Here is a 56,378-nt window from a genome sequence, read left to right as displayed (position 1 = left end):
CAACCGGTTCTTGATCTCGACTATCCCGAGGATTCCGAGGCGGGTGTGGACGGCAATTTCATCATGACTGAAAGCGGCAGAATGATCGAAACTCAGATGAGCGCCGAAGGATCGACGTACTCCCGCGCGCAGATGAACGAACTGCTGGATCTTGCGGAGCAAGGCATTTCTGAACTGGCCGCGATCCAACGGGCGGCTTGCGCATGACACGGAAATTCACCAGCGATCGCATTCTGATCGCCACCCACAACGCGGGCAAGCTCGAAGAGATGCGGGAGCTGTTTGCCCCGCGCGGCATTACCGTTGTCGGCGCGAAAGAAATGGAGTTGGCCGAACCGGAGGAGACCGAGGATACGTTTATCGGCAACGCCCGGATCAAGGCGCACGCCGCCACGAAGGCGACCGGCCTGCCGGCGCTCGCCGATGACAGCGGAATCGAGGTTGCGGCGCTTGGCAACGCACCAGGTGTCTATACTGCGGATTGGGCCGAAACCTCCAGCGGGCGCGACTTTGTCATGGCAATGGAAAAGACCCATGCCTTGCTTGAAGAAGCGGACGCACCCCATCCGCGCGCCGCGCGGTTCTGTGCCACATTGGTTCTCGCTTGGCCTGATGGGCATGACGAGGTTGTCGAGGGGTTCGTCGATGGTGTCTTTGTCTGGCCGATGCGCGGAACGATCGGACATGGGTACGATCCGATCTTTCAGCCGCACGGCGAGCAGCGAACCTTTGCCGAGATGTCACATGATGAAAAGAATGCCATAAGCCACCGCGCAGAGGCCTTCAAAAAACTCGTGGCAAAATGCTTTGACTGAAGACTGGCAAAACGGTGGCTTCGGGATCTATATCCATTGGCCCTATTGTGAGGCTAAATGCCCCTATTGTGACTTTAACAGTCACGTCGCGCGACATATTGATCAGTCCGCCTGGAAACACGCCTATCTTGCCGAGCTGGACCGATATGCCGCCGAGACACGCGGCCGGATCGTCACGTCCGTTTTTTTTGGCGGCGGCACGCCAAGCTTGATGGATCCAGATACCGTTGCCGCAGTGATTGAGCACATCAAGAGTCTTTGGCCCGTCGGAAACGATCTTGAAGTTACGCTGGAGGCAAATCCGGGATCCGTTGAGGCCGCCCGGTTCGCCTCATATCGCGATGGGGGCGTTTCGCGCATTTCGATGGGTATTCAGGCCCTCAATGATACCGATCTTCGCAGGCTTGGACGACTGCACACGGTAAACGAGGCGATGACCGCGTTCGATATCGCCCGCAACACGTTTGATCGTGTCAGTTTCGACCTTATCTATGCGCGTCAGAACCAGACCCTGGAAAGCTGGAAGACCGAGCTGAAACAGGCTCTGACCATATCTATAGATCATCTTTCTCTTTACCAGCTCACGATCGAGCAAGGGACCGCATTCGGCGATCGTTACGCCATCGGAAAACTGCGCGGCCTTCCTGATGATGATCTGGGCGCGGACATGTTCGACGCCACGCAAGACATTTGCGCAGAGGCCGGTATGCCAGCCTACGAAGTGTCGAACCATGCACGTGACGGGGCGCAATCCCGGCATAATCTGATCTATTGGCGCTACGGGGATTACCTGGGTATCGGGCCCGGCGCTCACGGACGATTGACGCAAGCGGGAAGACGCACTGCAACCGTTTGCTACAGCAATCCCAAGCGTTGGCTTGACGCTGTCGGGGCGACCGGACCGGAGCAAAGCCGTGAACATCTGACAGTCGAAGACGAAGCGACAGAAATGTTGCTGATGGGCCTAAGGCTTCGAGAAGGCCTGTCACTATCGAGATACGCAAGACTTGCCGGGAAGCCCCTCTCCCCGGAGGCGATTTCACATCTCGCCGACATCGGAATGATAGCCGTTGAAAGTGGCCAGTTATATGTTACAGATCAAGGGTTTAGGGTTCTAAACTCTGTCATCGGCGCACTGATCCCCGACTAGGTACCGCTCAAGAGGCGACAGAGCTCATCAAGCTGATCCAGAGACGTGTATTGCACCGTAATCTGACCGCTTTCCTGCCCCGGTTTATGCGAGAGCGAGACTTTCATCCCGAGGTTTGCGGAAAGATCCCCCTCCAGAGCGACAGTATCCGCGTCCTTCTCGACGCGTGGTTTGGGCGCTTTTGGCACCGTCGGCGCATCGCCAGCAAGCTCCCGCTTTACCAAGGCTTCGGTTGCACGCACGGAAAGACCGTCTTTGATGACCTTCTGCGCCATTTTCAGCGGATCGGCAGAGGGGATAAGTGTTCGTGCGTGCCCTGAGCTCAGATCTCCATTTCGCAACAGTTCAAGAACGGGTTCCGGCAAATTCAAAAGCCGCAGCAGGTTTGCGATGTGGCTCCGGCTTTTTCCAAGAGCTTCCGCAAGCTTTTCCTGGGTATGTCCGAACTTGTCCATCAACTGGCGATACCCGACCGCTTCCTCAGCCGCGTTCAAGTCGGCGCGCTGAATATTCTCGATGATCGCAACTTCGAGTACTTCGATATCGGTGTAGCTGCGAACAATCACGGGCAGTTCATGCAGCTTGGCCATCTGCGCGGCCCGCCAGCGTCGTTCTCCTGCCACGATTTCGAAAGAGCCATCGTCCCGCGCGCGTACGATCAACGGCTGGAGAACGCCTTTTTCCCGGATAGATGCCGCCAGATCCTCAAGATCCGCGGTAGTAAATTGCTTGCGCGGCTGATCCGGATTTGGAGAAATACGCTCAATCGGAACAAGGCTATCAGCGGCGACCGGGCCTTTCGCTGCCATCGTCTCGGTCTCGTTCACATCGGCCATCAAAGCAGACAGCCCGCGTCCAAGACCCCGCCTGCGCTCCTGATTATTCGACATGATGCACCTCTTTTTCAATCTGATTGTTGTTTTTCAAAAGCTCTACTGCAAGCTCACGATAGGCCTCCGCCCCCTTCGATAAGGTATCGTATGCCAGAACGGGCATCGCGAAACTCGGCGCTTCGCTGACACGCACATTGCGCGGCACCATTGTCTTGAACACAAGATCGCCAAGGTTATCCCGCGCATCCTGTTCGACCTGCTGGGACAGGTTATTGCGTCGATCATACATTGTGAGCAATACCCCCTCGATCCGCAAGTCTTTGTTCCCGGATTGCCGTACTTCCCGGATCGTCAGCATAAGCTGGGATAGCCCTTCAAGCGCGAAAAATTCGCTTTGAAGCGGCACAAGAATGGAATGCGCTGCGATCATTGCGTTGACCGTCAACAAGTTCAACGAGGGGGGGCAGTCTATGAGAATATAGTCGAACGCAAAGCTGTCCATCTGCGTCTGCCGCAATGCATCGTGCAAAAGGAAGCTGCGTTTTTCATTTGAAAGTAATTCCAGATCCGCAGAGCTTAGATCAACAGTCGCAGGAATAATGCTGAGATCCTTGGTCTTTGTCGGAAGAATAACGTCATTCAAATCGACATCCTCCAACAAAAGCTCGTATGTTGTGTATTCCCGGTCTTCTAGATCAATGCCAAGCCCCGTCGAAGCGTTGCCTTGCGGATCCAAGTCGACAACAAGCACTCTCTGCCCGTGTTCGGAAAGAGCGGCGGCGAGATTGATCGTCGTCGTCGTCTTCCCGACGCCGCCCTTTTGGTTGGCGATCGCAATTATTTTCGGACCGCTGGGCCGTGATAGGTCAGACACGCTGCAACTCCTTGATTACAAGTATAGTGGCGTCGGGGTTCGTTTCACTTTGAACAGTTCGTAGGGAATAAGACCAGTATTTTTGCGCCTCTTCGTGTTCCCGCTTCCAGCGAGCACCCTTGGGAAAAACTGCCGTTCCATCCGGGTCCATATGGCGCTCGGCGTGTGTCAGTAGCGTATCCAGATTACTTACAGCGCGCGCTGAAAACACCGGAGCGCCGAATGGAGCCATTTCCTCTACCCGGCTTGCAAAGACTTGCGCGTTTAGTGAGAGATTTCGAATGACAGTCCGGAGGAACGCACATTTTCTTTGATCGCTATCCACCAACGCAAACTGGCGACTTGGACGCTGTTCTAAACCAAGTATTGCGGCCACGATACCTGGGAAGCCTCCCCCGCTACCGATATCCATCCAATCCCCTACGGACGGCGCCTCCTGGTATACCTGAACGGAATCGACGATGTGCCGGTCCCATATCACACCTTCATCAGCTGCTGAAACTAGGTTTATCTTTTTTGTCCATTTTTGGACCAAACTTTGATATTCCAGAAGACGTTCCATTGTTTCACGTGAAACATTCAGGTTTTTGTTAGCCATCTCAGGCGGTACGCTTACTGTACTTGCGAAGCATGGCCATCAACAGCGTCAACGCGGCTGGCGTCATTCCATCCACACGACCGGCTTGGGCAATGCTTTCAGGCCTTGCACCTATCAATTTGGCTTTCAGTTCGTTCGAAAGACCGTCGATAGAAGAGTAATCAAAGTTCTCCGGAATCTTCTGACCCTCATCTTTTCGCAACGATTCGACATCGTTGGCCTGACGTTGAATATAGTTTGCGTACAATGCGTCGATTGCAATCTGATTTCCGATTTCGTCCTCTACAGTCTCAAGCTCTGGCTGAAGCATCCGAACTTGTTCAAAAGTAGTGTTCGGAAAAGATAGTAACTGAAAGCCAGTGCGCCTTTGCCCGTCTTGGTTGATACTGATACCAACTTTAGCAACCTCTTTGGGCGTGAATGTGGTCCCCCCGAGAATCTCGGAACATTTAGAAAGCGCTTCCATTTTATGTTCGTAGACCTCTTTCATTCTTTCACCAACGCATCCGTATTCAATAGCGCGTCCGGTAAGACGCTGGTCCGCATTATCAGCTCGCAATGACAGGCGGAATTCTGCCCTAGAGGTAAACATTCGGTATGGCTCGGTTACACCACGGCTTGTCAGATCATCTATCATAACACCAATGTAGCTATCTGTTCTGCTGAATATTGCGGGGTCTTCACTCTTCACCAAACGCGCGGCATTCAGCCCCGCCACAAGACCTTGTGCCGCTGCTTCCTCATAGCCTGTTGTTCCATTGATTTGACCGGCAAGGAACAAGCCTGGAACGGTTTTCAGCTCCAAAGTCTGTTTCAGCGCCCGTGGATCAATGTAGTCATACTCGATTGCGTAACCTGGCTGCAGGATCCGAACGTCTTCCAGTCCTACTATTGACCGAACGTATTCTTCCTGAACGTCGATTGGTAGCGACGTCGAGATCCCGTTAGGATAAACGGTATCATCATCGATACCTTCTGGTTCGAGAAATACCTGGTGAGACGTCTTGTCCGAAAAGCGCACCACCTTATCCTCGATAGATGGACAGTAACGCGGACCGATACCATCGATTTGCCCCCCGTACATGGCGGATCGGTCCAAGTTCTTCCTGATAATTTCATGGGTATTTTCATTTGTATGCGTGATACCGCAGGAAATTTGTTGCGCGGAGGTGCCATTTGAGAGGAATGAGAACAATACAGGGTCCGCGTCCCCCGCCTGCATCTCAAGCCCCTTCCAATTAATGGTTCGCCCATCCAGTCTAGGTGGCGTCCCGGTCTTCAGCCGGCCGAGTTTGAAAGCAAAGTTGTCGAGACGCTCGGCAAGTGCGACCGATGGAGCGTGGCCCATCCGTCCACCGGCCTTTTTCTCAGTTCCAATATGTAAGACGCCGCGCAGAAACGTTCCCGTGGTTAGAATAACCGCCCTGGCACGGATCCTTGTTCCATCCGCCAAAACAACGCCGGTGACACGATGTCCATCCATAATCAAGTCACACACTTCACCCTCGACCACTGTCAGTCTGGGATGTGCTTCGATCTCAGAAAGCATCGTCTTCCGGTAAATCTTGCGATCTGTCTGCGCGCGGGGCCCCTGCACGGCTGGTCCTTTTCGTCGGTTCAACAACCGGAATTGGATACCGGCTGCATCCGCGACCCGGCCCATCAGTCCGTCAAAGGCATCTATTTCGCGTACCAGATGCCCTTTACCTAAGCCTCCGATAGCGGGATTACACGACATCACGCCAATGCTGTCCCGTGACATGGTGACAAGGGCAGTCTCCGCTCCGGTTCGCGCCGAGACATGTGCGGCCTCAGCCCCCGCGTGACCCCCGCCGATAACGATCACTTCAAAATGTTTCACGTGAAACACTCCCTACTTGCCCAAGCAAAAACTCACAAAGATCTCATCTAACAGATTTTCGCTATCAATGCGACCGACCAATACTTCCAACGCGTGTATTCCCATGCGAAGTTCCGCCGATGCCAGATCATAAAAATCCGGGCCGGCTTTGAGGATTGAAAGCGCCGCATTGAGTCCTTCCAAAGCTTTTTCCATCGCAACCGCATGGCGCGCATGGGTGGCCAACCCAACATTTCCCGCGAGCTGTTCAAGTCGGCTCTGCAAGGTTGCCAGTAGTTCATCAATGCCCGAACCACTGAGTCCCGATACAGCGGGGAAGATATCACCGCTAATATCACTTTTTGCTAAAAGTACCATATCAATTTCCCGCGGATCGAGCGGTGGCTCCTCACCGCGCTCGGTCAAAAACACTCGAATGTCGGCGCGAATTGCACGGTCGAGGGCGCGTTGAATACCCAAAACCTCGATTTCATCGTCGCTTTCGCGGATTCCGGCAGTATCCAAAAACGTCACCGCTAGCCCCCCCAAATCCATCCGAACCTCAATGACATCTCGCGTGGTTCCGGCGATGCTTGAAGTTATTGCCGCCTCACGACCCGCAAGCCGATTGAGCAGCGTGGATTTGCCGACGTTTGGCGCACCGACAATGGCGACTTCAAAGCCCGTCCGGATTCGTTCCGCTGTAGCTGTTCCAGCACTCTCACGCTTTAGAGAGATTCCGACTTCTTCAAGTAAAACGCGCACTTCATCACTTACATCGACCGGGACATCCTCGTCCGCGAAGTCAATCGTAGCCTCCAAGAGAGCCGCCGCACGTATCAGTGATTTTCGCCATTCCTCAACGCGATTTCCAAGCTCTCCGGACAAAACCCGAAGGGCCTGCTTACGTTGTGCTTCAGTTTCAGCTTCAATCAAATCGCCAAGACCTTCAACCTGAACCAGATCAAGGCGGTTATTTTCCAGAGCGCGTCGGGTAAATTCGCCGGGGTCCGCCAGCCGGACGCCATCAAACGACCCCAAAATGGCAAGCACGCGTCGTATGATTGCTATGCTACCGTGGAGATGAAGTTCAACAACATCCTCGCCGGTAAAGCTGTTCGGTCTCTCAAAGGAAAGTACGAGCGCCCTGTCGATGGTTTCGCCAGATTGATCCTTGACTGCGCGCAACGCCGAGGACCGGGCAGCGGGCAGCTGTCCCACAAGTTGCGTGCAAATTTCGTGCGCTTTCGGGCCAGAGATCCGCACCACGGATACACCTGCCCGCCCACTCGCCGTTGCTTGGGCAAATATCGTATCCATCGACCTAAGCCTTTGAATTTATGTGAGTATCAGGTGTTCATTGAATCGAAGAAATCCGAGTTCGTCTTGGTCTGTTTCAATTTTGAAATCAGGAACTCAATCGCATCGGTGGTCCCCATTGGATTGAGAATACGACGCAAGACAAAAGTTTTCTGTAGATCGGTTTTGTCGACCAGAAGATCCTCTTTCCGCGTACCCGATTTCAGAATGTCGATTGCCGGGAAGACGCGCTTGTCCGCAATCTTGCGATCCAGAACGATCTCCGAGTTACCGGTTCCCTTGAATTCTTCAAAGATGACCTCATCCATGCGCGACCCCGTGTCGATCAGGGCGGTCGCGATAATCGTCAGGGATCCACCCTCTTCGATGTTACGAGCCGCGCCAAAGAAACGCTTGGGCCGTTGCAGGGCGTTCGCGTCCACACCGCCCGTCAGAACCTTGCCCGACGAAGGAACAACCGTGTTGAAGGCCCGTCCCAGACGGGTGACGGAATCGAGCAGGATCACGACATCGCGTTTATGCTCCACCAGGCGCTTGGCCTTTTCAATCACCATCTCTGATACGGCTACGTGACGGGTCGCGGGTTCATCGAAGGTCGAGGATACAACCTCCCCCTTCACTGACCGCTGCATGTCCGTGACCTCTTCTGGACGTTCGTCGATCAGAAGAACAATGAGATAACATTCCGGATGGTTTTTCTCGATCGAGTTCGCGATGTTCTGCATGAGCACTGTCTTGCCCGTCCGCGGCGGCGCCGTGATCAGACAGCGCTGGCCCTTCCCAATCGGCGTCACCAGATCAATGATACGGGCCGACCGATCCTTGATCGTTGGATCGTCGACTTCCATCGTCAGCCGCTCGTCCGGATAGAGTGGCGTCAGGTTTTCAAACGCAACCTTGTGACGCGCTTTCTCGGGTTCCTCAAAGTTTATCCGGGTCACTTCGGTCAGGGCAAAATACCGCTCGTTATCGTCGGGTGCCTTGATGAGCCCCTCAATGGTATCGCCCGTCCGCAATGACCACTGGCGGATCATGTCGGGCGACACATAAATATCGTCGGGACCGGCGAGATAGTTTGCCTCGGGCGAGCGCAGGAAGCCAAATCCATCCTGCAACACTTCCAGAACGCCATCGCCCGAAATCTCCCAACCCTCATCCGCGCGCTCGCGCAGAATCTGGAACATCATCTCGCCTTTGCGCATCGTCGAAGCGTTCTCGATCTCCAGCTCTTCCGCCATGGCAAGCAGGCTCTTGGGGGATTTCGCTTTGAGATCAGCAAGGTTCAGCGTTTCAATTGTCATGGAAAAATCCTTGGGCTGGCCGTGTGTGCCAGCATCGCGTGTCGGAAAGTGATGGTATGACGCGGTCCCCGGACGGGGTGCTGAACGCTCTTACGACGCCATCCGCCCTCTTGTCAATCGACCGAAAGCATCAGAACTTGACCGTGACTGAAAACACCACGACAATCATCAGGATGGTCGGCACCTCGTTCATCATCCGGTAGCGGCGCCCGCTGAGGTCATTCTTTCCGCGTTGGAAGTCTTTCATCCGCGCCATCAGCCAGATATGAAACCCCGTCATCGCGATCACGCCTGCGCCTTTTGTCCAGGGCCAGATATCGCCCCAATAAACAATGCCGGGCGTTGCGACCAACAGAAGCCCAAAGAGCCAGGTCGCCATCATCGCCGGGCTCATGATTACCTTGGCCAGTTTGTATTCCATCATTGCAAAAAGATCGTGCGTCTCGCCGGTCAGGCCAACCTGCTCCGTATGATGAACCATCAGACGAGGAAGATAAAACAGGGCGGCCATCCACGAAATCACCGAAATAATATGAAATCCTTTGATCCAAGGATACGCTACGCTCAGGATATCGCCCATGTCTTACCGTACTCCGTTAGGTGCCTCTCTTTATATTAATAAAGATAGAAAGAAAGAATGATGATGTAAGTAGGGGCAGGATTATCTGTGGATTACTTTGTTATCCCCATGATCGTATGATTAGGGACAGGTCTGTGCATGGGGTGCGGAAAGTACGGTAGATCTATTTTTTATTATTAGATTACAGTACCATGCATAGTCTTGAAACTGCCTCGTCCTGTGGAAAACTCTGGGGGGAGAAGAGGTAGAAGCGATGTTATCCAACCAACGGTTTATCCTTCTGCACAGGGGTGCAACGCTTGGCAAATCTGACGGGACTCACGCCGCTCCGCCCTCTTGATCCCGATTGTCTAATCCTCGACAACAAGTTCTTAAGTTTTCCTTAACGCAATGCACGGGTTATCCACATGTCTGTCCAGATCATCCTCGCTTCGGGCTCTGCCATCCGCGCCAAGCTTTTGCAGCAGGCCCGCGTTCCGCATGAGGTCGTCGTCGCACGGGTGGATGAGGAAATGATCAAGGTATCATTGGGCGCAGAGGGCGCGCCACCGCGCGATATTGCCGACGCGCTGGCCGAGATCAAGGCGAAGAAGGTGAGCGAAAAACATCCGGGTGCGCTCGTTATCGGCTGTGATCAGGTGCTCGACTTCAAGGGAACGCTGCTCAACAAACCGGTCAGCGCCGAAGACGCTCTGGCGCAGCTCAGATCCCTGCGCGGTCAGATCCACATGCTGTTGTCTGCGGCCGTGATCTGCGAAGATGGTAAACCTGTCTGGCGGCATGTCGGACAAGTGCGCTTGCGGATGCGCGATGCCAGTGATGCCTATCTCGAAGAGTATGTCTTGCGAAACTGGAACAGCATTCAGCATACCGTCGGGAGCTACAAACTTGAGGGAGAAGGCGTCCGGCTGTTCTCGCGTATCGACGGCGATTACTTTAACGTGCTTGGGATGCCCCTTTTGGAAATCCTGAACTATCTGACCCTGCGCGGAGATCTTGACCAATGAGCGACCTGCCCCGTATCCCCCTCGCCGGCGTGATCGGATCGCCGATCGCACATTCCAAATCGCCCCAACTTCACCGGCACTGGCTCAAGACTTACGGCATCGCGGGGCACTATATCCCTATGGATGTCGGATCCGAGGACCTTGAACAGGTACTGCGCACGCTGCCGAAAGCAGGGTTCGTCGGGGTGAACGTCACGATCCCGCACAAGGAAGCAGTGATGGAGATCGCTGATCTCATTACCGACCGTGCGATCCTGATCGGAGCCGCCAACACATTGATTTTCCGAAAGGATGGCCAGATCCACGCGGACAATACGGATGGGTATGGTTTTTTGGAAAACCTGCGCGCAGGGGCGCCGCATTGGAATCCCGCCGCCGGTCCTGCGGCTGTGTTGGGTGCCGGTGGTGCCGCCCGCGCTGTCGTCGCTTCGCTGCTGGACGCGGGCGCGCCGGAGATATATCTTTCAAACCGCACGCGTGTCCGTGCGGACAAGCTCGCGCAGGATTTCGGCAGTCGCGTTCAGGTGTATGATTGGGTCCAGGCGGGAAATATGATTGATGATGCCGCGCTCTTGGTAAATACGACTTCGCTTGGCATGATCGGCAAGGGCGAACTGCGCGTGCCGCTCGACGGGCTGTGCGCCGATACTGTCGTCACCGATCTTGTCTATGCTCCGCTCAAAACAAGACTGCTGGCAACGGCGGAGGACATGGGATGCGTTACGGTCGATGGGCTGGGTATGTTGCTGCATCAAGCGGTGCCGGCGTTCGAGCGATGGTTCGGCAAGCGCCCCGAGGTGGACCGCGCCACACGCGCGGCGGCGTTGCGCTGATGTTCAAGCTTGGTCTGACAGGGTCTATCGGGATGGGCAAATCGACAACTGCCCAGATGTTTGCCGAGGAAGGATGCGCCGTTTGGGACGCGGATGCTGCCGTGCACCGGCTCTACGCCAAAGGCGGTGCCGCTGTCGCTCCCATCTATGCCGCATTCCCCGAAGCGGTAATTGACGGCGAAGTGTCGCGCACGGCCTTGAAGGCGATCATCGGCAAGGATCCGAGCGCGCTGAAAAAGATTGAAGGCATCGTGCATCCACTCGTCGGTCAGGACCGTGTGTCGTTTCTGTCCACCGCCAAAGCCGACATTGTCGTTATGGATATCCCGCTGTTGTTCGAAACCGGCGGCGATGCCCGTGTCGATGCAACCGTCTGTGTCTATATCGACGATGCCACGCAAGAGGCTCGCGTGATTGAGCGCGGCACAATGACGCGTGACCAGTTTCTCACGATCCGCGCCAAACAGCTGCCGGCGCAAGAGAAATGCAGCCGCGCGCAGTATGTGATTCACACCGATACGGTTGAACACGCCCGCGCACAGGTGCAAGACGTCGTGAAACACATCAGGAGCCAGCTTTCACATGCGTGAAATTGTTCTCGACACTGAAACCACCGGCTTTGATCCGCAAACCGGCGACCGCATCGTCGAGATCGGCGCGGTAGAGCTGATGGGTCACGTCGCGACCGGCAAGACCTATCATCAATACATCAATCCCGAACGCGCCATGCCGAACGAGGCCTTCGAGGTGCACGGGCTGGGAGACGATTTCCTGCGCGACAAACCCAAATTTGCGCAAGTCGGGCAGGCGTTCGTGGATTTCATCGGTGATAGCAAGCTGGTCATCCACAATGCCGCGTTCGACATCAAGTTTCTCAATGCCGAGCTCAAATGGATGGGATTGGGCCAGATACCGTGGGAACAAGCGATCGACACGCTTGCCATCGCACGCAAGAAATTCCCTGGATCACCATCGTCGCTCGACGCGCTGTGCCGCCGCTTCGGCATCGACAACTCGTCGCGGACGCTGCACGGCGCGCTGCTTGACAGCGAAATTCTGGCGGAAGTCTATCTGGAGCTGATCGGCGGCAAACAGCCTGATTTCGGGCTGTCCACCCGCGCCGCGCCCAAGGAAGGTGAGCAGATCGCGGAATGGACACCGCACCCGCGCAAGACGCCCCTGCCCCCGCGTATCACCGAGACAGAAATCGCCGCCCATGCCGAATTTGTCGGCAAGCTGGGCGGCGATCCGCTCTGGCTCAAAAGCTGAGGTTTAGGCGTCTGCAGGTGGTGCCTGATCGGCGGTTTCGGCCTGCCGGCGCGCAATTTCGTTGCGGTACAGCGATACGAAATCAATGTTCTCAAGGTTCAGCGGCGGGAAGCCCCCGTCGCGCGTGATGTCGCTGACGATACGGCGCAGGAACGGAAAGATCATCCGCGGGCATTCGATCAAAAGGAACGGATGCATCTGCTCTTCGGGCACATCCTGGATGTCAAAGATGCCGACATAGTCGATTTCAAGCGCGAAAAGAACGGCATCGCCTTCTTTCGCTTTGGAGGTCACGTTCAACTTGATCGCCGTCTCGTACTGGTTCTCGGTCGACCGTTTCTTCGCGTCGAGATTGACCTGAACCTGGACGTCGGGCTGCACGTCCGAAGGCGCACCTTTTTGTGCCATGATATTCTCGAATGACAAGTCGCGAATGAACTGGCCCAGAACGCGCATCTGCGGTGCCTTGGGTTGTTGTGGTGCTTCGGCTTCGGCCATAATGATAGCTCCTCTTTGGAGTTTGAATTGCAATTGCGATGGCTTAACAGGTCAAACGGGACCGCTCAACGCCATTGTGCGCGGGATCAGCGTCGGGTCCAGCCGGATTTACCCTTGGGCGTATCATCGCTGTCTTTGGGGACTTCGCTGTATTCACCGTCGATGATGTCACCGTTGTTCCGTACACGAGGGTCCACGCGTTGCGGGCCACGCGGATCCGGTCCCGGTCCGCCGAACCGCTGCACCTTTACGCGTGCGGCGATCGCCTTGAACACCGCTTTGCGGACCGCGGGAACAAGCAAGGCAAAGCCCACAGCGTCCGTGAAAAACCCCGGCGTCAGCAAGAGCGCACCGGAAAACAGGATCATCGCCCCATGGACCAGCGGTTCGGTCGGGTCGCGCATGTCGGAGAACGATGTTTTCACCTCGCTCAGCGCCAGCTGGCCCTGGCTGCGCACCAGATAAGTCCCGGCAAGTGCTGTCAGAACGACAATCAGAAGCGTCGGCCAGAGGCCGATGAAACCACCAACCTGAATGAACAGCGCGATTTCAATCATCGGCACCGCGATGAATGCGATTAAAAGCCACATGCGTTTGCATCCTTTCATCGGGGCCGGAGTGGACTTGGCCCCCTACAGCCCCTACATAAGGTGCATAATAGATTGTTTCCACGTCTTCACTGCAAGAGGTCCCTATGAATTCGCCGCTGATCCAGCTTCTGGTGCTTGCCGCTATTGCGGTTTTTCTGATTTTGCGGCTGAAGAATGTGCTTGGAACCCGCGAGGGGTTTGAAAAGCCACCTCTGCCTCAGCAGAAGGCCGAACGCAAAGGCCCGGCTTTCGAAGTGATCGAAGGCGGTCCCGATCTGGACATCACCGATCATTTCGATGAGGGCTCGTTGGAAGCCCACGCTCTTGCTGAGATCAAGCGGATCGAGCCGTCGTTCAATGTCACGGATTTTCTCGGTGGTGCGCGTGGGGCCTATGAAATGATTGTCATGGGCTACGAGCGCGGCGATCTCGACGAGATCAAACCGTTTCTTTCCGAGAACATTTACGAAAGCTTTGTGGACGCCGTTGCCGCGCGCGAAGACCAGGGACTTACCGTTGAGGCGCAGTTTATCGGAATCCGCGAAACCACGCTGGAAAACGTCACCCTTGACCCGGATACGAAGGAAGCGGAACTGACGGTCCGCTTCGTCGCGGAATTGACGTCGGCCGTTCGCAACAGCGAAGGCGAAGTGGTCGAAGGAAGCCTTACAGAGGCAAAAAAGCAAAAAGACACATGGGTATTTGCCCGCATTATGGGCTCGGACGATCCAAATTGGTTCTTGGTTTCTACAGACGGATAACGTGCGGACTGCGTATCGTTGCCACAACCGGGGCCTCGCTGCTGGCGGGGCCTTTGGCGTCTGACGTGAAATACGATATCGTATCGTTCGATCAGTTGGACGGCTGGGCGCAGGATGATCACGCTGCCGCCTTTTCGACGTTTCAAAATACCTGCATGGATCTCAAAGAACCGGATTGGAAGGCGATCTGCGCCTATGCGAGGACAAACCCCGATCCGCGCGATTTCTTCGAACTTCTGTTTCGGCCTGTCGTAATGGACGATGGGCAGGATGCGCTGTTCACCGGCTATTTCGAGCCGGAACTCGAAGGCTCTCTTTACCGATCAGAGCGGTATAATTTTCCGGTCTACAAAATGCCGCCCGAGGCAAACGAAACCCGGCCCTGGCTGACCCGCCGCGATTTGCTGCAAAGCGGCGTGATGGACGGGCGCGGCCTGACGATTGCCTATGTCGACGATCCGGTGGAGCTTTTCTTTCTTCAAATTCAGGGATCCGGGCGGATCCGGCTTCCGGACGGACGGTCCATCCGTGTGGGATATCGTGGATCCAACGGACATGATTATCGCTCCATTGGTCAAGAACTCGTGCGACGCGGTGTGTACGAGGCGCATCAGGTCAGCGCGCAGGTCATCAAGAACTGGGTGCGGCGCAATCCTGTCGATGGCGAAGAGCTTCTGTTTCACAACCCGTCCTATGTCTTCTTCCGCGAAGTAAGCCGCGTGCCGGCCGACAAGGGCCCGCTGGGCGCGATGAACCGGTCAATCACTACGATGCGGACGGTCGCGGTGGACCCTGCATTTGTCCCGCTCGGCGCGCCGGTGTGGATCGAAAAGGATGGCAAGACGCCGCTGCGTCGCCTCATGGTGGCGCAGGATACCGGATCGGCGATAAAGGGCGCGCAGCGGGCCGATGTATTCTTCGGGACCGGCGACGGTGCGGGCCGCGCGGCGGGCCGTTTGCGCGATCCCGGCCGGCTTGTCGTGCTGTTGCCGATACAGCGCGCCTATGCGCTGCTGCCCGAAAGCGCGATATGAAACGCCGCAGGCTCAGCGCCGAGGACCGCGAACTGTGGGAAAGGGTCGCTGCCAAAACGGAGCGGCTGGAAGGCTCCGATCTAGTTGCGCGTAAATTTGATCCCGATGCGGGCTTGCCTACATCAGACTCAAAATCGCTGCGCAAGGCCAAGTCGACGATCATCGGCAAACCCGAACGAAAACCCCGCGCGCCCGGCCATGATCTTGTGCCGTCGTTGCCCGATAGGTTGCGCAAGGCGCCGGTGCAAATGGACCATAAATCGTTCGGCAAGCTCAAGCGTGGCAAGCTGAAACCCGAAGGCAGGATCGACTTGCACGGCATGACGCTGGAGCGCGCGCATCCCGCGCTTACCAGCTTTATCATGTCGGCGCACGCGCGCGGCAAACGGCTGGTGCTGGTAATCACTGGCAAGGGCAAGCAGCGGGACGAGGGAGGCCCGATCCCGGTGCGGCACGGCATCCTGCGCCATCAGGTACCACAGTGGCTGTCGATGCAGCCGATGTCCTCTGTCGTCTTGCAGGTTGCGCAGGCCCATATCAGCCATGGCGGCGGCGGTGCCTACTACGTCTATCTCAGGCGGCAACGCTAGGCAGGTCGCGCTGGTAGCGTAAAATACCCACCCCCGCGAGAAGCGCGCCACCGAAATAGAACAGCGCAATCGGGATCATCTGGTCTGGAAAATCAATCCCCCAATCAATCAGAGCGCCGGTAATTCCCGGCCCGATGGCCGACCCGAACACCATCAACGCCGCCGCTGCCGCCTTGATCGCGCCAAGGTGGCGTGTGCCATAGAAAACCGCCCAAAACGCGGTTGTAGCGGTGCCCTGCATCCCCTGCCCGACGCCGAATATGACTAACCCGACCCCCGCCATTGCAATGGTATCGGCCTGGGCCAGCACCAGGAACGAGATGCCGAACGGCACCATCTGGAACGGGACAATCCATTTGACGCCGAACCGGTCAATGGCCCAACCGGTCAAGAACGTGAAGGCGATGGACGACACCGTGAACAACGGCATCAGCGCGACATAGGATGTCAGGCTCCATCCCTTCACCTCGGTCAGATGGACCTGTTGAAAGAACAAGGCAGTCCCCCAAGCTGAGGGGCCAAGCACCAGAGGGACGAGGATGTAGAAAAGCGGGTGCCGCAAAAGCTCGGCACGGGTCCAGTTTTTCCCTTTCATGCCAAGTGCCTGCGGTTCCGCAGCCAACGATTGCGGTGTGCGTTCCTGCCGCAGAAGATATTGCATGACCGGGATGATCAGAACCACGCACAGCGCCGCAACCAGCCACAGTGCGCGCCAATCGGTTGTCGTCAGCAGCGCGACGAAAACCACCGGTAACAGCGCCTGCCCCACGGCAAAGCCCATCGACGCAATTGAAATGGCCCGCCCGCGCGCCGCTATGAACCACCGCGACATGGCCACCGCGCCAAGCTGCGACATCATTCCCTGACCCATCAGACGCAGTGCAAAGATCACGAAGATCAGAAGGAAACCGTTCGGTACCAAAGCCATCGTACCACAGGCGACCGCCAGCAACAGCATCACGCCCAAGGACAGATGCCGCACGCGAAACCGGTCCGTCAGAACGCCAGTCCAAACCATCGTAAGGGCGGACAGTGTCGTTCCGATGGTATAGATGCCACCCCACTGCCCGTCCGTCAGTTCGAACGCGCTCTTGATCTCGCCCGCGAAGAGCGAGATGAAATAGGTCTGCCCGAATGACGAGGTGAACGTGAGCAGGAAACCCGCCAGCAGGAACAGCCGATTGTCGAGAAGAAAGCGCAAATAGCCCATGCGCCTTCGTCGCAGGCGCTGGGCTATTTGGAAAGGGTCAAAGCACGTAGCGGCTTACGTCGGTGGATTTGGTCAGCTCACCGAGGTTTTTGTCGACGAAAGCCTCGTCGACCACGATTTCTTCGCCACCGCGATCCGGCGCGGTAAAGCTGAGTTCCTCGAATACCCGCTCCATCACCGTGTAAAGCCGCCGCGCGCCGATGTTCTCGACCGATTGGTTTACGTCCGCCGCAATTTTCGCAAGCGCCGCAATGCCGTCATCGGTAAAGCTGACGACGACCTGTTCGGTGCCCATAAGCGCGGTGTATTGCAACGTCAGGGCGTTGTCGGTTTCCGTCAGGATGCGGACGAAGTCTTCTTCGGTCAGCGCGCGTAATTCGACGCGGATCGGCAGACGACCTTGGAGTTCCGGCAACAGATCGGACGGTTTGGCGATGTGGAACGCGCCTGAGGCTATGAACAGAACGTGGTCGGTTTTGACCGGACCATGCTTTGTGCTTACGGTCGTGCCTTCGATCAGCGGCAGCAGATCGCGCTGCACCCCTTCGCGCGAAACGTCACCGCCGCGCGCTTCGGAGCGCGTGCAGACCTTGTCGATCTCGTCCAGAAAAACAATGCCGTTCTGCTCGACCGCTTCGATGGCGGTGCGCGTCACGGTTTCGTCATCCAGCAGTTTATCGGCCTCTTCGCCGATCAACACCTCATAGCTGTCGGCCACGCGCAGACGCTTTTTGGTTGTGCGCCCGCCCATGGCCTTGCCGAACAGATCGCCCAGATTCATCATTCCCATTCCGCCACCGGGTTGTCCGGGGATCTCCATCGTGGAAAACGGGTTCGACGTATCGGCGACTTCCAGCTCGATCATCGTCTCGTCAAGCTGTCCATCGCGCAGCTTCTTGCGGAACATCTCGCGGGTGCCTTCGCGTGCGTCCGGCCCTGCAATAGCGTCGATCACGCGGTTCTCGGCGGCTTGCTGGGCATTCGCCTTTACATCCTCGCGCATGTGATCGCGCACCATCGCGATGGCGTTGTCCAGCAGATCACGAATGATCTGTTCCACATCGCGCCCGACATAACCGACTTCGGTGAATTTCGTCGCTTCGACCTTGAGGAACGGCGCGCGCGCCAGTTTGGCCAAACGGCGGCTGATCTCGGTCTTGCCGACGCCGGTAGGCCCGATCATCAGAATATTCTTGGGATACACTTCTTCGCGCAGATCATCGCTCAGTTGCTTGCGGCGCCAGCGGTTGCGCAGGGCCACGGCGACGGCACGCTTGGCGTCCTTCTGGCCGATGATATAACGGTCTAGTTCGGATACGATTTCGCGAGGGGTCAGATCGGTCATTTCTTGATGCTCTCCACGGTCAGGTTGCCGTTGGTATAAACGCAGATATCGGCGGCGATCTTCATCGCGTCGCGCGCCACGGTTTCGGCGTCGCGGTCGCTGTCGATCATGCCGCGCGCGGCGGCGAGGGCAAAGTTGCCGCCCGACCCGATCGCCGCGACGTTGTGTTCCGGCTCCAGCACGTCACCGGCACCGGTGATCACGAACATATCCTCGCCATCTGTCACGATCAGCATCGCTTCGAGTTTTTGCAGATATTTGTCCGTCCGCCAATCCTTGGCCAGCTCCACGCTGGCACGGGCAAGCTGCCCCGGTGTCGCTTCAAGTTTGACCTCGAGCCGTTCGAGCAGGGCAAAGGCATCCGCAGTCGATCCAGCAAAGCCCGCAACGATTTCATGTCCGCCTGGCGACAGCCTGCGCACCTTGCGCGCGGTGCCCTTGATCACGGTCTGGCCAAGACTGACCTGCCCGTCGCCCGCAATCACGACCTCGCCGCCCTTCTTGACACCGATGATGGTTGTACCGTGCCAACCGGGAAATTCTTCACGCGTCATAAGACCTCCGTTTGTTACGGTCTATATGGCGTGGCGTCCGCAAAGGGACAAGGGCAGGCCTTGTTGCGTCCGGCGCTGGGCAGTAGCGTCGGCACGATGGATTACCCCGAAGACGTGACATTCTATATGGAGCCGGACCTGCGCGAGAGTGCCGCCGCGGGTAAGCACAACTTCATCGGCAAGGTCGCGTCTGTCCTGCAAAACGCCGGTATCAGGGTCACATACCGCGATTTCGGCGCACCGCATCGTGGCGGGTATTCGTTAAGCCATATGAAGGAGCCGCCGGATCCGCAGGGACTCGTTTTCCGGCGGGTGTACCACTATCCCTTTTGGCAGATCGAAAGATCCGCCGCGCGCTGGCAGTGGGATGTGGCGTGCGCGAATTTCGATGGCGAAGACATTGACCGCGCCGAGGCCGACCGGTTCTACACCTTCTGGCAAAAGCGGCTTTTCGGTGATCTGCCGCAGCGCACGTCGCGCAACGGTTTCATCTATATTCCGCTACAGGGCCGCATCACGCGCCACCGCAGTTTTCAGCACTGTAGCCCGATCCGGATGGTCGAGGCTTGCCTTGCAGCGGACGAGCGCCCCATTGTCGCGGCGCTTCACCCAAAAGAGCAATACAGCGCCGACGAACACGCGGCGCTGTATGAACTGGAAGCCGCACATCCGCGCTTGACCGTGCGTCAGGGTGGCATGGACGCACTGCTGCGGACCTGCGATTGCGTGGTGACGCAGAATTCGTCGGTCGCGTTCAATGGCTATTTCTTTCGCAAACCGGCTCTCCTGTTTGCCCGCGTGGATTTTCATCATATCGCGGTAAAAGCCGATCTTGCCGATCTCGCACGGAGCTTTGCGCTGCTGGATGCCAAGTGTCCCGACTATGCGGGGTATCTGCACTGGTTCTGGCAAAAAAAATGCATCAACGCGGGCCGACCCGATGCGGAAATGCGCATCGCGGCGCGATTTCGCCGTTTCGGTTGGCTGGAATAGAAAAAGGCGCCCCTCATTCGGGACGCCCTTGGTTCGTTCGCGGGTTCGCAGAACTCAGATCGAATCTTCAATCCAGCTTTGCAGTGCTGCCTTGGGCCGTGCACCCGCCATGTTCGAGACGACTTCACCGTCCTTGAAGATAAAGAGCGCCGGAATGCCGCGCACGCCCATCTGGGCAGGGGAATTCGGGTTCTCGTCGACGTTCACTTTGACGATCTTGACCTTGCCGTCCATCTCGGTGGACAGCTCTTCAAGCGACGGACCGATTTGTTTGCAAGGGCCACACCATTCGGCCCAGAAATCCACCACAACGGGGATGTCGGAATTTTTGACTTCGGCATCGAAGGTGGCGTCGGTGACTGCAACTGTGGCCATGATATTCTCCTGAGGGTGACTGTTGAAAGATACCTATGAACGCCGAGCGGCTGCGTCAAGGTAGCCTGTACGAAGCAAGGCGGAAGACACTGTTTCGTCGGGAAGCGGCATGAGCGATCCGTCGCGGGTCCAGAGGATCGCTGTCTCAATTCGACGGTCCGGATAAATTGCCCTGAGCGCGTGCGCATACGCGCCCATCTGCCGCAAAAGCCCTTCGGGGCAGCTGGCGGCGCTGTCCGGGACGGTGCGGTTGGTCTTGAAGTCGATGGCAAGGATGCGGTCGGGGGTTACGATCAACCGGTCGATCACTCCGTAGAGCGGATCATCGCCCAGTGATGCGGTCAGAGCCACCTCCGCCAACGTATCCGGCGCGAAGATGAACGAGAGGGAAGGGTCGTCCAGTACCGATAGCGTCTCTGCGATGGCCTCCGCAGCATGTGCCGGATCTGCAGTGCGCGACAGCTGCTCTGCAGCGTCGGGACGTTGACCGGGGGGAAGCGCACAAAGATGTTCCAGCAGGAGATGCACAAGGGAGCCGTAGGTTTTGGCTGCATCCTCGTCCAACCCACTCTCGCCGGGCAACGCCTTCGCCCCCTCCATATCGGAAGGTATCACCGTTTCGCGGCGTGGTGGCGGTGGGGGTGCAGGGCGCGTGAAAACAGGCTCCAATTCAGGCAAATCAACCGTCGGACGTGTTGCATCATCTCTTTCGGGTGCATCCCAGTCATGGGTTTGATAGCGCAATCCGCTTGCGGGCCCATCCTCGAACGGAACCGCGTTCAGGTGCTCCATCGCGGTCTCGACCATTTGATACCAATCGGTCTTCTGCGCCGAAAGCTTGCCCGCTGCCGCGACGATCAGCCATTTTTCCGCGCGCGTCATGGCGACATACAAAAGGCGTAACCGTTCCTGCGCCTGCGTTTCTTTCAAGGTGTCAAGACGTGCAGTCACAATCGTGGGGGCCTCGGCGGCCGTCGGCTTCCAGATCGGGACACCGTCCAGCGTGATGATGTCATCGCGCACCGTCTCCGCGCGCAGTCCGGTGTCGGGCAGGATGACGATTGGCGCCTCCAGCCCCTTTGCACCGTGTACCGACATCACCCTGATCTGGTCCGATGCACTGTCGATCTGGCGTTTGATCTCCAGGTCGTCGGCTTGCATCCATTCCAGGAAACCGGTCAGGCTGGGGATCGATGTCTGCTCATAGGCCAGCGCCTGCGTCAGAAGCGCGTCGATCCCGTCCTCCGCCTCTGTGCCCAGACGGGCAAGCAGGTTGCGCCGCCCTTCGTGCCGGGTCAGGATCCGTTCGATCAGGTCATAAGGGCGCAGAAAATCGATCTGCCCGCGCAGATCGCGCAGCATGCTCAGCGTTTCGGGATAGCGGTCGGTCTGGCTGCGCAGTGATTGCCACAGTTGCTTTTCCGTCCGGTGGTGGGCCAGCGTAAACAGTGCCTGCTCATCCCACCCAAACAGCGGAGAGCGCAGCGCAGTCGCCAGCGACAGGCTGTCATCCGGCGTGGCAAGAAACGACAGCAGGGCGCCAATGTCGCGCACGGCAAGCTCCGCACCGACCTTGAGCCGGTCCGCGCCCGCGATGGGCAGTTCTGCAGCCTTGCACGCGCGGATGATCTCGGAGAACAGGGCGGTGCGCCCCTGTACGAGGATCAGGAAATCGCCCGCCCGGATCCGGCGGCGGATCGTCTTCCGGTCCGGCCCTTCATCAGGGATATAATGCGCGCCCTCGATTAAATGCTTGATTTGTGAGGCAATTCGCTCGGCAAGGATGACCGTGTGATGCTGTGCGCTTTTGCGGTCCACGGGATCGGTCCAGTCTGGCTCCTCTTCGCCGCCGCCATTCGGTTCGATCCACGGCCAGAGATCGACGCGACCGGGCAAAAATTCTTTGAATGGCAAGTGGTTGAGGTGCGCGTCCAGGCGCGGCTCTGGTTCCGTATTGAACGTCTGATCGACCGCGCCGAGGATCGCTGCCGATGACCGGAACGAGTAATCGAGGCTTCGGCTCTGGAACTGAAGGTGCGCGCCTTCCAGTTTTTCCCGAAAGCTCTCGCGCTTGAGATCGAATTCGCGCGGGTCCGCGCCCTGAAAGGAATAGATCGACTGTTTCTTGTCACCGACGACAAAAAGCGTCCGGTCCTCGACCTCACGCGCGCCGGTGCCACTTGAAAACTCGTCCGTCAGCTTTTCGATAACGTCCCACTGGCGCGGCGACGTGTCCTGCGCCTCGTCGACGAGAATGTGATCAATGCCGCCGTCGATGCGGTAGAGCACCCAGGCCGCAACCTTCGGATCGTTAAGCAGCGCCCGCGCGCGCAAGATGAGATCGTCGAAATCGAGCCACCCGCGTTTTTGCTTTTCAGCCTCGTAGCGCGCGATAAAGCGGTCGGCAAACCGGTGCAGCGCACCCGTACGCGCCACGTTGATCGCCCGCATTTCCAGATCATGCGCCTGCGCGGTACGCTCCATCAGATCCTGAAACGCGAGCAGTGTCGTGCCCAGCGCATCCTGTGCCTTCTTTGTCGGCACGGATTTCAGCTTTGCTTCGGCTCGGAAAATGCCTTTGGTCTGAAACAGAAACTGTGTCTTGAGAGCAAGTAAATCCGCTTGTGTCGGCTGTATCACGTCGATTGTGGCAAGAGCATCAGCCATTTTCACCATCGTCGGGGATTGATCGCGCAGCACCTCGATCGCCTGCGGCAGCCAGCTTGCCACCGATTTATCGAGCACGAAACCGGGAAGATCCTTTGCATCGAAATCGGGCGGAAGATCGAACAGAGCAGCCAGGTCGGCGTTTTTGGCCGCCTCGGCGAACAATTCCCGTTTACCGGTGATAGATTGCATCAGGGACGTGAAGTCGCCGCCGGTGTAGTGTCTGGCAATATCGCTCACCAGCGCAGCATCCGGCCCGTCCGCCATCGCATCCAGTATCTCGGCCCGCAATAGCTCCGCCGCGCGGTCCTCGATCTCCTTGAACTGGGGGCTGACCCGCGCCTCCAGAGGAAAGCGGCGCAGCAGGGCCGCACAAAACGAGTGGATCGTCTGGATCTTGAGCCCGCCCGGCGTCTCGATGGCCTGCGCGAAAAGGGTGCGCGCCCGCTTCAATTCTGACGCGGCGATCTCATGCAGTACGCCAAGATCGCGCAGACTGGCGCGCAGGGCATCGTCCTCCATCATCGCCCATTCGCCCAGACGCTGGAACAGGCGGTTCTGCATCTCGGACGCAGCGGCCTTGGTGTAGGTCAGGCACAGGATCCGCTGGGGTTCGACCCCGGTCAGCAACAACCGCGCCACCCGATCTGTCAGAACGCGGGTCTTGCCCGATCCGGCATTCGCGCTGAGCCAGGTCGAAAGGTCGGGCCGTGCCGCTGCGATCTGTGCGCGGGTGGCGTCGTTCCAGTGCGGCAGATCGTTCATATCACGTCCTCCGGTGCGGCGGGGTCGGAATCATCCCATTCGCCGTATCGGGCAAGCTGGTCGTAGGTGCCGGCGAACTTGTCCTGCTCCATCATCCGGCGCGCGGTGAACCCCTGCGCGGGATCGAGGTACTGCGTGATAAGCGTGCGCAAATTCTCCAGAACTTCGCCGGGCGGCTCTTCGGTCAACGGCGCGGGCTCTTCCACCGGCGCGCTTCCCAAGCCGATGAAAGCGGCGTGCGAGACAAGCGCAGGCCCGATCGTTCTGAACGCACCCTGCTCGATCATGGCGGCTTCGATGAGCAATTGCTTGTCGAACAGACGCTGTTGTTTGGCGCTGGGCGGCTTGCCGGTCTTGTAATCATAAATCTGGATCGCGCCGTCGCGGTCGCGGTCCACCCTGTCGGCCTTGCACACCAGGGTGAAGTCAGGCGTGCCAAGGTTCAGATTGCCCCGCGCATCGTCCTCAAAGGCAATGGGGGATGCGTTTTGCAACCGTGCCCGTTCGGCGTCGACGAACCAGTCCGCGATCCGGGCAATTCCGGCAAGCCACATCGTCCGCGCCGCTGGCCACGGGGCGATCTCGTCAAGCACACGCTGCGCGGTTTCCATCAGATAAGCGGGGTTCAACCGGTCGCCATCGTCGATCACCGCCTTTACGAAGTCTTCCATGACCTGATGCACGACAATGCCGCGCAGCGGCGCGTCGGGAGACTGGACCAGAGCCGAAAGCGGACGAAGGCGCAGGCTGTGTCGCGCGTAGATCGCGTATGGGTCCCGGATCAGTGTCTTTATCTCAGTCACCGACAGTTTTCGGGGCCGCGCTGACACAGGCGGGCGCGGCGACGGACGCATTGCACCAGGCGTGCGCGCGACGGCTTCAAGCGCGCGCGCCTGCCCCAACCACCGGTCGCCGCGTGCGATCATCGCCGCCCATGCGGCAGTACCCCCTTGCCTCGGCAGCCCATTCATCAGGTTGCCCAACCGGTTGATCCATCGTGACGGCACCGTTTCGGCATCATCTGAGCGGATCGACCGGGTGATCCAGACTTCGCGCGCACAGACCGCCTGTTGATAATCATGGGCCGCCAGACCGACACGCCGCTCGGGCAGCAGAAGGCCCGCGTCGTTCCGCATTTTGCGGTTGAGCCACGGATCGGGTGCGGGCGCCTCAGGCCATGTGCCGTCATTCAGTCCGCCGAGGATCACCAGATCGGCGCCCTGAACGCGCGCCTCCATCGTACCCCAGATCATGATATCGGGGTGCGGTGCGTCCCGGTCGCGGACCTCGCCATTCGCCAACAGGGCACCGACCAGATCGGCATAGTCGGTGGCGGAAAGGGCCGTTCCGAAAGCAGCCTCGTTTTCGAGATCCTGCATTACGGACCTCGCTTTCTGGCCCGCGTTTTGTTGCCACAGTTCGTGGGCGTCGCCACCGTCAGGACCCGCGGCCAATTTTTCTGCAATTTCGAGGTGCAGGTGCACCCAATGGGTCAGCGGGCGCGGCGTATCGTCGTCCCGCGCCATCAGGGCCTGCGCGACCCACGCGGCCCAGCGCCCCATGCCTTCGTCATCGGGTGCCGCCGCTCTGCACAACGCTTCAAAGGCATCCGCCGTTGGATAAGGCATGCCGGCATCGCGAATGGCGGCTTCGGCGCGCTGTGTGTAGAGTTGATGCAGATTTCGGTTTACGCCGCTGTGGGTCAGCGGATGCTTCAGCAGGGTCAAAAGCGCCTCCGCATCCAGACGTCGCGGCAAAAGCGCCGCAACGTGGCGCAGAAAACGCCCCGGTGGTGACAGGTGCAGCGGGGTGCCGGCACTGTCGTCGGGCAGGATGTCCCAACGGCTCAGCGCCGAGGTGACGCGGCGGCTGAGCATCCGATCCGGCGTGATCAAGGCAGCGGTCTGGCCGGTCTCGGCGGCTTTGCGCAGCCGCAATGCGATCGCCAGAGCTTCCGCGCGCGGTGTTTCTGCCAGTACCAGCGTCAGATCTCCGGTGGCTTTCTCAAGGTTCTTAAGGCGCGGACCCTCGACGCGCCAGGCGTCGGTGACGGGGGCGGGGCGCAGCGATAGCGATATCAGCTTGTTGCGCGCGGGCGAGGGGGGGGCGCAGTCGTGCCACGGGATAACGGTGTTGGGAGAACTGCCCAGCGCCTCCATCAGCCGGAAAAACCGGTACTGCGGATGGTCCTCGGAAATCATCGGATCGTCCAGCGCGGCCCAGACATCGCCGGGCAGATCGAAATCGAACCCCGGCAGGACCAGCGCACCCTGAGGCAATCGTGCGACTGCCTCCATCAGAATCATCGTCGTGCCGCGTGAGCCAGTCGATCCAGCAAGGATGACCGGATGGTCGGGCGGATTTTCGGCCCACAATGCCGCGATGGCGCTGACCAACGTACGCTGGCGTGCTTCCTTGTCGGGTTCCGCTTCGGTCTGCTCAAGATAGAGTTGCACGATCTGGAGAAACTGTTTCGCCCGGTCCCAATGACCCGATTGATCCGACACATCGAGCGATGCAATCGCATCGGGGGCGACGCCTTCGCCCTGCATCTCGTCGATCAGCGCGGCAAGACTGTCGGCCAGATCATACAGCGAGGCGCGCGATGCCAGATCCGGCGATCGGTCAAGCAATCCCGCGATCAGTCCGATCAGTTCAAGCCTGCGCCGCAGCGGCGGAGCACCGTCGGGGACGATCACGCCGGGCGCCAGCGTGGCAAGATCCGTGACCAGCCGGATGCGCGGCAAAAGCAGCGCCGGACCCGCCTCGAACATCTTGCGCAGACGGCGGGCCATCCTTTCGGTGTTCACGATCAGATCGACACGCGCAAGTGCTTCGGGCGGCTGCCCCACGGTGCGGTTCATCAACCCGGCAACGAGCGCCTGCGGAAAATCAACGCCCGGAGGCAGGCCGAACACACGGGGGGACGTCTGCGCTTCAAACATCTTGGGCAATCAATTCCTCGGCTGTGGCGATGCCGCCCGGATGGCCGACGTCGCACCATCTTCCCGGGTAGGAAAGACCAAAGAGCGATCCCTTCGCAAGCATCTTGTCCCAGATCAGGTTGAGCGAAAAGGACCGTTCCGCGATTTCGTGCAAGAGTGCGGTCTTGATAATCTGGACACCCCCATAGACAAGGCCCGGCCCACGGCGCAGTCTGCCATCCTGTGCGATGCTGAAATCCCCTTGTCCGTCGTGTTCAAGCGCGCGCGCAACAGGCACGCCCATCAGCAGCGCATCCATGCGGTCGGGCCTCCATGCCGCGTGCAGGAGCGCCAGCGGGTTCGGCCCGCTCCAGATCGCATCGGTGTTCATCGTCATGACCGGATTGGTGCCAAGCAACGACAGCGCGTTGCGCAGGCCGCCCCCGGTGTCGAGGATATTCGGTGTTTCGCGCAACGTTTTGACGCCCCGTGGTTGCAGATATGCTTCCAACTGTTCCGGCAGATAGTGCAGGTTTGCGACGATTATCGGCGGGTCCGTTTCAGCAGCTAGATTGAGCGCGTGGCCGATCAGCGGGCGGCCTGCGACTTCGACCATCGGTTTCGGTCGATCGGCGGTGAGGTGCAGCATCCGTGTACCGAACCCCGCCGCGAACATCAGAACCGGGAAATCTACGTCGGACACTGGGACTTGAGCTTTGCCAGGATATCGGGGGTGGGTGCGGGAAGGGTTGCGCGGATATGGTTTGCGACCGGGGCAAGTGCCGGATGGGCCAGATTGCGTTCGACGAACTCCCAGACGCGGGGGATCAGGTCGATGTATCGCCCCTTGCCGTCTATCAGGCACAGCTTTGCGAACAGACCGACGATGCGCAGATTTCGCTGCACACCCAAAATCGCGTACGCCGCGCGAAAGCTGGCTTCATCCTGTGGGTTCTGTTCCAGATAGCGCGCAATCATGGCCTGCTCGATGTCGGGGTGTACGTCGCGGCGCGCGTCCTGAAGAATCGAGACGAGATCATATGCCGGATGTCCCGACATCGCGTCCTGAAAATCAAGCAGGCCGACCCGTGCGATGCCGGCGCGTTCCGGCAGCCACAACAGGTTCTCCGCGTGGTAATCACGCTGTACCAATACCTGCGGCATCGCCTCCAGCGGAGCAAGCAGGGCCGCCATCGCCAACTCGAACGTTGCTTTTGCGTCCGGGTCCGCCGCGCCGGTGATCCCGCGAAGATACCAATCGAAAGGCAGTGCGGCATAGGTCGTCATTATGGGCGTATCGTAGGGGTAAAGCTCCGGCGGCGGCACCGCGTGCAGTGCAGTCAGGACATCGACCGAGGCCTCGTAAAGCGGAACCTCCAGTGCAGGATCACGCGCAATCACGGTTTTATAAAGATCCTCACCCAGATCTTCGATCAGCAGCAATCCGTGCGCTTCGTCCTGCTCATAGATTTCGGGTGCGCTCAGCCCGACGGACCTGAGATGGTCCGCGATTCGGATGAAGGGCCGTATGCTATCGTTCTTGTCCGGTGCCGCATCCATGAGGATCCGTGTGCTGCCATCGGCGGCGCGCAGACGCTCGTAACGCCGGTTCGACGCATCACCTGCAATTGTCAGGCGCGTGGCATCCTGCCAGCCGGCGCGCGCGATGAAGTCGGTCAGAAGGGTCGCGCGATCGGTCATAAATTCCACTTTGCTAGTTTTGCGTCCCATTTGGGATCGGACCACGTCGCGGTCAGTGTGCGGCAAGCGTCAACATCTGTCGCCTCAAGCATGATGTCCAGCGCGTTGGGGGGGCGTAGATCGCCCAGGCGATCGGGCCATTCGATCAGGCAAATTGCATCTTCAAACGCGTCGATCAACCCCAACTCGTCAACTTCGGACGGATCTCCAACGCGGTAGAGATCGGCGTGCCAGATCTCGCCTTCTGGACTGTCGTACACCTGAACCAGCGTGAACGTCGGAGAGGGAACATCTTCGGGGTGGGCGATCAGCGATTGTATCAGCGCCCGCGCAAAATGCGTCTTGCCCGCGCCGACGTCACCGGACAGCAGCAGCGTATCCCCCGCACCCAGATGCGGGGCCAGCGCGCGCGCAAGGCGGCTGGTCTGGCTATCTGTCGACAGTGAGAAAAGACAGTGTCTTCGGTTCATGGCCGCAAACTATCGCGGGCGCAAAGGCGGCGAAAGGGGCTACTCCTCGCTCAGCCGCATATTTGGACGCGCCAGGGGCAGCGGGCCGCGCAGTTTCGAAAAGCGCACCATGGTCGAGCCCGATACAATCGGCTCGATCCGGCAGGTCATAGGCGACTTTCCCTTCAGGCAGACAGGCATGTCCCAGGCAACGCGCTCTCCCATGCTCAGCGCGCAGTCATGCAAATCGGGCCACATCGGGTTGGGTTCGGATTTTTGTTTCCAGAAGTCGATGGCATCGGAAATCGTCACTTCCACGAAACTGCTGCCCGGCTCATGACCCCACATGCGGTCATATTCCTTGTTTGAAAATGTAAGGATGCCGGCCTGCGAGAATACCGCGATACCATCGGGGAATGTGTCGATCAGGCATTGGCTCAATTCCATCTCCGCGCGGAAACTCCGGGTCATCGCGACTTCGGCACTGATGTCTTCGATCAGAAAAGCAATCGCCCCATCCGGATGCGGGCGGCCCTTTATCCGGTAGGTCTGCCCCCCTTCGAGGGACCAGGTTTCCTCGAAGCTGCCGTGTTCTGCCGCGCTGACAAGTTCGGCGATCCGCTGGCGCCACGAGCGATAATTCTTCGGCTCCGGCATTCTGCGGTTGTCGCGCAGCCGGTCAAAGAACGAGTCGATCGTCGGTTGCGGGCTGAGAAATGCGACCGGCAGTCCGGTCAGATCAATCAGGGCGGGGTTGAACAGTGCAAGCTGCCGGTTGCGGTTGAAAATGGCGAGTCCTATCGACAAATGAGCGAATGTCTTTGCAAGGGTCTGGACGAATGCGCGCTGTGCATCTTCAGCCGCAATCACCGCAGCAAGTGATTGCGCCTGATAGATTGCGCCATCGGGCACGGGATGGCGGGTCAGCCGGTACCATTCCGGAGTGGCGCTGTCGGTGACGTTGATGCTGATACGCTGCCCGTCGCGGGTCTTTTCCGCCTTTGCAAGGTCGAACAGGGGCTCGGTCTGGTTGGCCGAGACGGTGCCCCGGCGGGCACACAAGGTTTGATAGGCGTCGTTCGTCCACACGATGCGGTTTGATGTGTCCGTTTTCCAGACTGCGAGTGGAAGACAGCGGCTTATTTGTCGCAGTGTTTCAAGCTCTTCCGACCCTGTTTGCCGGGTTTCGGTCAGATCGCCAATCTTCCCGGCCGCCGCATCAAAGCTGACGCGCAGTTTGTCCGCGCATTTGCTGATCTGAATTTTCAACGCGCGGTCTCCCGCAACGCCCGCTTCGCGTATGACCGTCACGCCATCGGTGCAAACATCGGAGGAACAGGGAAAATCCGGAAACCGCTGGGACAGAATATCGCGCAGATCGTCCCAGTCATACAATCCGATCGCCACCGGCAAAACATCTAGCGCCGCATTCGAGGCATGATGCAGAATGCCTTTTTCAAACAGCAGTTCCGGTACCGAAGACGGTGCTGGCGGTGTCGGCACCGGAGCGGAGTGTGTCACCCACCATGCGCCCAAGAGTGTGGTCGGCAATACGATTGCCAGTAACATCATTACATCCAACAAAGAATCATCGCTCCGGCAGGTTTCTGGCTGTGCCGATATTTCAATTCCGTCGTTAACAAAGTGTTAATTTTCAACGCTGAGTAGATTAGAAGCGTGCATTGGCACGAATGGGCACCGCATGATCGCCGTCCTTCGCGTCGATCTTTCGGCGCGGCCAACGCACTTCGATGATCGCACCGATCTGACTGCTTGCCTCATCAGCCCCGTTCGCGAATCGCAGTTTGGCACCGGAGCGTTCAAGCAGGGTCTTCGCGATAAAAAGTCCCAACCCCATGCCTTCATACTCGGGCCTGCGCGGGTCGGTGCTTCGCTTTTTGCGCTGGCTCATGAACGGATCTCCGATGCGGCCCAGCAGGTGAGGCGGGAAACCGTTGCCGTCGTCGATGATCCGGACCGTGATCGTCTCTGCGGTCCACCGCGCTTCGATCCAGACCGAGGAATCGGCGAAATCCACCGCGTTCTGCACCAGATTCCGCAGCCCGTGGATGATTTCCGGCATCCGCAGGATCGAGGGTTGGTCCGTGGCGGCGCCATCTGCTGCGTTCAGGCTCACCAGAACGGTTTTGCCACGGTCCATATGCGGCTCGGCCGCGCTTTCGACGACGGTGATCAATGGGGCCTGCCGCATGTGAAGATCGTCCTTTCCTGCGCGGCCCATGTCGCGCAGGATATCGCGGCAGCGGTCGGCCTGGTCCCGGATCAGCTCTGCGTCCTCGCGCAGATCGGAATGATCCTTCAATTCATGCACCAGCTCCGCGCTTGCCAGCTTGATGGTCGCCAGAGGCGTTCCAAGCTCGTGAGCCGCCGCCGCGACCACACCGCCCAGATCGGTCAGTTTTTGTTCACGCGCCAGCGCCATCTGCGTGGCTGACAGCGCATCCGCCATCAGGTGGATTTCGGATGTAACGCGGCGCGAATAAGCGGAGGTAAAGACAACGGCGATGATCAATGCAATCCACTGACCGAAAATGAACAGTTGCGGAATGCGCAGAATATCACCTGTTTGGGTTTTCAGCGGCACGTTTGCGAAGGCCAGTATCGTCACGCTGATGATCGCGGCGCCGCCCAGAGCCAGCGTCGCCCGCAGGCTGAGCGCAGTGGCCGAGATCGTCACCGGCCCCAACAGCAGCAAGACGAACGGATTGTTCAATCCGCCCGTGAGGAACAAGAGAAAGCTGAGCTGCACAAGATCGAACATGACCATCGCCATATTCTGCCGCTCGGACAGACGCTTGTTTTCGGGAAAAATGAACGTCGCCACCAGATTTCCGATAACGGACACGCCGATCGTGAAATAGCACCATCCCATTTCAAGCTGTACGCCGAACAGCAGCGGCGTCACCGTGACTGCAAAGAACTGTCCCGCAATCGCGACCCAGCGCAGCACGATCATGGTCCGCAAGCGGATCCAATTGGCCCGCATCGGGCCGCCGAGGGGTCTGATTGTCTGCTGCGTCATCTGCGCGCCTCACCGGTTTGTGCTATTGCATCCTTTGAGATCTAGCGTAGGTCTGTGGCATATCTTCAACAAGAGCGCGAAATGACGCCGCGCAAGGAGTTCCCATGATCCGTAAAGCTGCAATCGCCGCCGTTGTCATCGCCGGTTCGGGACTGATCGCCATGACATTGCTGACACGCGATACCGGAGAGGACCAGTTCGCCGAATGTCGCGCAAGCCAAGTCGGTGGCGCGGATCTGGGTGGACCGTTCGAACTGGTAAACGGGCAGGGAGAGACGGTGACCAGTGCGGCGCTGATCACCGAGCCGACGCTGATCTATTTCGGCTACACGATGTGCCCCGACGTCTGCCCGCTGGACGTGGACCGCAACGCGGCGGCGGTCGAGATATTGGAAGAGCGGGGCCAGATCGTCACGCCAGTATTCATCTCCATCGACCCTGAACGGGACACGCCCGAAGTCGTGGGTGATTTTGCCGACGTGATGCATCCGCGCATGATCGGGCTGACAGGCACGCCCGAACAGGTTCAGGTCGCAAGCAAGGCCTACCGCACCTATTACAAGGCGCATCCCGAGGTTGACGGCGAATATCTCGTCGATCATTCGACTTTCAGCTATCTGGTCTTGCCCGACGTCGGGTTCGTCGATTTTTTCCGCCGCGAGCTGAGCCCCGAACAGCTGGCCGACAACATCGGCTGCTATGTGGACAAGATTTGACGCCAGTGAAAACAGCGCCATATTCAGCTTTGGATGATTTGAAGAGGCGGATAGGCGATGCCAGACGACAGCATGACAGATATCGGACCAGATAAATCGCTGCTCTTGCTCGATGATGACGAACCTTTTCTGCGCCGTCTGGCAAAAGCCATGGAAAAGCGCGGATTTGATGTCGAGATGGCCGGAAGCGTTGCTGCGGGGAGCGCAATCGCAACCGCGCGGCCCCCGGCCTACGCCGTCGTGGATCTGCGCCTTGAGGATGGCAACGGCCTTGATGTGGTCGAAATCCTTCGCGAAAAGCGGCCCGATGCGCGGGTGGTCGTACTGACCGGTTATGGCGCAATTGCGACGGCTGTGGCCGCAGTCAAGATCGGCGCGACGGATTACCTGTCGAAACCGGCCGACGCGGCCGATATCACCAATGCGCTTCTCGCCACCGGGGACGACCTTCCGCCGCCCCCCGAAAACCCGATGAGCGCGGATCGCGTGCGCTGGGAGCATATCCAGCGGGTATACGAACTGTGCGAGCGCAACGTATCCGAAACCGCGCGGCGGCTGAACATGCACCGGCGCACGTTGCAGCGTATTCTTGCCAAACGCAGCCCGCGCTAGACATCATAGCGTTTGCTGATCTTGTCGACGGTCATTCCGCTGTCGAGCGAAACCCCTTCGTCAATGGTCCATGTGCGAAACCCGCGACTTTGATAATAGGTCAGCCCGCCGTCGTTATCCGCGCGAATGGTTGCGTTGATCCATCTATACCCCAACGCCTTTGCGGCGGCAGAAGTGGCTTCGAATAACGCCGACCCGATGCCGAGGCCGGTATGTCCCACCTGCACGAACGTCGCAATATCACATGCCTCTTCGGGCAGTTTCTCATGCGGCGAGATCCATTGAAACCCGACAACACGCTCGTCTTCGTCGAGCGCCACGTGCCACGCGGCGCGGTCCGGAGTGGCGGACATCCAGTCGGCCAGATCGTCGCCCACGACCGGTCGAACCAATGCGGTGGTGCCGCCGATCTCGATGATTTCGTTCAGCAGTTTGGCCATGGATCGCGCATCAAGGCGGATCGCGGGCCGGACATTTATCATGGCATCGCTTTTATTAAGGTCGCATGGCGTGCGGTAAAATCATCGCGTACCTCGACGGGCGGGCGCAGGGTGATGGACAGACCAGTTTTCAAAGCAGGATCTGGTGTACCAAAAAACTTATCAGCCTCGCTAGTGGAAAAGCCGGCAATCTGTGTGGCCTCCATCCACGCACTGATGCGATCCGCCTTCTTGATCTGCCTTTTGACCGTCGCGGGCACCTTCGCGGGCAGGCCAAAGCGGATATGTATCGCCGCTTCGAGCCGTTCGTCCAAAGCACCGTATCCGGGTCCGACAGCTGCCTTCACGGGCGAAATCATATCGCCGATCACATATTCCGGCGCGTCATGCAGCAAGGCCGCCAGCCGCCATTTCACCGGTGCGGTTGGCGCGATGCGGCCGAAAATCTGCTCGACCAACAGCGAATGCTCTGCCACCGAATAGGCATAATCCCCCTTGGTCTGCCCGTTCCACCGCGCCACAAACGCCAACCCGTGCGCGATATCCTCGATCTCGACGTCTACCGGCGTTGGGTCCAGCAGATCGAGCCGCCGACCCGAAAGCATCCGCTGCCAGGCTCTGGGTGGTTTGGCCATTGATCGCTTCCTGTTTCGCAAGTCCGGATTTGGTTCCCGAAATAAATGCGGGAACATCTTGGTCTATTTGTCGTTTCTGCCCTGAAGGAGATGACGATGAAAACTGTACTGATCACATTTGCCACACTCGCCGCGCTCACGACAAGTGTTGCCGCACAACAAGTCTGTATGAGTGCCGCAGAGATGCAATCGTCGTTAATAGATTGGTACGGAGAACGTCCCGTCACTGGTCCGTCGCAGGACAACACGCGTTTGTGGGTGTCGGACGCAACCGGATCGTGGACGATGGTGAAAACCATGGCCGATGGCAACGCATGTGTCGAAGCACAGGGCGGCAACTGGACCGCCGGAATGGATGCGGAGCAGATGATGGCCACGATCGAGGCTCGAACCGAAGGCTGAGACACTTCACCCGCAGCGTTTGAATTGCGAGAACTGGCGGCGGGTGCTATGCGCGCTTCAGACGATTATTGAAGGAGCGCCAAGAATGGCCAATGACTATATCGTAAAAGACATTAGCCTTGCAGAGTACGGTCGCAAGGAACTTGATATCGCCGAAACCGAGATGCCGGGCCTGATGGCGCTCCGCGACGAGTACGGCGAAACCAAACCGCTGAAGGGCTCTCGGATTGTCGGGTCGCTGCATATGACGATTCAGACGGCCGTTCTGATTGAAACACTTGTGACACTCGGCGCCGACGTGCGCTGGGCATCGTGCAACATTTTTTCGACTCAGGATCACGCCGCAGCCGCGATCGCTGCGGGCGGAACACCTGTTTTTGCGGTCAAGGGTCAGACGCTGGTCGAGCACTGGGACTATCTTGACCGGTCTTTCCAGTTCGAGGATGGTCCGAACCTGATCCTTGATGATGGTGGGGACGCAACGCTTTATGTTCTGCTTGGGGCACGCGTCGAGAATGGCGAAGACGAGTTGATCGCGATCCCGAAATCGGAAGAAGAAGAAGCGGTTTTTGCTCAGATCAAGAAACGCATGAAAGAAACCCCGGGCTGGTTCACGAAGATGCGCGACCAGATCGTCGGCGTCTCCGAAGAAACGACGACCGGTGTGCATCGGCTCTATGATCTGGTAAAACAGGGCCAACTGCCGTTCCCTGCTATCAACGTGAACGACTCCGTTACGAAATCGAAATTCGACAACAAATACGGCTGTAAGGAATCGCTGGTCGACGGAATCCGACGTGCGACCGATACCATGATGGCTGGCAAGGTTGCTGTCGTGATGGGCTATGGCGATGTCGGCAAAGGCTCGGCCGCGTCCCTGCGCGGCGCAGGTGCACGCGTAAAGGTGACAGAGGTCGATCCGATTTGTGCGCTTCAGGCGGCAATGGATGGCTTTGAAGTCGTATTGCTCGAAGATGTGGTTGATACCGCAGACATCTTTATCACGACGACGGGCAACAAGGACGTGATCCGCATCGAGCATATGCGCGAGATGAAGGACATGGCCATTGTTGGCAACATTGGTCACTTCGACAATGAGATCCAGGTCGCGGCCCTGAAAAACCACAAGTGGACCAACATCAAGGAACAGGTGGATATGATCGAGATGCCATCCGGCAGCCGTCTTATCCTGCTGTCCGAAGGTCGTCTGCTCAACCTGGGAAACGCGACGGGGCACCCGTCGTTCGTAATGTCCGCGTCGTTCACCAATCAGGTGCTCGCGCAGATCGAACTTTGGACACGCGGCGACAACTACAAGAACGAGGTCTACATTCTGCCGAAGCACCTCGATGAAAAAGTCGCGCGCCTTCATCTCGACCGGATCGGTGTCAAGCTGTCCAAGCTCGATCCCGAGCAGGCGGCGTACATCGGCGTGTCGCCCGATGGCCCGTTCAAGCCAGAGCACTACCGGTATTAATTTTTCTCTGGGTACAACGATACGAAGTTGCCAAACACCGTCTGGTTCTACGCCGGGCGGTGTTTTTCGTGCTGAACCAAATCGAAAAATTCCTTTTGCGGCGCGTTTTTTGCAACTAGGCTTCCACCGAAGGCTGGCAAAAGGGCCCGCCGCAATCAAAAGGGGAGAAACCTTATGGGTAAACGGGATGAGTGGATCGCGAAATACGCGGAAGATCTGAAAGACAAATGCGGGATGCAGCCCGACATGGACCTTCTGACGAAAGTCACCATCGGGTGCGGACCGTCGATCTACAACGCGGATGCGCAAACCATCGCCGCCAGCCAGAAAGGCGAGCTCGAAACGGTCAAGAACAACTTCCTTGTCAAGAAGCTGGGCCTGTCTGACGGTCCCGAATTGATGGAAGCGATCGACAAGACAATCGAAACCTATGGCAAATCCGAGCGCAACAAGTACCGCGCCGTTGTCTACTACATGCTGACCAAGCATTTCGGCAAAGAGTCCGTGTACGGCTGATCACCACCGCGATAGCCGCAGCAGCGCCCGCTTGGTTAAGCGGGCGTTTCTTTATTGTATACAGTTTAAAGTTCTGAATTCTTGCATATTTTTGCGTGGTCCCGTATTCCTGTCTTCACGGCCAGGACGGCCAGAACAGATTGTCATACGTGTGTGGGTTCATGGGAGCACACGGGGTGAGAAAGGGTTCTGGCGGGGTGCCGGAACCCTTTTTTCGTTGTCCGACCTTTCCGGTTCAGGCGGGGTCGGTTTGCCCCATGCCGCAGACGATCTGCCATTCGTTCTTCGTCACGGGTTGCACGGACAGGCGCGGGTTCTTTACCAGCATCATGTCGCCCAGCCGCGGATCGGCTTTGATGTCGTCCAGCGTTACATGTTCCTTGAAAGGCCGTACCGCCTTGATGTCCACACACTCCCACCGCTCGTCGTCAGTGCTGCTGTCGGGATGCGCTTCGGCGCAGACTTCCACGATGCCGACGATCGCGCGCTCTTTCTGAGAGTGATAGAAGAAACCCAGATCGCCAATTGCCATATCGCGCATGAAATTGCGGGCCTGATAGTTGCGCACACCGTCCCATTCCTCGCCCATGTCGCCCTTGGCTGCCTGATCCTGCCACCCCCAGACCGACGGTTCGGATTTGAAAAGCCAATAGGCCATCAGCCGATCACCTTTTTCCATTCGGTGAGGGTGACAGTTTCGAACAGGCCCGCCTTCGCATATGGATCGTTCGCGGCCCATGTCTCTGCCGCCGCCATATCGGGCACGTCCAGAACGATCATCGAGCCGACCATGTCACCGTCCGTATTCAACAAAGGCCCCGCCAGATGCACATGATCGGTGCTTTTCAGGTACTCGACATGCGCCGGGCGGTTTTCCATCCGGATGCCGAGCGCATCCGCCTTGTCGTGGGCCATAAGGCAAACAAACATTTCATTCCTCCTTCAGGGGTCTTGTCAAAAGGCTGCGCATGGCGCTGGGCACATCCAAGCGGTTGTCGAGTACGGCTGCAACGGCGGCGGTAATCGGCATTTCGATCCCGGCATCCTCGGCCACTTGCGCCATCGCGCGCGCTGTGGACGCGCCTTCGACGGTTGTGCTGCTATCGAATGGCTCTCCCGCGCCAAGGCTAAGCCCCAAGCGGTAATTTCGAGAGCCTTCGGAGGTACAGGTAAGGGCGAGATCGCCAAATCCGGACAGACCCGAAAGCGTCTCCGGATCCGCGCCACGGTAAGCTGCCATGCGCTGCATCTCGGCAAAGCCGCGTGTCATCAACGCCGCCCGCGCGCTTTCTCCAAGGCCCGCACCCATCGCCGCACCGCAAGCGATTGCGACCACATTCTTGAGCGCGCCGCCAAGTTCGGCGCCGATGGTGTCGGTCGTCCGGTAAAGCCGCAGCGCAGGGGTGGTCAGTTGTTCCTGCAGACGTTGCGCGCTGCTTTCATCGGCTGCGGCAAGGGTCAGAGCCGTCGGAAGGCCACGCGCGATATCCGCGGCAAAACTCGGTCCCGTCAGTATCGCTGCGCGCGCTTTTGGCGCCTCCTCTTCGATGATCTGGACGGGGCCGGCGCCAGTGCTCAGCTCAATCCCCTTGCAGCAGGCCACCAGTGTTTTGCCAGCCAGATTGCGCGCATTATCATGCACAAATCCGCGCAATTTCTGCATCGGCACCGCGATTAGAAGCGTATCGGTCTGTAAAGCTGACGACAGATCGTCGATGACCTGCATCTGCGCGGGGAAGGGACAACCGGGCAGGCGGCGCGTGTTTTCACGCTGCTGCGCCATATCGTGAATATCTCGCCCCCAAAGCGTGACGGGACGCACCGACCCGATGGCGATGGCAAGGGCAGTTCCGAATGCGCCCGCGCCCAGAACAGAAACAATCATGCCTTCGCTCCCTTCTTGCCACTGCCCAGCATAGTGGGCGAAGAGCGGTCCAATGGCCAGCGCGGCCGTGCGGACAGGTCCATTCCATCGGCATCTCGATGGTTCATCTGCTCGAAGGCGGCATAGGCGATCATCGCAGCGTTATCTGTGCACAGGCGCAGCGGCGGTGCGATGAAATCGGCACCCACGTCCTCGGCGGCTTTTTCCAGGCTCGCGCGGATCGCCATATTTGCGGCGACACCACCGGCGACGCACAGTGTTGGCTGTGCAGGCGAAAGCGCCAGATACTCGGCCAATGCGCGGCGGGTCTTTTCTGTGAGCACATTGACAACGGCGGCCTGAAACCCCGCCGCCAGATCCGCCTGATCGCGCGCTGTCAGCGCGCCGTCTTGCAGCACCTTGTCCCGCTGGCGCAGCACGGCGGTTTTTAGTCCAGAGAACGACATATCGCACCCCGCGCGGTCCAGCAGGGGACGGGGCAGGCGGAACCGGTCGGGATCGCCCGCTGATGCGCGCGCCTCGATTGCCGGGCCACCGGGCTGGGACAGAGAAATCAGACGCGCGACCTTGTCGAACGCTTCGCCCGGCGCGTCATCTATGGTGCCGCCGAGACGGCGAAACTCATCTGGCCCTGCAACGACGAGGAACTGGCAGTGTCCGCCCGAAACCAGCAACATCAGATAGGGAAAAGCGACACCGTCCGTCAGTCGTGGTGTCAGCGCATGGCCAGCCAGATGATTGATCCCGTAAAGCGGGATGCCACGCGCCATCGCGATCCCCTTTGCGCACATCACACCTGATACCACGCCGCCGATCAGACCCGGCCCCGACGTGACGGCCACCGCGTCGATCTCTGCCAGTGTGGTACCGGCGTCGACCAGCGCCTGCTCAATGCAGTGATCAAGCTTTTCGGCATGGGCGCGGGCGGCAATTTCGGGCACCACGCCGCCGAAATCCGCGTGCAAGGCAGTCTGTCCCATAACCACCGACGAAAGAATCTCCGCCCGTCCGGCATTGCCGCGCAGGATCGCGGCGGCGGTGTCGTCGCAGCTGCTTTCTATTCCGAGGATCGTGTGGATGGGCATGGGCGGGGCGGTTTCCGTTGCAAGCATCTTTGTGCGCAGGTAACACTCCGACGCCCGGCAAACAATCCTGAGAGCGTCGTTGCCCATGCCCAAGCCGACCCTTTTGCTGACCCGTCCGCGCGCGCAGTCCGAACAGTTTCTGGCTGATCTTGCGCGGACGGTCATGGTGAAAGTGAACGTCGATATCGCGCCACTGATGGAGATCGAGAGCACGCAAACCCGCCCACGGCTCGATCCGAGCGACACTGCGGTTTTTACCTCGTTGAACGGTGTACGGCATGCCCCCGACGGTCTGGGGCGGCGGGCCTATTGCGTTGGCGCAGGCACGACCGCTGCCGCAACCGGGCGGGGCTGGGATGCGGTTCAGAGCGGTCAGACCGCAGATGCGTTGGTTTCGGATCTGCTGACGCGGCGTCCGGATGGTACGTTCGTGCACCTGGCCGGAGCACATACACGCGGCAGCATTGTCGAGCGATTGATCGAAGGTGGCCTTTCCGCGCGCCGTCTTACGATCTATCGGCAGATTATGCTGCCTCTTGCCGACACCGCGCGCGCGGCGCTGCGCACGACCTGCATCGTCCCGTTGTTTTCACCGCGCAGTGCCAGGCATTTTGCAGGAGAAGCTGGAAATCACATTCCCGCGGTCCATGTGATAGCATTGAGCGAGGCGGTCGCCGCGCCTTTGAAGCTGATGACAGTTGCCAGTCTGACGGTTCTGGATGCGCCTGAAATTGGCCTGATGCGTAAAGCGGTTGAAAACCAGTGCTTAATACGCGCCTTGTCTTGAGAGGCCTGTACTTGCGGGCTAAGGTCGCTCAACGAATGCCTGTGAAAGGCAAGAATCGAAAAGGTGTATGTGGTGGCTTCAGCAAAGAAAACGAGCTCCTCGAAGGGCAAACCCTCTGCCGCTAAAGCGGATGATGCGAATATCGAAAATGCAGTAAGCAACGAGAACGAAGCCTCTGATGCGGGATCAGCAGCTCCGGACGACACCAAAAAGGCGGAAGAAATCCAGCCAGAGCCGGAGAAGGCGGAGCCGGAAAAGACCGAGGGTGGCGAAATGGCATCGGGGCCCGACGACGGGGCCGTTCGGGACAAACCGGAGACAGGCACAGTATCCGCTGATGCGGTGGACACACCGGAGACCGAGCCGGAGGATGCGTCCGACAATGCGCATGTTATGGCGGACGACACGCCCGTCGACCCGTTTGCGCAGGTTGACGCGCCAGGCGCGGATGCGCCCGAAGCCGAGGCCATCGGGACGCAGACCAAAGCCGACGCCTCCGAGGCATCCACGGCCGAAGCCGTCCACCCGGTACCTGTGCCCGCCCAGGTCACGCCGCGCAACAACACGTTTTTGCCACTGGTGCTTGGCGGCATCATCGCCGGCATACTTGGGTTCATGGCAGCAGAGCTTGATGTCTTTTCGCGCGACGATACAGCGGCGAATGCTGTGTTGAGCGAAGCACTCGACAGCCAGCAGGAACGGATCGCCGCGTTGGAAAACGCCCCGGCACCGGAGCCTGCTCCTGCGCCTGCCGCCGAACCTTCCGAACCGGTCGATCTGGCGCCGATCGAAGAGCGTCTGGATACGTTGGAGAGCCGCATTGCGACCCTTGAAGATCGTCCCGCGCCGACGACCGAGGGTGGGCCCGACAGTGATGCGGCTGCTCAATATGCAGAGGAGCTTTCTGCGCTGCAATCCTCTGTCGAAACACAACGCAATGAAATCCAGACCCTGCTGGAAGATGCCAGAAATGCAGAGGCGGCCAGCGCCGAGGCTGCGCGTATCGCGAATGCGCAGGCCGCGATCACCAAGATCGTTTCGGCGATTGATGCGGGGCAACCGTTCGCCGCACCGGTCGAGACGCTGCAATCTCTCGACGTCGGCGATGTCCCATCGGCATTGACCGAGAACGCCGCCGACGGGGTCGTCACACTCAACATGCTTCAGGCGCAGTTCCCCGATGCTGCACGCAGTGCGCTTTCTGCGGCGCGTGCCGCCGGTGCGGCAGATGGTGAGCAGGGTTTTTCAAGCTTCCTCAAGCGGCAGCTTGGCGCACGGTCGGTCGCGCCGCGTGAGGGGAGCGACCCTGATGCAATCCTGTCGCGTGCGGAGGCTGCCTTGTTAAACGGCAATCTTGACGACACCTTGACTGAACTCGATGCCCTGCCCGAACAGGCCGGGTCCGCGCTTGCGGACTGGCGCGAAGCCGCGCGATCCCGCGTCGCCGCGCGCACAGCGGCTGACGAATTGGCACAACGCCTGACGGCAGACTAAGGAATACCGATATGATCTGGTCACTGGTAAAAATTATCTTCTTTGTTGGCATCATCGGTGCGTTGGCATGGGGCGCAAGCTTTCTGCTCGAGGCGCAGGGCGGCATGCAGATCCGAGCCTTGGGATTCGAGCTGAACTTCGGACCGTTACAGGCGATCTTGCTGATCATTGCCATGGTGGTCGCGGTCTGGATTCTGCTCAAGCTGTTGTCGCTCCTTATAGCGGTGCTGAAATTCCTCAATGGCGATGAAACCGCGCTGTCGCGTCATTTCGACCGCAACCGCGAGCGCAAGGGATTTGAGGCACTGTCCGAAGGATTGATGGCGCTGGCCAGTGGCGAGGGTCGACTGGCGATGGCCAAGGCGGCGAGAGCCGACAAATACCTGAATAAGCCAGAGCTGACCAACCTGCTCACCGCGCAGGCCGCTGAACTTGCCGGCGATCGGCGCAAGGCGGAAGAGACCTATCGCAAACTGGTGGAGAACGAACAGACCCGGTTTGTCGGGGTGCGCGGCATCATGATGCAAAAGCTCGCCGACGGCGATACCGAAACCGCCCTCCAGCTTGCCAAGAAAGCCTTTGCTCTGAAACCGAAGCATGAAGAAACCGGCGATGTTCTGCTTCGGCTTCAGGCCGAAACACATGACTGGAGCGGGGCGCGCAAGACCTTGGACGCAAAACTGCGCAATGGTCAGTTGCCGCGCGATGTCCACAAGCGCCGCGATGCGGTGTTGGCGCTGTCCGAAGCACGCGATGTAATTTCAGACGACAGCAGTATCGAAGCACGCGAGACGGCTATCGAGGCGAACCGGCTCTCGCCCGATCTAATCCCAGCCGCAGTCATGGCCGCGCGCGGCTACATTGCCAAGGACAAGCCGCGCTATGCCGCGCGTGTGTTGAAGAAGGCATGGGAGGTGCGGCCACATCCCGATCTGGCAGCGGCGTTTGCCGAGATCGCTCCCGACGAAAGCCCCTCCGCTCGGATCAAGAGATTTACCACCCTTACCCGGATCAAGACGGAGCATCCCGAGACCAGAATGCTGCTCGCAGAGCTGAACATAGCGAACGAGGATTTCCCCGCCGCGCGCCGCGCGTTGGGCGATCTGGTTGAAACGGATCCGGATGCACGGTCGGTCACGTTGATGGCGGCGATCGAGCGGGGCGAGGGTGCGTCCGATACTATCGTCAAAGGCTGGCTTGCTCGCGCTCTGGCCGTACCGCGTGGACCGCAATGGATCTGCGAAAATTGCCAGCACATCCATACGGACTGGAAGCCGATCTGCGAGAATTGTTCCAGCTTCGACACGCTGGAGTGGAAGCGCCCACCGCAATCCGATGTGGCGATGCCTGCAGGCGCACAGATGTTACCGTTGATCGTCGGGGCACCGACCGCGGATAATACGGGCGCAAATTCCGTTGTGCCAGTGGATCAGGACGTGACGATCGAGGACGCGGAGATTATCGACGATGATCACACAACCTTAGCACCTGGAAATACGGCACCGACGCCGGAGAAGAACGCCGGCTGACGGCACCGTTGTAAAAACCGGGCAACCGAATCGCCATGCACCCGTAACGGTGCGTGGCGTTTTTCTTTCATGACCTCTCAAAATCGGCATTGCAGAGCATGTGCTCAAATTGCGGTTCGCGGCACAGGATCGGTCAGAAAAATCTGGACAGATGCATCTTTTGTCGACACTCTGTCGACAGGAATCTCAGCAGCTTTGAGAGGCAACGGCCTTTGACGCAGGACAAACCGCCCAAGACTTTTCAACGAGGCGCAGCTTCGAGCGAGATCTACCGCGTCCTTCGGGACGAGATCATCACGCATCGACTTGCACCCGGCTATCCGCTTGACGAAACCGGGCTGTCAAAACGGTTTGCAGTGTCGCGTTCCCCAATCCGCGAGGCGCTTAACCGGTTGCTGGCGGAACGTCTGGTAGAGACGCTGCCAAACCGCACGACGATCGTTGCACAGGTCGACTTGCGTGATTTCGCCCCATTCATTCTGGCGTTGGACGTGCAGCAGCGGCTCGCAACGCGGCTCGCGGCGCAGAACCGTCAGGATGCGGACGTTAAAAGAATGCGGCATCTCGCGGAGGCCTTCAACGAGAGCGTGGATGAGGCGACGGCGCTCGATATCCTTCAGGCCAATTTCGCCTTTCACGTCGCCGTGGGGGACGCCGGCCGCAACCCTTATGTGGCCCGCCAGTACCGCGAGCTCTTGTCCGAAGCGCGACGGTTGCTTCATATTCACGTCCAGTCGCTGGATACTGTCAACCGCCGCGGCGTGATGCGCGACCAGCACCATGATTTTGTCGACGCGATTGAGGCGCGTGATGTCGCACAGGCCGATGCGATCGCGCATGCGCACACCATGCAATTCCACGACCGTTTCCTAACCGCGATGCAGTATTCACCCGACGCCGGTTTCGACATCGCACAGCCATCCCGCGTGAAACAGGACGCCGACCCATGATGGCGCGCATCACCCGCATCTCGGTTCACACGCACTGCAACGATCTGGGCGGCAAGGTCTGGAACCCTGCAATCCGCTGGACGCTGAAATACGCTGTGTTCGTTGTGTTGTACGATGCCGAAGGCCGTAGCGGAACCGGCGAATGCTGGTGTTTTGACAGCGCCCCCGACGCGCTTGTCGCGTTCTTGCACAGCGAAGTGGCACCGCATTTTATCGGGGAATCGGCGGAGGACGTGCCGCAAATCGCCGAGAGGCTGATCGCGCGCGCGACATTGACGGCGCGGCACGGAATCCTCATGTCCGCGCTGTCCGGCGTCGATATCGCCGCATGGGATCTGCGCGGGCAAACGGCGGGCAAACCACTGTGGCAGTTGCTGTCTGCGCACGGCACCGGCGATGCGGCGCTTTACGCAAGCGGCGGCCTGTACGGTGAGGGAAAGACGCAGCCCATGCTGAACACCGAAATGGCGGGTATGGCGGCGCAGGGGTTCGAGCTGATCAAGCTGAAGATCGGCGCGCTGGACGAGGAGGCCGACATCGGGCGGATAAACGCCGTGCTTGACGCCGTGCCGCCTGCGACCAGGCTGATCATCGACGGCGTGTACAGCTACACCGCCGACACCGCGCTGCGGATCTTCGACGCGGTGCCGCACGAGCGGATCGAAGCGTTCCAATCCCCGACAAAAGCGTGGGATTACGCCGGAATGACCGCCCTGTCGCGCGCGGGCGTCCCGGTAATGGCAACCGAGGCAGAGTATCGTACCGAACTTCATGAAATGCTGGTGCAGGACGTGCAGGTCCGTTTCCTGCAAACCGCTCCGGTGGCGTGCGGCGGAATCACGCGCGTTATGGCACTGCAGGACCTTGCAGCAGACAGCGACACACACCTCTCGCTCGAAGTGTCTTCGACCGCTGTGGCTCTTGTGGCCGCGTGCCAGCTTGCCGCAGCCGCGCCGACCATCGCGCATGTGGAATACCATACCGTCCACAAAGCCCTGTTCAATCTGCTGGACCCGGCCCCCGACTTCACGAAACGATATCCGCCGCCATCCCGCGCCGGTCTGGGCATCGCATTGCCTATCGCAGGCGTGCCCGAAGCGTTCGCGCTCTGTGCGCAAGAGGCGCCGTTTACCGACAAGGCAGACGTCTAGATCTGCCGCTTCCAACGCAAAACCCAACGAAGGAGAGACTGATGAAACGGCAAATAACCAACCTTATCGCGGCAGGAACGCTCGCGCTCAGCGGTGCCGTGGCGGCACAGGCCCAGGATCAGGGCGTCCTCGATACCATTATCGAACGCGACAGCCTGCTGTGCACCGGCCACAATGGATCGTACCTTGGCTTTGCCGAAGTGGATGCACAGGGCGCATGGCAGGGCTTTGACATCGAATTCTGCAAGGCGCTAGCCACAGCGATCCTGGGCAGCCCCGATAAGGTCCAGATCATTCCCGTTAGCTGGGCGCAGAGGTTTCCGGCGATTCAGTCCGGCGATATTGACGTGATCATCAAGGTCACCGGCTGGACCATGACGCGAGATACCGAGCTGGGACTGCAATATTCGAGGCCGTATTTCATCGGGCCGTTCTATGTGATGTCAAAGACAGAGCTTGGCGCGACCGGCATTGCCGATCTGGAAGGCGGGGTTTTCTGTGTGAACGCCGGAACCACGATCGAGCGGGTTCTGACCGATTACATGGAGACGAAAGGCATTGCCTACGAACCTCTGGCGTTCGAGAAGGGCGAAGAGTTGCGCGCGGCGTTCTATGCAGGGCGCTGCGACGCAATCGCGGGGTTCGGGCCCTTCCTGTCCGCCACGCGGATCAACGCCGAAAACCCGGATGACTATGAAATCCTTGGTGACGTTCTGGCGCTTGAGCCCGAAGGCATCGTTGTGCGCCAGGGCGAGGATGATTTCCTCGATGTGATCAATTGGATGGTGAGCGCGCTGCTGATGGCCGAAGAAGCCGGCGTTACACAAGCCAACGTGGACGAGATGAAGGCGAACCCGCCCAGTGCGTCTGTCGAGCGGCTGCTTGGTGTGACGCCCGGTGTCGGTGAGCGTTTGGGCCTCAGTGATGATTGGGCGTACAACGTGATCAAGACCGTGGGCAACTACGGCGAGATCTACGACCGGACCGTCGGGGATGGCTCGCGCTATAAGCTGCCGCGCGGACTCAACAATTTGTGGAACAACGGCGGTCTGCTCTATCCGCTCGTGATGGATTGAAAGGTCTGTCCGGGCGGCGCGTTTGTGCCGCCCGACGTTTGAACCGGAGGTTTCATGCAGCAGCTTTTCGCATCGCATAAATTCCGACGCTTCGCCATTCAGGCGGGGTTTGTCATCGTGGCGATACTGATCCTTGTATCGCTGGTGTTGACTGGTCAGCGCAACATCGCGGATCAGGGCATTGCCACAGGCTTTGGCTTTCTTGAGAGGACAACCGGCTGGCCAATGAATTTTTCGGTGATCGAAGTGACCGGCAGATCGACCTACGCGCGCGTGCTCTGGGCCGGTCTGCTCAACACGATGCTCGTTGGGTTCATGACCCTGATCTTTGCGACTGTATTGGGCCTTTTGTTAGCGTTGATGCGGGTTTCGACAAACACGGTGATGAAGCTGGTCGGCGCCACCTACGTCGAGATTTTCCGTAATGTGCCGGTGATCCTGCAAGTGTTTTTCTGGTACGCCATCCTCACCCATCTGCCGTCCCCACGCGCGGCCTATGCAATGAATGACGTGATCTTTCTTTCGAACAGGGGGCTGATGCTGCCTGCACCGATGCTATCAGCGTCCGACCTGTGGTTGCTTGCCGCAGCCCTTGCGGCGGGGACGTTCAATCTGTGGCGCGCCCGCGCGAAACCCGGCACCGGCCGCAGATGGGCTTTGGTGCTCGTGTCTTACGCTGTCCTTTTTGCGCTGCTTCTCGTTACCGGTCGCGCGCCGGACGCGCCGCTTGTGTCTGTCCCCGAGCTTAAAGGTCTGCGGTACGTCGGGGGTATAACACTCAAACCGGAATTCACGGCCTTGCTGGTCGGTCTTGTCCTGTTCGGCGCGTCCTACATCGGCGAGATCATGCGCGGCGGACTGCTGTCAGTGGATCGTGGAAAGCTGGAGGCAGGTCGCGCGTTGGGTCTGTCCACCTTTCAGATCAACAGGTTCATCCGCGTACCGCTCGCTTTCCGCGCGATGCTGCCTGCGCTGTCGAACCAATACATCTGGCTGATGAAGGCGACGACCGTCGGTATCGCCATCGGCTATCCTGATTATTTCGCCGTCGTGTCCACGTCGATCAACCAAAGCGGTCAGACCATGGAACTGTTGGCGCTGCTGATGGGCGGGTTCATCGTGATCAATTACTCCATCGGATTCGTGCTGAATACCGTCAATGAACGGATTAAACTGAAGGGGAGAAGCTGACCGATGGCGCACGCATTGCCTCCTCCGGCGCGCCAGACCGGTCCGCTCGTCTGGCTGCGCCGCCATTTCTTTGCGACGTGGTACGATGCGGTCTTTACGCTGGTGTTTGCGGTGCTCATCTTCTGGGTGCTCGATAATGTTATCGGCTGGGCCTTCGTCGATGCGATCTGGCGGGTAGAAAACCGGGAAATGTGCACGCATGACGCGGGCGCTTGCTGGGCGGTGATCGAAAGCCGCGGGCGGCTCATACTGTTCGGCCTTTATCCCTACGAGGAACAATGGCGCTCGACCATCGCCTGTCTCGTCGTCATTGTGACGATAATCCTTTCCTGTTTGCCGGTGTTCTGGTCCTTGCGTCGCCTGCCGGTGCTCTGGATCGGTGGCTTCGCCGCGTTCGTCCTGCTAATGCGGGGCGGTTTCGCCGGGTTGGAGGTCGTGACATCCGAGCAATGGGGCGGTCTGTCGCTGACCATCTTCATCTTTGCGGCAGTATTCGTGATCGGTATGCCACTGGCGGTCTTGTTCGCACTGGCGCGCCGTTCATCCATGCCGGTCATCGCGAAGTCCTTTGGACTCATCATCGACATCGTGCGCTCACTGCCCTTGCTCACGTTGTTGTTCGCCGCTGCCGTGGTCGTGCCGCTGCTGGTGCCGGAGGCGATACAGGGCAATAAACTAATGCGCGTCGTGGTGGCCTTTGCGATCTTTTTTGCCGCCTATCAGGCCGAGATCCTGCGCGCCGGGCTGCAATCGACGCCGCAAGGCCAGGAGGAAGCCGCGATTGCGCTAGGCATGCCCTATTGGTCCGTTGTGGCGGACGTTCTGCTGCCGCAGGCGTTCCGCAATACGCTGCCCTCGACGATCAATCAGGCAGTGATCACGTTCAAGGAAACCTCCATCGTCACGATCATCGGCTTTTTCGAGGTGATGGCGTCCGGCAATGCCGCGATCGGCAACGGCGAGTGGGGCAACCAGTATATCGAGGTCTACGTTTTTCTCGCGCTGATCTATTTCGTGTTCGTTTTTGGCCTGTCCCGCTATGGTGCTTGGCTGGAAACACGGATGAGGCTTGGCCATGGGTGAACCTGCAATAGCGATCCGCGCACTCGATAAGTACTTCGGCGATTTTCATGCGCTCAAGGGTGTCTCGATGGAGGTTGCCATCGGCGAGACGCTGGTGATTTGCGGGCCGTCCGGGTCCGGAAAATCGACGCTGGTGCGCTGCATCAATGGGTTGGAAAGCTATACCTCCGGTGATCTGCGGGTGCTTGGCATGGAAGTTGGCGACGACACCCGCGTGCTGGACAGGGTGCGCAAGAAGGTGGGGATGGTCTTCCAGAACTTCAATCTTTTCCCGCATCTGACGGTTCTTGAAAACTGCGTCCTGCCGCAAAAGCGTGCCTTGGGACGTGACCGTTCGTCCGCGCGCGATGAGGCGTTGAACCAGCTTGCGAAGATGCGGGTGGAGATGCATGCGGACAAGTACCCCGATCAGATTTCGGGTGGCCAGCAACAGCGCGTGGCGCTGGCACGCGCGCTCTGCCTCAAGCCCGAGATCATGCTGTTCGACGAGCCGACCTCGGCGCTGGATCCGGAGATGATCGCCGAAGTGCTGGACGTGATGAAAGACCTTGCGCGCGCGGACATGACCATCGTTTGCGTCACACACGAGATGGGTTTTGCGCGGGCGGTGGCGGACCGTGTGATCCTGATGGCCGACGGCAAGATCGTCGAGACCGGCACGCCCGAGCAGATGTTCTCCGCACCGCGAAACGAGATAACCCGCGCCTTCATGCAGGCTGTGCAGTCCTGAAAAGCGCCAAACAACGGAACATCCTATGACCAAAGACGCCCACACCACACACGACGCCGCCGAAGATGTGCGCAACCGCGACATCAAGATCTACGTCAACGGAGAGATCGTGCACCGCGATGCGGCGAAAGTTTCAGTCTATGACAGCGGTTTCATGCTGGGCGATGGCATGTGGGAGGGGATGCGCCTTTATAACGGGAAGTGGGCCTTCTTCGACGAACACATGGACCGGTTTTTCGACTCTTGCAAAGCGGTGTCGCTGGATGTGGGTATGGACCGCGCGGGGATCATGGACGCGCTGACCCGTACGGCTGAAGCGAACGGGATGACAACGGATGTGCATTGCCGCCTGATGCTGACGCGCGGTGTGAAGGTCAAGCCGTTCCAGCATCCCTCGCTCAGCCGGACTGGTCCGACGATGGTGATTATCATGGAACATTCCAAGCCCGCGACCGAGCTTCAGACCCGCGGCATCCGGCTGGCCACGGTGCCGCAGGTGCGCGGCTTGCCGATGAGCCAGGATGCGAAATACAATAGCCATTCCAAACTGAACTGCGTGATCGCCTGCTTGCAGGCCGAGCAAGCAGGCGCCGACGAGGCGCTGATGCTGGACCCGCATGGGTTCGTTAATACGACCAATGCCTGCAACTTCTTCATCGTGCGCAAGGGCGAGGTTTGGACCTCGACCGGGGATTACTGCATGAACGGCGTCACACGGCAAAAGGTGATCGATCTGTGCCGGACCAACGGGATTCCCGTGCATGAACGCAACTTTTCCCTCTACGAGGCATATGGTGCCGACGAGGCGTTCCTTACGGGGACGTTCGGGGCGCAAACACCGGTCGCCGAAATCGACGGCAAGCTGATCGGAGAGGGCGCGCATACGATAACGAAACGCATACGCGCGCTTTACAAGGAAATGATCGACGCGAATACGGCAGCGGGTTAACCGACCGCCGCATTGATCAGGAAGAAGATGACGGCAGACAGGATCGCTGCGGCCGGAACGGTGATGATCCATGCCGCGATGATCGTCATGAAATGCGACCGGCGCACGAGTTTGCGCCGCTTGCGCTCTTCGGGCGAAAATTTTCGTTTGTCCGGCATCGCGAGGCGCGAATTGCGAATCCGCCGCTCCGCGTCCCATTCGCGGAAAAACCCGACACCGAACACCCCGCCCACGGCGATATGGGTGGAGCTGACGGGCAGGCCAAGCCAGCTTGCCACGATCACGGTGATGGCCGCCGACAGCGCCACGCAATAGGCGCGCATCGGGTTCAGCTTGGTGATTTGGCCGCCGACCATGCGGATCAGTTTCGGACCGAACAGAAACAGACCGAAGGAGATCCCGAACGCGCCGATCACCATCACCCAGAACGGGATGCTGACGGCATCGGTAAAGTTGCTCGATTGCGACGCTTGAACGATCGCGGCCAGCGGTGCAACGGCGTTCGCGACATCATTCGCACCATGCGCAAAGCTGAGAAGTGCCGCCGAGACGACCAATGGAATGCCGAACAGCACCTTGAGCGACTTGTTGCGGTTCTCCAGCCCTTCGGATTGTTTGCGGATCGCGGGGATCATCACGACCCAGACAAGGACACCGACCGCCGCACCAATCAGCAGAGCGGTGCCCATGTCGATCTTTATCAGTTGCTTGAGACCTTTCAGCGACAGGTAGGATGCGAACGCACCCGCCATGATTCCGACGAGAACGGGCACCCATTTGCGTGCTGCCGCGATCTTGTCATCGCGGTAGATGATGCGCGATTTGATCAGCCACAGGAACAGCGCGGCGATTACCCCGCCGAGGATGGGCGAGATGACCCAGCTCGCCGCGATGCCGCCCATTGTGGGCCAGCTTACAGCGCCGAAACCCGCAGCGGCGATGCCCGCGCCCATCACGCCGCCCACAACCGAATGCGTCGTCGATACCGGCGCGCCGACCCACGTCGCAAGGTTGACCCAAAGCGCCGCCGACAACAGGGCGGCCATCATCGCCCAGATAAAGACAGAGGCGGTGCCCATGCTTTCGGGTGCGATGATCCCCTTGGCAATCGTTGAAACGACGTCGCCCCCCGCGATGAGCGCACCGGCGCTTTCGAATACAACGGCGATTGCAATCGCACCGCCCATCGAAAGAGCATTGGCTCCCACGGCAGGACCCATGTTGTTGGCCACATCGTTTGCGCCGATGTTCAGGGCCATATAGGCCCCAAGACAGGCAGCGATGACGACGATGAAAGAATTGGATGCCTGACCGAAGAAGATCATCGCGCCCAGCCCGGCAAGGAGAATGAACACCAGCGCGACACCCGGGCCGACCATCGGACGCGAGACATAGGTCGTCGCGAGTTCAAGGTTGGAGTAGCGCGCAAGATCGCGGTCGAGTGTCTCAAGATGGCGCGGATCGCCCTGCTGCTGCGTCATATTGGCTTGTTCCCCCCGATTGCGCAAAAGCACTACGCGTTCCGCAAGGGTGAAATCAACCACTCAATGCAATCGAGCGGGTCCGTTTACTGCTCGAGAAAGATGGATTTCAGTTCAGCTTCGTTCACCATTTGCGCGGCATCGTCGGCCTTGACCCATTTTCTGCTGCGCTCGTGCGCTTCGGGAAACTCCTCGCTCAGATCTTCTACGGCAACGGAGTACACAAGCGTTTCGACCGGCATCGCCCATCCGGCCGGTTGCCGTTTCTCGTAGGAGTATGTGCCGATGGGATCTTTGGACGCTCTGCTGTTTCTGACGCCCGCTTCTTCCCATGCCTCGCGCAGGGCCGTTTCATTTGACTTGAGTCCCCGGATGGGCCAGCCTTTGGGGATGATCCAGCGACCAGTGTCACGGCTGGTCACAAGAAGAAACTCCCGCGTGTCGCCATCGCCACGGTGACACAGGGCCGCGACCTGAAGTCTTTTCGGGCGCCGCAGAAGCGGTGCGAGGACATTGTCCCAGACACGTTGAAAGCCGTTGCTCATATTCAAACTACCCATTACCCATTCGTTTTTCCTTTCTTATGAACGATATGGCGCGGAATTGCAATTTTCATAGCTTTCGCGGGGGCAGACGTTCGTTCCCTTCATGTTCCGGGACATAAAGCGTTAGCGAACTTCAGCCTGCAGTTCCTGGGGATAACCCATGATCTGCTGTATCGAAAAAATGACAGCAAGCCTATTGACCTTCCATTAACTGGAACCCCCATGTTGGCGGCATGGTAATTCACGAGGCGTCGGTATGACTGGAACAACTTCCCTCACGTTCGGTGTGGAAAATATGAGCTGCGCATCCTGTGTAGGTCGGGTGGAAAAAGCTCTGTCGGCCCTTCCGGTTGTGCAACAGGTGCGCGTCAATCTGGCTGCGGAAACCGCAACGATCGAGGTCGATGATCCATCTGCGGTAAATGATGCCGTCGAAGCTCTCAGGGTTGCAGGGTACCCGGCTGAAACGCAAACGTACCGGTTCGCAGTGGAAAACATGTCCTGTGCATCCTGCGTCGGACGGGTTGAGCGGGCACTGGCGACCACCGCTGGTGTCGTTTCGGTCAATGTGAATCTCGCCAGCGAAGAAGCCGTTGTAGAGGCGCTCGGACAGTCGGCGTCGCAGGTTGCACAGGCTGCAACCGACGCCGGATACCCTGCGCGTGCCATCTCGGACCAGTCCAAGGCCGAAGCGACCGAGGATCGCAAGGCACAGCAAGCAACGCTGTTGCGGCGGAACACCCTGATTGCGGCGGTCCTGACCGCTCCGGTTTTCATTTTGGAAATGGGGGGCCATGCCATTCCTGCCGTTCACGCGTGGGTGATGGATTCGCTGGGAGTGCAGCTGAGTTGGACCATTCAGTTCGTTTTGACGACAATTGTCATGGCTGGCCCCGGTCGCCAGTTTTATCTGAAGGGGTTTCCGGCCCTTTTCAAAGGCGCGCCGGACATGAATTCGCTTGTCGCCCTCGGATCGATGGCGGCTTGGGGGTTTTCCACCGTGGCGCTGTTCGTGCCATTCCTGCTGCCCGCCGGAACCCGCGTTGTCTATTTCGAAGCCGCGGCTGTGATTGTGACACTGATCTTGTTGGGTCGGTATCTGGAGGTGCGCGCAAAGGGGCGCACCGGTCAGGCAATCACCAAGCTGCTCGGACTGCGTGCCAGATCAGCGCATGTTGAAAGAGATGGCCGGATTATGGAAATTGCCGCCGAGGATATCGTTTCAGGCGACCTAGTTCAGGTGCGCCCCGGCGAAAAGATCGCGGTAGACGGGATCGTCGTGCAGGGCGCGTCCTATGTCGATGAAAGCATGATAACAGGCGAACCGGTGCCAGTAGAAAAAGTTCCGGACCGCCGCGTTGTCGGAGGCACGGTAAACGGTACCGGCGCGCTGACATTCCGCGCGACCGAAGTCGGCGCCGACACGATGCTGGCACAGATCATCCGCATGGTCGAGGACGCGCAGGGGGCCAGACTGCCGATTCAGGATCTCGTGAACCGCATCACCATGTGGTTCGTACCGGCCGTCATGGGCGTCGCGGCGCTGACATTTCTGACATGGTTAATGCTAGGCCCGGACCTTGCGCTCGGCTTTGCGCTGGTGGCGGCTGTCGCTGTTCTGATCATCGCCTGCCCTTGCGCCATGGGCCTCGCCACGCCGACGTCGATCATGGTTGGCACCGGGCGCGCGGCAGAGCTTGGGGTATTGTTCCGACAGGGTGATGCGCTGCAATCGCTCAGCGATGTCGATGTGGTGGCGCTCGACAAGACCGGAACACTGACCGAGGGGCGGCCGGAGCTGACCGATCTTACGGTATTGGACGGGTTCGATGAATCGCAGGTATTGCGTTTGGTCGCGTCTGTCGAAGCGAAATCCGAGCATCCGATCTCTGCCGCTATCGTCCGACGCGCCACGCAGAGCGATTTGGCTTTGGCGTCCACTGAGGACTTTGTGTCCATCACCGGGTACGGGGTTCGCGCCAAGGTCGATGGGCACGATGTTCTGGTTGGCGCGGATCGCCTGATGATACGCGAAGACATTGACCTTGGCGCAGTCGAGGAGATCGCATCAACCCTTGGTCAGGCGGGCAAGACACCGCTCTATGCCGCCATCGATGGCGAGCTTGCTGCGGTGATCGCCGTATCGGACCCGATCAAAACCACCACGGCCGAGGCGATAGAGGCCCTGCAAGATATGGGTTTGGAGGTGGCGATGATAACCGGCGACAACCACGCCACGGCAAACGCCATCGCCCATCGGCTTGGCATCAGCACCGTCGTCGCCGAAGTTCTGCCGGAGGGAAAGCTGGAGGCGATCCAGAAGCTCAGGATCGGCGAACGCAAGATTGCTTTTGTCGGGGATGGCATCAATGACGCGCCTGCGTTGGCGGCGGCGGATGTGGGCATCGCGATAGGGACCGGTACGGACGTTGCGATTGAGGCGGCGGATGTCGTCTTGATGTCCGGGGATCTGAAGGGCGTGGTCAATGCCCTGCACGTAAGCCGCCGTACCATCCGCAATATCCGGCAAAATCTGTTCTGGGCGTTCGGTTACAACGGATTGCTGATCCCGGTGGCCGCTGGTATTTTCTATCCGATCTTTGGATTGCTGCTTTCACCTGCACTGGCTGCCGGCGCGATGGCGTTGTCGAGCGTTTTCGTACTGTCGAATGCGCTGCGATTGCGCCGCGTCGCAGCGCCACTTGCGGAGCAGAAGGACGCAAATGCAGCGGGCCGTCCCGTGATCACGGCACCGGCGGAATAGGAGGGCTATATGAACATCGGTGAAGTATCCAGAAAGGCGGAATTGCCAGCGAAAACCATCCGCTATTACGAAGATATCGGGTTGATCTCGCCGTTGCGGGATACCAACGGCTACCGTAGCTTTCGCGACTCCGATGTACACAAGCTGGTGTTTTTGGGACGCGCGCGAGCCTTGGGATTCACTATCGAGGACTGTCGCAACCTTTTGGCGCTGTGGGACGATCAGGACCGTGCCAGCGCCGATGTACGGGCAATCGCGAAAGAACATCTTGCACAGATCGAAAGCAAGATCAGTGATTTGCAAGCAATACGCGATACCCTTTCCCACCTGGTTCGGGAATGTGCGGGGGATGGACGACCCGACTGCCCTATTCTGCAGAAACTCGAAGAATTCCCGACCTGATGAAGAAAAGCTAACCCGAAGTGCTGCGGATTTCTGCATACGCCACCGTATGTAGAGTTGTGTTCATCGGCTCTGATCTCAGACCGGAACACGACATGAACTGTATCGGAGAATTTGCGAACTGCAGCAGGCCGGTGCGGAGAATGGAAGCAGCCAAAGGACATTGAGTCGTCTGAAAATTACCGCTTAGTATACCAGACGAACGGCTCATTAGTTTTCGAAATTAAATATGTTTCAAAGCCCGAAAAATAAGCAGTATCCATCGCTGATTTCCCGCCCTGACCCTTCCTTCCCGAAGTTTCATCATAAACTATGCGTTGTTGATAAACTGGTCCTTAGCTGCACTTAAGCTTTTCCCCGATATCACCTACCTGCCAATGCGCCGTGGCTTTGTGTATCTGGTGGCCGTCATGGACTGGCACATCCGCAAGATTCTGGCCTGGCGTATCTCGAACACGCCCCCTCTCGGTGTTTTCTGGCAAACACCCGCCGGTCAACGGGAGGCCGAGTTCTGCGTCGATGTCGTTTGCAAAGCAAACGATGAGAGGCGCAAGCTTCG

At 58.9% G+C, this 56,378-nt stretch carries 56 protein-coding genes and 1 pseudogene (2 of these 57 cut by a window edge); 29 read left to right on the top strand and 28 right to left on the bottom strand.

Going from position 1 to position 56,378, the window contains the following annotated elements:
- The 3 genes in view from rph to hemW are tightly spaced (each overlapping or abutting the next) and all read left to right on the top strand, a layout consistent with a single transcriptional unit that may run on beyond the window.
- Positions 1-207 carry the end of a ribonuclease PH gene (gene rph / locus Q1A06_RS11005; protein ID WP_299563013.1) on the top strand. 507 nt of this gene lie to the left of the window's left edge, so 207 of the gene's 714 nt are visible here — the last part of the coding sequence; its start codon lies off the left edge, out of view; the stop codon is at positions 205-207.
- Complete coding sequence (gene rdgB / locus Q1A06_RS11000) at positions 204-815, top strand: RdgB/HAM1 family non-canonical purine NTP pyrophosphatase (protein ID WP_299563010.1); 612 nt, start codon at positions 204-206, stop codon at positions 813-815. The genes rph and rdgB overlap by 4 nt, the downstream gene beginning before the upstream one ends.
- Positions 808-1,965, top strand: coding sequence for a radical SAM family heme chaperone HemW (gene hemW, locus Q1A06_RS10995; RefSeq protein ID WP_299563007.1), 1,158 nt, complete (start codon positions 808-810; stop codon positions 1,963-1,965). Before rdgB ends, hemW begins: the two co-directional genes overlap by 8 nt.
- Here hemW and Q1A06_RS10990 read toward each other — a convergent pair.
- The 7 genes from Q1A06_RS10990 to Q1A06_RS10960 all read right to left on the bottom strand — a co-directional run bounded on the left by Q1A06_RS10990 (position 1,962) and on the right by Q1A06_RS10960 (position 9,311).
- Positions 1,962-2,855 carry a ParB/RepB/Spo0J family partition protein gene (locus Q1A06_RS10990; RefSeq protein WP_299563004.1) on the bottom strand — a complete coding sequence of 298 codons (894 nt, stop codon included), beginning with the start codon at positions 2,853-2,855 and terminating at the stop codon, positions 1,962-1,964. The two genes, hemW and Q1A06_RS10990, sit on opposite strands and share 4 nt — an antisense overlap.
- Entirely contained in the window at positions 2,845-3,672 is an 828-nt protein-coding gene (locus tag Q1A06_RS10985) for a ParA family protein (protein WP_299563001.1), read from the bottom strand. The genes Q1A06_RS10990 and Q1A06_RS10985 overlap by 11 nt, the downstream gene beginning before the upstream one ends.
- The gene (gene rsmG, locus Q1A06_RS10980; protein ID WP_299562998.1) at positions 3,665-4,234 is read right to left on the bottom strand and encodes a 16S rRNA (guanine(527)-N(7))-methyltransferase RsmG; all 570 of its coding nucleotides are present in this window, start codon (positions 4,232-4,234) and stop codon (positions 3,665-3,667) included. Before rsmG ends, Q1A06_RS10985 begins: the two co-directional genes overlap by 8 nt.
- Positions 4,235-4,271: 37 nt before the next feature.
- Positions 4,272-6,131, bottom strand: coding sequence for a tRNA uridine-5-carboxymethylaminomethyl(34) synthesis enzyme MnmG (mnmG, locus tag Q1A06_RS10975; protein WP_299562995.1), 1,860 nt, complete (start codon positions 6,129-6,131; stop codon positions 4,272-4,274).
- 12 nt (positions 6,132-6,143) lie between these two features.
- Positions 6,144-7,430: a tRNA uridine-5-carboxymethylaminomethyl(34) synthesis GTPase MnmE gene (gene mnmE, locus Q1A06_RS10970; protein WP_299562992.1), complete on the bottom strand. Its 1,287-nt coding sequence runs from the start codon at positions 7,428-7,430 to the stop codon at positions 6,144-6,146.
- Between the two features lie 29 nt (positions 7,431-7,459).
- On the bottom strand, positions 7,460-8,731 hold the full coding sequence (gene rho / locus Q1A06_RS10965; protein WP_299562989.1) for a transcription termination factor Rho: 1,272 nt from the start codon (positions 8,729-8,731) through the stop codon (positions 7,460-7,462).
- A 130-nt stretch (positions 8,732-8,861) separates the two neighbouring features.
- A complete protein-coding gene (locus tag Q1A06_RS10960; protein WP_299562986.1) occupies positions 8,862-9,311 on the bottom strand; it encodes a CopD family protein in 450 nt (149 codons plus the stop codon).
- 407 nt (positions 9,312-9,718) lie between these two features.
- On the opposite strand from Q1A06_RS10960, the gene Q1A06_RS10955 reads away from it, so the two are divergent.
- From Q1A06_RS10955 to dnaQ, 4 genes are read left to right on the top strand one after another with little or no spacing between them, the layout of a single operon-like run.
- Positions 9,719-10,318 (top strand): nucleoside triphosphate pyrophosphatase, encoded by a 600-nt coding sequence (locus Q1A06_RS10955; protein ID WP_299562983.1) that lies wholly within the window; start codon positions 9,719-9,721, stop codon positions 10,316-10,318.
- Positions 10,315-11,151 (top strand): shikimate dehydrogenase, encoded by an 837-nt coding sequence (locus tag Q1A06_RS10950; RefSeq protein WP_299562980.1) that lies wholly within the window; start codon positions 10,315-10,317, stop codon positions 11,149-11,151. The genes Q1A06_RS10955 and Q1A06_RS10950 overlap by 4 nt, the downstream gene beginning before the upstream one ends.
- Complete coding sequence (coaE, locus tag Q1A06_RS10945; RefSeq protein WP_299562977.1) at positions 11,151-11,741, top strand: dephospho-CoA kinase; 591 nt, start codon at positions 11,151-11,153, stop codon at positions 11,739-11,741. Before Q1A06_RS10950 ends, coaE begins: the two co-directional genes overlap by 1 nt.
- Complete coding sequence (dnaQ, locus tag Q1A06_RS10940; protein ID WP_299562974.1) at positions 11,734-12,420, top strand: DNA polymerase III subunit epsilon; 687 nt, start codon at positions 11,734-11,736, stop codon at positions 12,418-12,420. The genes coaE and dnaQ overlap by 8 nt, the downstream gene beginning before the upstream one ends.
- A gap of 3 nt (positions 12,421-12,423) precedes the next feature.
- Here dnaQ and secB read toward each other — a convergent pair whose 3' ends face one another.
- Together secB and Q1A06_RS10930 are read right to left on the bottom strand one after the other, a co-directional pair.
- Positions 12,424-12,918, bottom strand: coding sequence for a protein-export chaperone SecB (gene secB, locus Q1A06_RS10935; protein WP_299562971.1), 495 nt, complete (start codon positions 12,916-12,918; stop codon positions 12,424-12,426).
- A gap of 86 nt (positions 12,919-13,004) precedes the next feature.
- A complete protein-coding gene (locus Q1A06_RS10930) occupies positions 13,005-13,508 on the bottom strand; it encodes an FxsA family protein (RefSeq protein WP_299562969.1) in 504 nt (167 codons plus the stop codon).
- Positions 13,509-13,612: 104 nt separating this feature from the next.
- Here Q1A06_RS10930 and Q1A06_RS10925 point away from each other — a divergent pair, with 104 nt between their 5' ends.
- Genes Q1A06_RS10925 through Q1A06_RS10915 form a run of 3 tightly spaced genes read left to right on the top strand, consistent with a single transcriptional unit; the run spans position 13,613 to position 15,893 of the window.
- Entirely contained in the window at positions 13,613-14,269 is a 657-nt protein-coding gene (locus Q1A06_RS10925) for a Tim44/TimA family putative adaptor protein (protein ID WP_299562966.1), read from the top strand.
- Between the two features lie 53 nt (positions 14,270-14,322).
- A complete protein-coding gene (locus Q1A06_RS10920) occupies positions 14,323-15,303 on the top strand; it encodes an MltA domain-containing protein (RefSeq protein ID WP_299562963.1) in 981 nt (326 codons plus the stop codon).
- Positions 15,300-15,893 carry a Smr/MutS family protein gene (locus Q1A06_RS10915; RefSeq protein WP_299562960.1) on the top strand — a complete coding sequence of 198 codons (594 nt, stop codon included), beginning with the start codon at positions 15,300-15,302 and terminating at the stop codon, positions 15,891-15,893. The genes Q1A06_RS10920 and Q1A06_RS10915 overlap by 4 nt, the downstream gene beginning before the upstream one ends.
- On the opposite strand, the gene Q1A06_RS10910 is transcribed toward Q1A06_RS10915, so the two are convergent.
- From Q1A06_RS10910 to hslV, 3 genes are read right to left on the bottom strand one after another with little or no spacing between them, the layout of a single operon-like run.
- Positions 15,877-17,103, bottom strand: coding sequence for an MFS transporter (locus tag Q1A06_RS10910; protein WP_299562957.1), 1,227 nt, complete (start codon positions 17,101-17,103; stop codon positions 15,877-15,879). The genes Q1A06_RS10915 and Q1A06_RS10910 overlap by 17 nt on opposite strands.
- A gap of 37 nt (positions 17,104-17,140) precedes the next feature.
- The gene (gene hslU, locus Q1A06_RS10905) at positions 17,141-18,448 is read right to left on the bottom strand and encodes an ATP-dependent protease ATPase subunit HslU (protein ID WP_299562954.1); all 1,308 of its coding nucleotides are present in this window, start codon (positions 18,446-18,448) and stop codon (positions 17,141-17,143) included.
- Positions 18,445-19,002: an ATP-dependent protease subunit HslV gene (hslV, locus tag Q1A06_RS10900; RefSeq protein WP_299562951.1), complete on the bottom strand. Its 558-nt coding sequence runs from the start codon at positions 19,000-19,002 to the stop codon at positions 18,445-18,447. Before hslV ends, hslU begins: the two co-directional genes overlap by 4 nt.
- Before the next feature lie 30 nt (positions 19,003-19,032).
- On the opposite strand from hslV, the gene Q1A06_RS10895 reads away from it, so the two are divergent.
- Positions 19,033-19,995, top strand: a complete 963-nt coding sequence (locus Q1A06_RS10895; RefSeq protein WP_299562948.1) for a hypothetical protein — start codon at positions 19,033-19,035, stop codon at positions 19,993-19,995.
- Between the two features lie 54 nt (positions 19,996-20,049).
- Here the strand turns inward: Q1A06_RS10895 and trxA are convergent, their stop codons facing one another.
- The 8 genes from trxA to regB all read right to left on the bottom strand — a co-directional run bounded on the left by trxA (position 20,050) and on the right by regB (position 31,919).
- Positions 20,050-20,370 carry a thioredoxin gene (gene trxA / locus Q1A06_RS10890; RefSeq protein ID WP_299562946.1) on the bottom strand — a complete coding sequence of 107 codons (321 nt, stop codon included), beginning with the start codon at positions 20,368-20,370 and terminating at the stop codon, positions 20,050-20,052.
- Between the two features lie 33 nt (positions 20,371-20,403).
- Positions 20,404-23,802, bottom strand: a complete 3,399-nt coding sequence (gene addA / locus Q1A06_RS10885) for a double-strand break repair helicase AddA (RefSeq protein WP_299562943.1) — start codon at positions 23,800-23,802, stop codon at positions 20,404-20,406.
- Positions 23,799-26,747: a double-strand break repair protein AddB gene (gene addB, locus Q1A06_RS10880; protein ID WP_299562940.1), complete on the bottom strand. Its 2,949-nt coding sequence runs from the start codon at positions 26,745-26,747 to the stop codon at positions 23,799-23,801. Before addB ends, addA begins: the two co-directional genes overlap by 4 nt.
- Positions 26,740-27,402, bottom strand: coding sequence for a nucleotidyltransferase family protein (locus Q1A06_RS10875; RefSeq protein WP_299563309.1), 663 nt, complete (start codon positions 27,400-27,402; stop codon positions 26,740-26,742). The genes addB and Q1A06_RS10875 overlap by 8 nt, the downstream gene beginning before the upstream one ends.
- Positions 27,403-27,416: 14 nt before the next feature.
- On the bottom strand, positions 27,417-28,427 hold the full coding sequence (locus tag Q1A06_RS10870; RefSeq protein ID WP_299562937.1) for a phosphotransferase: 1,011 nt from the start codon (positions 28,425-28,427) through the stop codon (positions 27,417-27,419).
- Entirely contained in the window at positions 28,424-28,897 is a 474-nt protein-coding gene (tsaE, locus tag Q1A06_RS10865; RefSeq protein WP_299562934.1) for a tRNA (adenosine(37)-N6)-threonylcarbamoyltransferase complex ATPase subunit type 1 TsaE, read from the bottom strand. The genes Q1A06_RS10870 and tsaE overlap by 4 nt, the downstream gene beginning before the upstream one ends.
- Before the next feature lie 39 nt (positions 28,898-28,936).
- The gene (locus Q1A06_RS10860) at positions 28,937-30,448 is read right to left on the bottom strand and encodes a PAS-domain containing protein (RefSeq protein ID WP_299562931.1); all 1,512 of its coding nucleotides are present in this window, start codon (positions 30,446-30,448) and stop codon (positions 28,937-28,939) included.
- Positions 30,449-30,545: 97 nt separating this feature from the next.
- Positions 30,546-31,919 carry a sensor histidine kinase RegB gene (regB, locus tag Q1A06_RS10855; RefSeq protein WP_299562928.1) on the bottom strand — a complete coding sequence of 458 codons (1,374 nt, stop codon included), beginning with the start codon at positions 31,917-31,919 and terminating at the stop codon, positions 30,546-30,548.
- 104 nt (positions 31,920-32,023) lie between these two features.
- Here regB and Q1A06_RS10850 point away from each other — a divergent pair, with 104 nt between their 5' ends.
- Positions 32,024-32,635, top strand: a complete 612-nt coding sequence (locus tag Q1A06_RS10850; protein ID WP_299562925.1) for an SCO family protein — start codon at positions 32,024-32,026, stop codon at positions 32,633-32,635.
- Between the two features lie 57 nt (positions 32,636-32,692).
- Entirely contained in the window at positions 32,693-33,247 is a 555-nt protein-coding gene (locus Q1A06_RS10845) for an ActR/PrrA/RegA family redox response regulator transcription factor (RefSeq protein WP_299562922.1), read from the top strand.
- On the opposite strand, the gene Q1A06_RS10840 is transcribed toward Q1A06_RS10845, so the two are convergent.
- Positions 33,244-33,729 (bottom strand): GNAT family N-acetyltransferase, encoded by a 486-nt coding sequence (locus Q1A06_RS10840; protein WP_299562919.1) that lies wholly within the window; start codon positions 33,727-33,729, stop codon positions 33,244-33,246. The two genes, Q1A06_RS10845 and Q1A06_RS10840, sit on opposite strands and share 4 nt — an antisense overlap.
- The gene (locus Q1A06_RS10835; RefSeq protein WP_299562916.1) at positions 33,726-34,322 is read right to left on the bottom strand and encodes an HD family hydrolase; all 597 of its coding nucleotides are present in this window, start codon (positions 34,320-34,322) and stop codon (positions 33,726-33,728) included. Before Q1A06_RS10835 ends, Q1A06_RS10840 begins: the two co-directional genes overlap by 4 nt.
- 96 nt (positions 34,323-34,418) lie before the next feature.
- Here Q1A06_RS10835 and Q1A06_RS10830 point away from each other — a divergent pair, with 96 nt between their 5' ends.
- From Q1A06_RS10830 to Q1A06_RS10820, 3 genes are all read left to right on the top strand, one after another.
- Positions 34,419-34,724: an S-adenosyl-L-homocysteine hydrolase gene (locus Q1A06_RS10830; protein WP_299562913.1), complete on the top strand. Its 306-nt coding sequence runs from the start codon at positions 34,419-34,421 to the stop codon at positions 34,722-34,724.
- 85 nt (positions 34,725-34,809) lie between these two features.
- Entirely contained in the window at positions 34,810-36,201 is a 1,392-nt protein-coding gene (ahcY, locus tag Q1A06_RS10825) for an adenosylhomocysteinase (RefSeq protein ID WP_299562910.1), read from the top strand.
- Between the two features lie 174 nt (positions 36,202-36,375).
- Positions 36,376-36,717 carry a DUF2853 family protein gene (locus Q1A06_RS10820; RefSeq protein WP_299562907.1) on the top strand — a complete coding sequence of 114 codons (342 nt, stop codon included), beginning with the start codon at positions 36,376-36,378 and terminating at the stop codon, positions 36,715-36,717.
- 235 nt (positions 36,718-36,952) lie between these two features.
- On the opposite strand, the gene Q1A06_RS10815 is transcribed toward Q1A06_RS10820, so the two are convergent.
- From Q1A06_RS10815 to tsaD, 4 genes are read right to left on the bottom strand one after another with little or no spacing between them, the layout of a single operon-like run.
- Positions 36,953-37,375 (bottom strand): EVE domain-containing protein, encoded by a 423-nt coding sequence (locus Q1A06_RS10815; RefSeq protein WP_299562905.1) that lies wholly within the window; start codon positions 37,373-37,375, stop codon positions 36,953-36,955.
- Complete coding sequence (locus tag Q1A06_RS10810) at positions 37,375-37,647, bottom strand: YciI family protein (RefSeq protein WP_299562902.1); 273 nt, start codon at positions 37,645-37,647, stop codon at positions 37,375-37,377. The genes Q1A06_RS10815 and Q1A06_RS10810 overlap by 1 nt, the downstream gene beginning before the upstream one ends.
- Position 37,648: 1 nt before the next feature.
- Positions 37,649-38,602: an NAD(P)H-dependent glycerol-3-phosphate dehydrogenase gene (locus tag Q1A06_RS10805; protein ID WP_299562899.1), complete on the bottom strand. Its 954-nt coding sequence runs from the start codon at positions 38,600-38,602 to the stop codon at positions 37,649-37,651.
- Positions 38,599-39,687: a tRNA (adenosine(37)-N6)-threonylcarbamoyltransferase complex transferase subunit TsaD gene (gene tsaD / locus Q1A06_RS10800; protein WP_299562896.1), complete on the bottom strand. Its 1,089-nt coding sequence runs from the start codon at positions 39,685-39,687 to the stop codon at positions 38,599-38,601. The genes Q1A06_RS10805 and tsaD overlap by 4 nt, the downstream gene beginning before the upstream one ends.
- An 85-nt stretch (positions 39,688-39,772) precedes the next feature.
- On the opposite strand from tsaD, the gene Q1A06_RS10795 reads away from it, so the two are divergent.
- The 10 genes from Q1A06_RS10795 to Q1A06_RS10750 all read left to right on the top strand — a co-directional run bounded on the left by Q1A06_RS10795 (position 39,773) and on the right by Q1A06_RS10750 (position 50,627).
- Positions 39,773-40,474, top strand: a complete 702-nt coding sequence (locus Q1A06_RS10795; RefSeq protein WP_299562893.1) for a uroporphyrinogen-III synthase — start codon at positions 39,773-39,775, stop codon at positions 40,472-40,474.
- 72 nt (positions 40,475-40,546) lie between these two features.
- Entirely contained in the window at positions 40,547-41,968 is a 1,422-nt protein-coding gene (locus Q1A06_RS10790) for a hypothetical protein (protein WP_299562890.1), read from the top strand.
- Positions 41,969-41,979: 11 nt separating this feature from the next.
- The gene (locus Q1A06_RS10785; protein WP_299562887.1) at positions 41,980-43,497 is read left to right on the top strand and encodes a heme biosynthesis HemY N-terminal domain-containing protein; all 1,518 of its coding nucleotides are present in this window, start codon (positions 41,980-41,982) and stop codon (positions 43,495-43,497) included.
- A gap of 212 nt (positions 43,498-43,709) precedes the next feature.
- Positions 43,710-44,447, top strand: a complete 738-nt coding sequence (locus Q1A06_RS10780; RefSeq protein ID WP_299562884.1) for a GntR family transcriptional regulator — start codon at positions 43,710-43,712, stop codon at positions 44,445-44,447.
- Positions 44,444-45,598, top strand: coding sequence for an enolase C-terminal domain-like protein (locus Q1A06_RS10775; protein WP_299562881.1), 1,155 nt, complete (start codon positions 44,444-44,446; stop codon positions 45,596-45,598). The genes Q1A06_RS10780 and Q1A06_RS10775 overlap by 4 nt, the downstream gene beginning before the upstream one ends.
- Positions 45,599-45,639: 41 nt before the next feature.
- Positions 45,640-46,674, top strand: coding sequence for a transporter substrate-binding domain-containing protein (locus tag Q1A06_RS10770; RefSeq protein ID WP_299562878.1), 1,035 nt, complete (start codon positions 45,640-45,642; stop codon positions 46,672-46,674).
- Between the two features lie 54 nt (positions 46,675-46,728).
- A complete protein-coding gene (locus Q1A06_RS10765) occupies positions 46,729-47,865 on the top strand; it encodes an ABC transporter permease subunit (RefSeq protein WP_299562875.1) in 1,137 nt (378 codons plus the stop codon).
- A gap of 3 nt (positions 47,866-47,868) precedes the next feature.
- Complete coding sequence (locus Q1A06_RS10760) at positions 47,869-48,948, top strand: amino acid ABC transporter permease (RefSeq protein WP_299562872.1); 1,080 nt, start codon at positions 47,869-47,871, stop codon at positions 48,946-48,948.
- Complete coding sequence (locus Q1A06_RS10755; RefSeq protein WP_299562870.1) at positions 48,941-49,678, top strand: amino acid ABC transporter ATP-binding protein; 738 nt, start codon at positions 48,941-48,943, stop codon at positions 49,676-49,678. The genes Q1A06_RS10760 and Q1A06_RS10755 overlap by 8 nt, the downstream gene beginning before the upstream one ends.
- 25 nt (positions 49,679-49,703) lie before the next feature.
- A complete protein-coding gene (locus Q1A06_RS10750) occupies positions 49,704-50,627 on the top strand; it encodes a D-amino acid aminotransferase (RefSeq protein WP_299562867.1) in 924 nt (307 codons plus the stop codon).
- Here Q1A06_RS10750 and Q1A06_RS10745 read toward each other — a convergent pair.
- Both Q1A06_RS10745 and Q1A06_RS10740 read right to left on the bottom strand, forming a co-directional pair.
- Complete coding sequence (locus Q1A06_RS10745) at positions 50,624-52,108, bottom strand: inorganic phosphate transporter (protein ID WP_299562864.1); 1,485 nt, start codon at positions 52,106-52,108, stop codon at positions 50,624-50,626. The genes Q1A06_RS10750 and Q1A06_RS10745 overlap by 4 nt on opposite strands.
- 86 nt (positions 52,109-52,194) lie before the next feature.
- A complete protein-coding gene (locus Q1A06_RS10740; RefSeq protein ID WP_299562861.1) occupies positions 52,195-52,668 on the bottom strand; it encodes an NUDIX hydrolase in 474 nt (157 codons plus the stop codon).
- Positions 52,669-52,909: 241 nt separating this feature from the next.
- On the opposite strand from Q1A06_RS10740, the gene Q1A06_RS10735 reads away from it, so the two are divergent.
- The 3 genes and pseudogenes from Q1A06_RS10735 to Q1A06_RS10725 form a co-directional block, all read left to right on the top strand.
- Positions 52,910-55,417 carry a heavy metal translocating P-type ATPase gene (locus Q1A06_RS10735; protein WP_299562858.1) on the top strand — a complete coding sequence of 836 codons (2,508 nt, stop codon included), beginning with the start codon at positions 52,910-52,912 and terminating at the stop codon, positions 55,415-55,417.
- Positions 55,418-55,426: 9 nt separating this feature from the next.
- Complete coding sequence (gene cueR, locus Q1A06_RS10730; protein ID WP_299562855.1) at positions 55,427-55,819, top strand: Cu(I)-responsive transcriptional regulator; 393 nt, start codon at positions 55,427-55,429, stop codon at positions 55,817-55,819.
- A 547-nt stretch (positions 55,820-56,366) separates the two neighbouring features.
- Positions 56,367-56,378, top strand: a pseudogene (locus Q1A06_RS10725) (hypothetical protein); its annotated part runs 507 nt beyond the window's last position; the annotation flags it as partial.

Origin of the sequence: uncultured Sulfitobacter sp., from assembly GCF_947497275.1 — a bacterium.
Lineage (GTDB): Bacteria > Pseudomonadota > Alphaproteobacteria > Rhodobacterales > Rhodobacteraceae > Sulfitobacter.
This window is presented reverse-complemented; position numbering and strand designations above follow the sequence as displayed.

Coding starts and splice junctions, on each gene's coding strand:
- Q1A06_RS10915 (WP_299562960.1), top strand. CDS start 15,300: ATGAAACGCCGCAGGCTCAGCGCCGAGGACCGCGAACTGTGGGAAAGG.
- Q1A06_RS10835 (WP_299562916.1), bottom strand. CDS start 34,322: ATGGCCAAACCACCCAGAGCCTGGCAGCGGATGCTTTCGGGTCGGCGG.
- ahcY (WP_299562910.1), top strand. CDS start 34,810: ATGGCCAATGACTATATCGTAAAAGACATTAGCCTTGCAGAGTACGGT.
- Q1A06_RS10910 (WP_299562957.1), bottom strand. CDS start 17,103: ATGGGCTATTTGCGCTTTCTTCTCGACAATCGGCTGTTCCTGCTGGCG.
- rdgB (WP_299563010.1), top strand. CDS start 204: ATGACACGGAAATTCACCAGCGATCGCATTCTGATCGCCACCCACAAC.
- addB (WP_299562940.1), bottom strand. CDS start 26,747: ATGTTTGAAGCGCAGACGTCCCCCCGTGTGTTCGGCCTGCCTCCGGGC.
- dnaQ (WP_299562974.1), top strand. CDS start 11,734: ATGCGTGAAATTGTTCTCGACACTGAAACCACCGGCTTTGATCCGCAA.
- Q1A06_RS10765 (WP_299562875.1), top strand. CDS start 46,729: ATGCAGCAGCTTTTCGCATCGCATAAATTCCGACGCTTCGCCATTCAG.
- Q1A06_RS10735 (WP_299562858.1), top strand. CDS start 52,910: ATGACTGGAACAACTTCCCTCACGTTCGGTGTGGAAAATATGAGCTGC.
- Q1A06_RS10795 (WP_299562893.1), top strand. CDS start 39,773: ATGCCCAAGCCGACCCTTTTGCTGACCCGTCCGCGCGCGCAGTCCGAA.
- hslU (WP_299562954.1), bottom strand. CDS start 18,448: ATGACCGATCTGACCCCTCGCGAAATCGTATCCGAACTAGACCGTTAT.
- Q1A06_RS10815 (WP_299562905.1), bottom strand. CDS start 37,375: ATGGCCTATTGGCTTTTCAAATCCGAACCGTCGGTCTGGGGGTGGCAG.
- Q1A06_RS10860 (WP_299562931.1), bottom strand. CDS start 30,448: ATGATGTTACTGGCAATCGTATTGCCGACCACACTCTTGGGCGCATGG.
- Q1A06_RS10745 (WP_299562864.1), bottom strand. CDS start 52,108: ATGACGCAGCAGCAGGGCGATCCGCGCCATCTTGAGACACTCGACCGC.
- rho (WP_299562989.1), bottom strand. CDS start 8,731: ATGACAATTGAAACGCTGAACCTTGCTGATCTCAAAGCGAAATCCCCC.
- Q1A06_RS10845 (WP_299562922.1), top strand. CDS start 32,693: ATGCCAGACGACAGCATGACAGATATCGGACCAGATAAATCGCTGCTC.
- secB (WP_299562971.1), bottom strand. CDS start 12,918: ATGGCCGAAGCCGAAGCACCACAACAACCCAAGGCACCGCAGATGCGC.
- regB (WP_299562928.1), bottom strand. CDS start 31,919: ATGACGCAGCAGACAATCAGACCCCTCGGCGGCCCGATGCGGGCCAAT.
- cueR (WP_299562855.1), top strand. CDS start 55,427: ATGAACATCGGTGAAGTATCCAGAAAGGCGGAATTGCCAGCGAAAACC.
- Q1A06_RS10770 (WP_299562878.1), top strand. CDS start 45,640: ATGAAACGGCAAATAACCAACCTTATCGCGGCAGGAACGCTCGCGCTC.
- tsaE (WP_299562934.1), bottom strand. CDS start 28,897: ATGAACCGAAGACACTGTCTTTTCTCACTGTCGACAGATAGCCAGACC.
- Q1A06_RS10755 (WP_299562870.1), top strand. CDS start 48,941: ATGGGTGAACCTGCAATAGCGATCCGCGCACTCGATAAGTACTTCGGC.
- mnmE (WP_299562992.1), bottom strand. CDS start 7,430: ATGGATACGATATTTGCCCAAGCAACGGCGAGTGGGCGGGCAGGTGTA.
- Q1A06_RS10820 (WP_299562907.1), top strand. CDS start 36,376: ATGGGTAAACGGGATGAGTGGATCGCGAAATACGCGGAAGATCTGAAA.
- Q1A06_RS10785 (WP_299562887.1), top strand. CDS start 41,980: ATGATCTGGTCACTGGTAAAAATTATCTTCTTTGTTGGCATCATCGGT.
- Q1A06_RS10810 (WP_299562902.1), bottom strand. CDS start 37,647: ATGTTTGTTTGCCTTATGGCCCACGACAAGGCGGATGCGCTCGGCATC.
- Q1A06_RS10950 (WP_299562980.1), top strand. CDS start 10,315: ATGAGCGACCTGCCCCGTATCCCCCTCGCCGGCGTGATCGGATCGCCG.
- coaE (WP_299562977.1), top strand. CDS start 11,151: ATGTTCAAGCTTGGTCTGACAGGGTCTATCGGGATGGGCAAATCGACA.
- Q1A06_RS10870 (WP_299562937.1), bottom strand. CDS start 28,427: ATGACCGATCGCGCGACCCTTCTGACCGACTTCATCGCGCGCGCCGGC.
- Q1A06_RS10990 (WP_299563004.1), bottom strand. CDS start 2,855: ATGTCGAATAATCAGGAGCGCAGGCGGGGTCTTGGACGCGGGCTGTCT.
- trxA (WP_299562946.1), bottom strand. CDS start 20,370: ATGGCCACAGTTGCAGTCACCGACGCCACCTTCGATGCCGAAGTCAAA.
- Q1A06_RS10775 (WP_299562881.1), top strand. CDS start 44,444: ATGATGGCGCGCATCACCCGCATCTCGGTTCACACGCACTGCAACGAT.
- addA (WP_299562943.1), bottom strand. CDS start 23,802: ATGAACGATCTGCCGCACTGGAACGACGCCACCCGCGCACAGATCGCA.
- hslV (WP_299562951.1), bottom strand. CDS start 19,002: ATGACGCGTGAAGAATTTCCCGGTTGGCACGGTACAACCATCATCGGT.
- Q1A06_RS10850 (WP_299562925.1), top strand. CDS start 32,024: ATGATCCGTAAAGCTGCAATCGCCGCCGTTGTCATCGCCGGTTCGGGA.
- Q1A06_RS10955 (WP_299562983.1), top strand. CDS start 9,719: ATGTCTGTCCAGATCATCCTCGCTTCGGGCTCTGCCATCCGCGCCAAG.
- Q1A06_RS10740 (WP_299562861.1), bottom strand. CDS start 52,668: ATGGGTAGTTTGAATATGAGCAACGGCTTTCAACGTGTCTGGGACAAT.
- Q1A06_RS10840 (WP_299562919.1), bottom strand. CDS start 33,729: ATGATAAATGTCCGGCCCGCGATCCGCCTTGATGCGCGATCCATGGCC.
- rsmG (WP_299562998.1), bottom strand. CDS start 4,234: ATGGAACGTCTTCTGGAATATCAAAGTTTGGTCCAAAAATGGACAAAA.
- Q1A06_RS10875 (WP_299563309.1), bottom strand. CDS start 27,402: ATGTTCGCGGCGGGGTTCGGTACACGGATGCTGCACCTCACCGCCGAT.
- Q1A06_RS10750 (WP_299562867.1), top strand. CDS start 49,704: ATGACCAAAGACGCCCACACCACACACGACGCCGCCGAAGATGTGCGC.
- Q1A06_RS10760 (WP_299562872.1), top strand. CDS start 47,869: ATGGCGCACGCATTGCCTCCTCCGGCGCGCCAGACCGGTCCGCTCGTC.
- tsaD (WP_299562896.1), bottom strand. CDS start 39,687: ATGCCCATCCACACGATCCTCGGAATAGAAAGCAGCTGCGACGACACC.
- Q1A06_RS10830 (WP_299562913.1), top strand. CDS start 34,419: ATGAAAACTGTACTGATCACATTTGCCACACTCGCCGCGCTCACGACA.
- Q1A06_RS10925 (WP_299562966.1), top strand. CDS start 13,613: ATGAATTCGCCGCTGATCCAGCTTCTGGTGCTTGCCGCTATTGCGGTT.
- Q1A06_RS10805 (WP_299562899.1), bottom strand. CDS start 38,602: ATGATTGTTTCTGTTCTGGGCGCGGGCGCATTCGGAACTGCCCTTGCC.
- Q1A06_RS10960 (WP_299562986.1), bottom strand. CDS start 9,311: ATGGGCGATATCCTGAGCGTAGCGTATCCTTGGATCAAAGGATTTCAT.
- Q1A06_RS10930 (WP_299562969.1), bottom strand. CDS start 13,508: ATGTGGCTTTTAATCGCATTCATCGCGGTGCCGATGATTGAAATCGCG.